At 42.2% G+C, this 56,963-nt stretch carries 56 protein-coding genes, 3 tRNA genes and 1 pseudogene (1 of these 60 only partly in view); 36 read left to right on the top strand and 24 right to left on the bottom strand.

Going from position 1 to position 56,963, the window contains the following annotated elements; translation table 11 throughout:
- The 4 genes in view from ABIM45_04675 to ABIM45_04660 are tightly spaced (each overlapping or abutting the next) and all read left to right on the top strand, a layout consistent with a single transcriptional unit that may run on beyond the window.
- On the top strand, positions 1–474 hold the 3' portion of the coding sequence (locus ABIM45_04675; protein MEO0239202.1) for a hypothetical protein. It extends 375 nt beyond the left edge of the window; the window shows 474 of its 849 coding nt (coding positions 376–849); its start codon lies off the left edge, out of view; the stop codon is at positions 472–474.
- A complete protein-coding gene (locus tag ABIM45_04670) occupies positions 471–2,270 on the top strand; it encodes an ABC transporter ATP-binding protein (protein ID MEO0239201.1) in 1,800 nt (599 codons plus the stop codon). The genes ABIM45_04675 and ABIM45_04670 overlap by 4 nt, the downstream gene beginning before the upstream one ends.
- On the top strand, positions 2,267–3,454 hold the full coding sequence (locus ABIM45_04665) for a HAMP domain-containing sensor histidine kinase (GenBank protein ID MEO0239200.1): 1,188 nt from the start codon (positions 2,267–2,269) through the stop codon (positions 3,452–3,454). Before ABIM45_04670 ends, ABIM45_04665 begins: the two co-directional genes overlap by 4 nt.
- Positions 3,435–3,962 carry a Mov34/MPN/PAD-1 family protein gene (locus ABIM45_04660; protein ID MEO0239199.1) on the top strand — a complete coding sequence of 176 codons (528 nt, stop codon included), beginning with the start codon at positions 3,435–3,437 and terminating at the stop codon, positions 3,960–3,962. The genes ABIM45_04665 and ABIM45_04660 overlap by 20 nt, the downstream gene beginning before the upstream one ends.
- Before the next feature lie 4 nt (positions 3,963–3,966).
- On the opposite strand, the gene hutH is transcribed toward ABIM45_04660, so the two are convergent.
- Together hutH and ABIM45_04650 are read right to left on the bottom strand one after the other, a co-directional pair.
- Entirely contained in the window at positions 3,967–5,445 is a 1,479-nt protein-coding gene (gene hutH / locus ABIM45_04655) for a histidine ammonia-lyase (protein ID MEO0239198.1), read from the bottom strand.
- A 4-nt stretch (positions 5,446–5,449) separates the two neighbouring features.
- Positions 5,450–5,908: a TIGR00725 family protein gene (locus tag ABIM45_04650; protein ID MEO0239197.1), complete on the bottom strand. Its 459-nt coding sequence runs from the start codon at positions 5,906–5,908 to the stop codon at positions 5,450–5,452.
- A gap of 79 nt (positions 5,909–5,987) precedes the next feature.
- Here ABIM45_04650 and ABIM45_04645 point away from each other — a divergent pair, with 79 nt between their 5' ends.
- Positions 5,988–7,871 (top strand): ATP-binding protein, encoded by a 1,884-nt coding sequence (locus ABIM45_04645; GenBank protein MEO0239196.1) that lies wholly within the window; start codon positions 5,988–5,990, stop codon positions 7,869–7,871.
- Positions 7,849–9,168: a sigma-54 dependent transcriptional regulator gene (locus ABIM45_04640; GenBank protein MEO0239195.1), complete on the top strand. Its 1,320-nt coding sequence runs from the start codon at positions 7,849–7,851 to the stop codon at positions 9,166–9,168. Before ABIM45_04645 ends, ABIM45_04640 begins: the two co-directional genes overlap by 23 nt.
- Here ABIM45_04640 and ABIM45_04635 read toward each other — a convergent pair.
- Genes ABIM45_04635 through ABIM45_04625 form a run of 3 tightly spaced genes read right to left on the bottom strand, consistent with a single transcriptional unit; the run spans position 9,137 to position 10,826 of the window.
- Entirely contained in the window at positions 9,137–9,679 is a 543-nt protein-coding gene (locus ABIM45_04635; protein MEO0239194.1) for a hypothetical protein, read from the bottom strand. The genes ABIM45_04640 and ABIM45_04635 overlap by 32 nt on opposite strands.
- Positions 9,669–10,091: an MOSC domain-containing protein gene (locus ABIM45_04630; GenBank protein ID MEO0239193.1), complete on the bottom strand. Its 423-nt coding sequence runs from the start codon at positions 10,089–10,091 to the stop codon at positions 9,669–9,671. Before ABIM45_04630 ends, ABIM45_04635 begins: the two co-directional genes overlap by 11 nt.
- Before the next feature lie 12 nt (positions 10,092–10,103).
- On the bottom strand, positions 10,104–10,826 hold the full coding sequence (locus ABIM45_04625) for a prepilin peptidase (GenBank protein MEO0239192.1): 723 nt from the start codon (positions 10,824–10,826) through the stop codon (positions 10,104–10,106).
- Between the two features lie 116 nt (positions 10,827–10,942).
- Between ABIM45_04625 and pilB the strand changes: the two genes are divergently transcribed.
- From pilB to ABIM45_04575, 10 genes and pseudogenes are all read left to right on the top strand, one after another.
- On the top strand, positions 10,943–12,658 hold the full coding sequence (gene pilB, locus ABIM45_04620) for a type IV-A pilus assembly ATPase PilB (GenBank protein MEO0239191.1): 1,716 nt from the start codon (positions 10,943–10,945) through the stop codon (positions 12,656–12,658).
- A gap of 3 nt (positions 12,659–12,661) precedes the next feature.
- On the top strand, positions 12,662–13,744 hold the full coding sequence (locus tag ABIM45_04615) for a type IV pilus twitching motility protein PilT (GenBank protein ID MEO0239190.1): 1,083 nt from the start codon (positions 12,662–12,664) through the stop codon (positions 13,742–13,744).
- A 13-nt stretch (positions 13,745–13,757) separates the two neighbouring features.
- Positions 13,758–14,957: a type II secretion system F family protein gene (locus tag ABIM45_04610; GenBank protein ID MEO0239189.1), complete on the top strand. Its 1,200-nt coding sequence runs from the start codon at positions 13,758–13,760 to the stop codon at positions 14,955–14,957.
- A gap of 1 nt (position 14,958) precedes the next feature.
- Entirely contained in the window at positions 14,959–16,479 is a 1,521-nt protein-coding gene (locus ABIM45_04605) for an ATP-binding protein (protein ID MEO0239188.1), read from the top strand.
- The gene (locus ABIM45_04600) at positions 16,476–17,807 is read left to right on the top strand and encodes a sigma-54 dependent transcriptional regulator (GenBank protein MEO0239187.1); all 1,332 of its coding nucleotides are present in this window, start codon (positions 16,476–16,478) and stop codon (positions 17,805–17,807) included. The genes ABIM45_04605 and ABIM45_04600 overlap by 4 nt, the downstream gene beginning before the upstream one ends.
- 130 nt (positions 17,808–17,937) lie before the next feature.
- Positions 17,938–18,018 (top strand): annotated as a pseudogene (locus tag ABIM45_04595) (prepilin-type N-terminal cleavage/methylation domain-containing protein).
- Between the two features lie 478 nt (positions 18,019–18,496).
- Complete coding sequence (locus ABIM45_04590; protein ID MEO0239186.1) at positions 18,497–19,000, top strand: type II secretion system protein; 504 nt, start codon at positions 18,497–18,499, stop codon at positions 18,998–19,000.
- Complete coding sequence (locus ABIM45_04585; protein MEO0239185.1) at positions 18,990–19,727, top strand: ABC transporter ATP-binding protein; 738 nt, start codon at positions 18,990–18,992, stop codon at positions 19,725–19,727. The genes ABIM45_04590 and ABIM45_04585 overlap by 11 nt, the downstream gene beginning before the upstream one ends.
- Positions 19,711–20,511, top strand: a complete 801-nt coding sequence (locus ABIM45_04580; protein MEO0239184.1) for a hypothetical protein — start codon at positions 19,711–19,713, stop codon at positions 20,509–20,511. The genes ABIM45_04585 and ABIM45_04580 overlap by 17 nt, the downstream gene beginning before the upstream one ends.
- A gap of 6 nt (positions 20,512–20,517) precedes the next feature.
- The gene (locus ABIM45_04575; protein MEO0239183.1) at positions 20,518–21,393 is read left to right on the top strand and encodes a hypothetical protein; all 876 of its coding nucleotides are present in this window, start codon (positions 20,518–20,520) and stop codon (positions 21,391–21,393) included.
- Positions 21,394–21,416: 23 nt separating this feature from the next.
- Here ABIM45_04575 and ABIM45_04570 read toward each other — a convergent pair whose 3' ends face one another.
- Positions 21,417–22,658, bottom strand: a complete 1,242-nt coding sequence (locus ABIM45_04570; protein MEO0239182.1) for an MFS transporter — start codon at positions 22,656–22,658, stop codon at positions 21,417–21,419.
- A gap of 98 nt (positions 22,659–22,756) precedes the next feature.
- On the opposite strand from ABIM45_04570, the gene ABIM45_04565 reads away from it, so the two are divergent.
- Together ABIM45_04565 and ABIM45_04560 are read left to right on the top strand one after the other, a co-directional pair.
- A complete protein-coding gene (locus ABIM45_04565) occupies positions 22,757–24,202 on the top strand; it encodes a TldD/PmbA family protein (GenBank protein ID MEO0239181.1) in 1,446 nt (481 codons plus the stop codon).
- A complete protein-coding gene (locus tag ABIM45_04560; protein ID MEO0239180.1) occupies positions 24,199–25,497 on the top strand; it encodes a TldD/PmbA family protein in 1,299 nt (432 codons plus the stop codon). The genes ABIM45_04565 and ABIM45_04560 overlap by 4 nt, the downstream gene beginning before the upstream one ends.
- A 100-nt stretch (positions 25,498–25,597) precedes the next feature.
- Here ABIM45_04560 and ABIM45_04555 read toward each other — a convergent pair whose 3' ends face one another.
- From ABIM45_04555 to ABIM45_04520, 8 genes are all read right to left on the bottom strand, one after another.
- Positions 25,598–26,359 carry a tRNA (adenine-N1)-methyltransferase gene (locus ABIM45_04555; protein MEO0239179.1) on the bottom strand — a complete coding sequence of 254 codons (762 nt, stop codon included), beginning with the start codon at positions 26,357–26,359 and terminating at the stop codon, positions 25,598–25,600.
- The gene (gene ribH, locus ABIM45_04550; protein ID MEO0239178.1) at positions 26,359–26,823 is read right to left on the bottom strand and encodes a 6,7-dimethyl-8-ribityllumazine synthase; all 465 of its coding nucleotides are present in this window, start codon (positions 26,821–26,823) and stop codon (positions 26,359–26,361) included. Before ribH ends, ABIM45_04555 begins: the two co-directional genes overlap by 1 nt.
- A 2-nt stretch (positions 26,824–26,825) precedes the next feature.
- Positions 26,826–28,046, bottom strand: coding sequence for a bifunctional 3,4-dihydroxy-2-butanone-4-phosphate synthase/GTP cyclohydrolase II (locus tag ABIM45_04545; GenBank protein MEO0239177.1), 1,221 nt, complete (start codon positions 28,044–28,046; stop codon positions 26,826–26,828).
- A gap of 2 nt (positions 28,047–28,048) precedes the next feature.
- On the bottom strand, positions 28,049–28,516 hold the full coding sequence (locus tag ABIM45_04540) for an HIT domain-containing protein (protein ID MEO0239176.1): 468 nt from the start codon (positions 28,514–28,516) through the stop codon (positions 28,049–28,051).
- A 39-nt stretch (positions 28,517–28,555) separates the two neighbouring features.
- Positions 28,556–29,221 (bottom strand): DNA repair protein RadC, encoded by a 666-nt coding sequence (gene radC, locus ABIM45_04535; GenBank protein ID MEO0239175.1) that lies wholly within the window; start codon positions 29,219–29,221, stop codon positions 28,556–28,558.
- A 79-nt stretch (positions 29,222–29,300) separates the two neighbouring features.
- A complete protein-coding gene (ftcD, locus tag ABIM45_04530) occupies positions 29,301–30,956 on the bottom strand; it encodes a glutamate formimidoyltransferase (GenBank protein MEO0239174.1) in 1,656 nt (551 codons plus the stop codon).
- Positions 30,957–31,006: 50 nt separating this feature from the next.
- Positions 31,007–32,335 (bottom strand): ATP-binding protein, encoded by a 1,329-nt coding sequence (locus ABIM45_04525; GenBank protein MEO0239173.1) that lies wholly within the window; start codon positions 32,333–32,335, stop codon positions 31,007–31,009.
- A complete protein-coding gene (locus tag ABIM45_04520; protein ID MEO0239172.1) occupies positions 32,328–32,768 on the bottom strand; it encodes an NUDIX domain-containing protein in 441 nt (146 codons plus the stop codon). Before ABIM45_04520 ends, ABIM45_04525 begins: the two co-directional genes overlap by 8 nt.
- Before the next feature lie 108 nt (positions 32,769–32,876).
- On the opposite strand from ABIM45_04520, the gene ABIM45_04515 reads away from it, so the two are divergent.
- From ABIM45_04515 to rd, 5 genes are read left to right on the top strand one after another with little or no spacing between them, the layout of a single operon-like run.
- The gene (locus tag ABIM45_04515; GenBank protein ID MEO0239171.1) at positions 32,877–33,287 is read left to right on the top strand and encodes a ferritin family protein; all 411 of its coding nucleotides are present in this window, start codon (positions 32,877–32,879) and stop codon (positions 33,285–33,287) included.
- Between the two features lies 1 nt (position 33,288).
- Complete coding sequence (locus tag ABIM45_04510) at positions 33,289–33,792, top strand: rubrerythrin family protein (GenBank protein MEO0239170.1); 504 nt, start codon at positions 33,289–33,291, stop codon at positions 33,790–33,792.
- A 58-nt stretch (positions 33,793–33,850) separates the two neighbouring features.
- Positions 33,851–34,042: a MarR family transcriptional regulator gene (locus ABIM45_04505; GenBank protein MEO0239169.1), complete on the top strand. Its 192-nt coding sequence runs from the start codon at positions 33,851–33,853 to the stop codon at positions 34,040–34,042.
- Between the two features lie 13 nt (positions 34,043–34,055).
- Positions 34,056–34,421, top strand: a complete 366-nt coding sequence (locus ABIM45_04500; protein MEO0239168.1) for a class II SORL domain-containing protein — start codon at positions 34,056–34,058, stop codon at positions 34,419–34,421.
- A gap of 8 nt (positions 34,422–34,429) precedes the next feature.
- Positions 34,430–34,591 carry a rubredoxin gene (gene rd / locus ABIM45_04495; protein ID MEO0239167.1) on the top strand — a complete coding sequence of 54 codons (162 nt, stop codon included), beginning with the start codon at positions 34,430–34,432 and terminating at the stop codon, positions 34,589–34,591.
- Here the strand turns inward: rd and ABIM45_04490 are convergent, their stop codons facing one another.
- The 3 genes from ABIM45_04490 to ABIM45_04480 all read right to left on the bottom strand — a co-directional run bounded on the left by ABIM45_04490 (position 34,592) and on the right by ABIM45_04480 (position 37,157).
- Positions 34,592–36,010: a LysM peptidoglycan-binding domain-containing protein gene (locus ABIM45_04490; protein ID MEO0239166.1), complete on the bottom strand. Its 1,419-nt coding sequence runs from the start codon at positions 36,008–36,010 to the stop codon at positions 34,592–34,594.
- Positions 36,007–36,492, bottom strand: a complete 486-nt coding sequence (locus tag ABIM45_04485; GenBank protein MEO0239165.1) for an adenosine-specific kinase — start codon at positions 36,490–36,492, stop codon at positions 36,007–36,009. The genes ABIM45_04490 and ABIM45_04485 overlap by 4 nt, the downstream gene beginning before the upstream one ends.
- Before the next feature lie 101 nt (positions 36,493–36,593).
- On the bottom strand, positions 36,594–37,157 hold the full coding sequence (locus tag ABIM45_04480; protein MEO0239164.1) for a hypothetical protein: 564 nt from the start codon (positions 37,155–37,157) through the stop codon (positions 36,594–36,596).
- Positions 37,158–37,243: 86 nt separating this feature from the next.
- Between ABIM45_04480 and ABIM45_04475 the strand changes: the two genes are divergently transcribed.
- The 7 genes from ABIM45_04475 to ABIM45_04445 all read left to right on the top strand — a co-directional run bounded on the left by ABIM45_04475 (position 37,244) and on the right by ABIM45_04445 (position 42,999).
- Entirely contained in the window at positions 37,244–39,037 is a 1,794-nt protein-coding gene (locus tag ABIM45_04475; GenBank protein MEO0239163.1) for an aldehyde ferredoxin oxidoreductase family protein, read from the top strand.
- A gap of 122 nt (positions 39,038–39,159) precedes the next feature.
- Positions 39,160–40,743, top strand: a complete 1,584-nt coding sequence (locus ABIM45_04470; protein MEO0239162.1) for a tetratricopeptide repeat protein — start codon at positions 39,160–39,162, stop codon at positions 40,741–40,743.
- Positions 40,744–40,790: 47 nt separating this feature from the next.
- Positions 40,791–40,863: transfer RNA gene (locus ABIM45_04465), tRNA-Glu, on the top strand.
- Between the two features lie 66 nt (positions 40,864–40,929).
- Complete coding sequence (rpsT, locus tag ABIM45_04460; GenBank protein ID MEO0239161.1) at positions 40,930–41,211, top strand: 30S ribosomal protein S20; 282 nt, start codon at positions 40,930–40,932, stop codon at positions 41,209–41,211.
- A 12-nt stretch (positions 41,212–41,223) separates the two neighbouring features.
- A tRNA-Val gene (locus ABIM45_04455) sits at positions 41,224–41,297 on the top strand.
- Between the two features lie 33 nt (positions 41,298–41,330).
- On the top strand, positions 41,331–42,074 hold the full coding sequence (locus ABIM45_04450; protein ID MEO0239160.1) for a DNA-formamidopyrimidine glycosylase family protein: 744 nt from the start codon (positions 41,331–41,333) through the stop codon (positions 42,072–42,074).
- A gap of 106 nt (positions 42,075–42,180) precedes the next feature.
- Complete coding sequence (locus ABIM45_04445) at positions 42,181–42,999, top strand: pyruvate, water dikinase regulatory protein (GenBank protein MEO0239159.1); 819 nt, start codon at positions 42,181–42,183, stop codon at positions 42,997–42,999.
- Here the strand turns inward: ABIM45_04445 and feoB are convergent.
- From feoB to ABIM45_04410, 7 genes are all read right to left on the bottom strand, one after another.
- Complete coding sequence (gene feoB / locus ABIM45_04440) at positions 42,996–44,900, bottom strand: ferrous iron transport protein B (GenBank protein MEO0239158.1); 1,905 nt, start codon at positions 44,898–44,900, stop codon at positions 42,996–42,998. The genes ABIM45_04445 and feoB overlap by 4 nt on opposite strands.
- Entirely contained in the window at positions 44,884–45,123 is a 240-nt protein-coding gene (locus tag ABIM45_04435) for a FeoA family protein (GenBank protein MEO0239157.1), read from the bottom strand. The genes feoB and ABIM45_04435 overlap by 17 nt, the downstream gene beginning before the upstream one ends.
- Before the next feature lie 36 nt (positions 45,124–45,159).
- Complete coding sequence (locus tag ABIM45_04430; GenBank protein MEO0239156.1) at positions 45,160–46,443, bottom strand: ABC transporter substrate-binding protein; 1,284 nt, start codon at positions 46,441–46,443, stop codon at positions 45,160–45,162.
- Positions 46,427–47,461 carry a PorV/PorQ family protein gene (locus tag ABIM45_04425; protein MEO0239155.1) on the bottom strand — a complete coding sequence of 345 codons (1,035 nt, stop codon included), beginning with the start codon at positions 47,459–47,461 and terminating at the stop codon, positions 46,427–46,429. The genes ABIM45_04430 and ABIM45_04425 overlap by 17 nt, the downstream gene beginning before the upstream one ends.
- Before the next feature lie 73 nt (positions 47,462–47,534).
- On the bottom strand, positions 47,535–48,482 hold the full coding sequence (gene waaF, locus ABIM45_04420) for a lipopolysaccharide heptosyltransferase II (GenBank protein MEO0239154.1): 948 nt from the start codon (positions 48,480–48,482) through the stop codon (positions 47,535–47,537).
- Entirely contained in the window at positions 48,466–49,680 is a 1,215-nt protein-coding gene (locus ABIM45_04415) for an O-antigen ligase family protein (GenBank protein MEO0239153.1), read from the bottom strand. Before ABIM45_04415 ends, waaF begins: the two co-directional genes overlap by 17 nt.
- Complete coding sequence (locus ABIM45_04410) at positions 49,628–50,551, bottom strand: glycosyltransferase family 2 protein (protein ID MEO0239152.1); 924 nt, start codon at positions 50,549–50,551, stop codon at positions 49,628–49,630. The genes ABIM45_04415 and ABIM45_04410 overlap by 53 nt, the downstream gene beginning before the upstream one ends.
- A gap of 132 nt (positions 50,552–50,683) precedes the next feature.
- Between ABIM45_04410 and ABIM45_04405 the strand changes: the two genes are divergently transcribed.
- From ABIM45_04405 to ABIM45_04380, 6 genes are all read left to right on the top strand, one after another.
- On the top strand, positions 50,684–51,298 hold the full coding sequence (locus tag ABIM45_04405) for a hypothetical protein (protein MEO0239151.1): 615 nt from the start codon (positions 50,684–50,686) through the stop codon (positions 51,296–51,298).
- A 12-nt stretch (positions 51,299–51,310) separates the two neighbouring features.
- A complete protein-coding gene (locus tag ABIM45_04400; GenBank protein MEO0239150.1) occupies positions 51,311–54,712 on the top strand; it encodes a ribonucleotide reductase N-terminal alpha domain-containing protein in 3,402 nt (1,133 codons plus the stop codon).
- Positions 54,713–54,720: 8 nt separating this feature from the next.
- Entirely contained in the window at positions 54,721–55,275 is a 555-nt protein-coding gene (dcd, locus tag ABIM45_04395; GenBank protein ID MEO0239149.1) for a dCTP deaminase, read from the top strand.
- Between the two features lie 13 nt (positions 55,276–55,288).
- Positions 55,289–56,299, top strand: a complete 1,011-nt coding sequence (gene recA, locus ABIM45_04390) for a recombinase RecA (GenBank protein ID MEO0239148.1) — start codon at positions 55,289–55,291, stop codon at positions 56,297–56,299.
- Between the two features lie 47 nt (positions 56,300–56,346).
- A tRNA-Asn gene (locus tag ABIM45_04385) sits at positions 56,347–56,419 on the top strand.
- Between the two features lie 131 nt (positions 56,420–56,550).
- The gene (locus ABIM45_04380) at positions 56,551–56,820 is read left to right on the top strand and encodes a GIY-YIG nuclease family protein (GenBank protein ID MEO0239147.1); all 270 of its coding nucleotides are present in this window, start codon (positions 56,551–56,553) and stop codon (positions 56,818–56,820) included.
- The last annotated feature ends 143 nt before the right edge of the window (positions 56,821–56,963 follow it).

Genomic DNA, 56,963 nt, shown 5'->3' with positions numbered 1-56,963 from the left:
AAGCCGCTAACTGAACAAGCGGATACAATTTATCGGAATTTTGCCTCAACCCTTGGTATTCCTCATAGGGAGTTCCAAATTTCTCTTACAAACGAAGAGAAGGCAAAGGCCAGGGATTATATAAAGTTTAAAGGACACAGTGAGAAGAATATCCTTGTTGTAAGTGATCTTAATCCAAAGCGGGAGGCTCTTGTAAAGGAGTATCTGGCTTACATTACAAAAGAGAGGTTGACCTTCATTGATAGGGGTTCTCTCTTGGTAATGGATTCTAAGCTTATTTTGGCGGTTTTGTCCTTGGCGGACCTATTCCTGTCAGAGGCTTCAATATACACCTATCCCGCCCAGGTACTTGGTATTAAAACCTATCTTTTCCCTGAAAAATCAAAGTACCTGCCAAGGGAAATGGGCAGGCTTGTCATTGACAAGGGCGATTTTAAAAAAGGCCTTGCCCCTTTAATTAGCCCCAAGAAATGAAAGAATATCTTAGAATGCTTCGTTTTGTCCGTAGAAATTTAGCTTCATTTATCGTTGCCTTTCTCCTATTAACAATTTCTTCGATGCTTAACGGCTTTTCTTTGGGAGTTGTTTCGCCGGTTCTCAAAATGCTCTTTTACGGTGAAAAAGCCCCGCCTTATTCAGAGAAAAAACTGCCCATCATAGGAAAATTATTCAACAGATTTATACTTCAGGTTCCACCCTTAGAGGCTGTTAGGAATCTTGCCATATTAATCATTGCCTTTTACTTTGTAAAAGCCATCATTACTTATTTTCAAAAGTTGTCAGGGGTTTATGTCCAGGAGAAGGTTGTAAAGGACCTGAGGGAGGCCCTTTTTAAAAAAATACTCTCCTTACCTCTTTCCTTTTTTCACAGGAAAAGTTCCGGAGAGGTTATTTCTCATTTTATAAATGATATCAACCTACTGAAAACCTCTATAACTCATGGTATTTACGTCCTTATTAGCGAAACTTCAACTTTAATTGCCTATTTGATTCTTGCCTTTTTAGCCAGCTGGCATCTGACCCTTTTTGCCCTTCTGGTGATTCCTGCTACCCTTCTTGTTATAACAGCTGTGGGTAGAAAATTGCGTAAAAGGTCGAGAATATCTCAGGAGAAGATGGGCAACATTGCAACGGTGCTTTACGAAACTCTTACCGGTATTAAAGTGGTGAAAAGTTTTGGAACTGAGAAAAAAGAGGAGGAAAGATTCAATAAAAGTTCTAAGGACTATTTCCGGTCGGTTCTCCGGTTTCATTACCTTGGAGCCTTAGCTTCACCCTTGACAGAGTTCCTCACAATGACGGTGGCTGCGATGCTTCTCGTATATGGTGGCGTTCTCATCTTTAAGTTACACATTTTGACCCCTGACAGATTCTTTGTCTTTCTTGCAGCAGCCCTTATGATGATCTCACCCCTTAAACATTTGTCTCAGATCAATGTTTATTTGCAGGAAGGCGCAGCCGCCTCGAAAAGGCTTTTAGAAATTTTCGATTTGCCTGAGTATAAGTGGGAGGGGAAAATTCCCTTTCAAGGGATTAAGGACAGAATTGAGCTTAAAAATGTCAGCTTTTCTTACCCCGAAACTGGTTTCACTTTGAGAAACATAAATCTCGAGATTAAAAAGGGAGAAAAGGTGGCAATTGTAGGTCCCACGGGTGCCGGTAAGACAACCTTAGTTGATCTTATTCTTGGCTTTTATAAAGTGGATGAAGGTGAAATTCTCATAGATGGAATAAGCCTTTATGAATACGATTATGACTCCTTCAGGGCAAAGGTGGCCGTTGTGCCTCAGGAAGTATTATTGTTTGGTGGGACTATCAGGGATAACCTGCTGTATGCAGTTGAAAGGGTTGATGAGGAGATTTTAATCGATATTTGCAAAAAAACAAGGGTAGAAGAAATTTATGAGAGGTTCCCTGAAGGATTAAATGCTAATGTTGGAGAAAGGGGCACTACCCTTTCAGGGGGAGAGAGGCAAAGAATTGCCCTTGCCAGAGCCCTATTAAGGAATCCTTCTCTGCTTGTCCTTGACGAGGCCACTTCAGCCCTCGATTCAGAAACAGAAGAGGCAATTAAAGAGGCCTTAATGGAGATGGGAAAGGATACGACGGTGATCACTATCGCGCACCGTCTTGCAACGGTTTTATCATCAGATAAGATAGTGGTAATGGATGACGGGAGAGTTATTGCTGTGGGAAAGCACCACGAACTCTATCAGAGTTGTGAATTATACAAAAGACTTTTTGACGCCCAATTCCAATACTCACTATGAGAGGAGTAAGCTACAGAATCGTCATTTTTGCAGGAATTCTGTTTATCCTTTCTCTCGCGCTGATTTTCCCTGTTTCGAAGAAAATTGAGAAGGGGGTTGATGCTGAATCAAAGGCGATTACTCTGTTAGTTTCCTCAATAATTGCCCATTCTGACAATATGGAGTCGGCTTTCAAAGAGATAAAAGAGATCCTTCGTGAAGTTAATTTTCCCTTAGTTATGACAAATGAGCTTGGTTTGCCAATAGCATGGGCTTCCATAGATGTTCCAGCAGAGAAATATACCCTCAATATGCTTTACCGACCCGACCTTTTAAAGGATGATCCCGATTATTTGAAACTCATCTCCTGGATGGGAAAACTCGGTGAAAAACATGATCCATACGAAGTTAGAAAGGGTGAGGAGGTTGTGGGATACATCTATTACGGATACCCGAAGTATACGTCCTGGATAAGGTTGCTTCCTTTCGTTGTTTTGGTGATTAGCCTTGTAGCTTCGATCTTTTTAGTCGAAGCGGGAAGGGTGATCCATACTTACGAAATTGAAACTATATGGGCGAACTTCGCGAGGGGGCTCGCTCATCAGATGGGTACTCCTGTCTCAGCCTTAATGGGATGGCTTGAGTTTCTGAAGGCAGGAAATTGCAGTGATAGAGTTATAACGGCAATGGAAAAGGATGTCTTAAGGCTTAGGTCGATTTTACAAAGATTTTCCCGCGTGGGTGGAGAAGTAAAGAAAGATGTGGTTTATGTTGATGAATTGCTCAAGGGGCTTATTGAAGAGTTAAAGGAGAGATTTCTGAAAAACATCGATGTATCATTAGAATGCGAGAGTAACCTTGTGGTTGAAGCCGATAGAGAGCTCCTTGCCTGGGCTTTTGAAAATTTGATTAAGAACTCTTATGAGGCCCTTGGGCCCAATGGGAAGATTCTGGTTAAGGCTTTCAAAGAGGGTAGAGAGGTTGTAGTTAGATTCGTCGATAACGGCAAAGGACTGGATGCAAAAATGGCAAAAAAGGTTTTCAGAGAGTCCTTTTCAACCAAAGAGCATGGTTGGGGAATTGGGCTACTTCTTGCGAGAAGGATTGTTGAGGAAATTCATGGTGGAAAAATAAGGCTGATAAGATCGGAACCTTTTGTGGAAACCGTTTTTGAGGTGAGACTGAATGAAAAGAGTGGTCATTGAACCGCCTGCCTTTTTGAGCATGATAATTTCTACCGTTGAAACCTACAAGTTAGAGAACTACGGATTACTTTTGGGATACAAGCTCAATTATGGTTATGTGGTTGAACATGCTGTACCAATTATAAGTGCCAAGAGGAGCCCTTTTTCAGTAGAGCTCAACAGGAAGAGGGAGAGGAGAGTGGATGAAATTATAAAGAATCTTCAAATGGGTCTTGAAGTGATCGGTGACTTTCACTCCCATACCGGTTTAAAAAATCTACCTGCGGAGGCTGTTCCTTCGCTTGAGGACCTTGATACCATGGAGAGGGGGAAAGTCTACATAGTGATTTCTGTGAATGAATCTAAATTTAGGTCCCAGGCCTTTTCTAAATGGAGTTACCTCAAAGAAGGCAAAGGTGTTAGGGGAACGGTGTGGGGTTTGAACATTGAAGTTAAAGCCTTTGAACTCGCTAACGAAGCCGAATTCAAGGAGCTTAAAATAATTTGCCCTGTTGCTGCAGGGATTTAACTTCTTAAAGCAACTTTTCCTTTAAGAGATTTTCAGCTTTTATGATGTCTTCGTGCATAAACCTATCTTTATCGAGGAATGGAACGTGCTGACGCAACTTTTTGATAAGCCTTTGTGAGGTAGTGGAGGCCATTTCTATACCCTGGATTTCAATGGCCTGGGCGCTCATCACATATTCTATAGCCAGGATTTTTTCTGTGTTTGAATAGATTTCCTTTAATTTAAGCGCCGAATTCATAGCCATAGAGACAAAGTCCTCCTGATTCCCTGATGTGGGAATGGAGTCCACGGTGGCAGGATGGCCCAGGATTTTGTTCAATGAGACGAGACTTGCCTGGGTTACCTGATGCATCATAAATCCAGAGAACAGCCCACTTTCTTTTACAAGGAAGGGCGGAAGTCCACTCAGCTCTGGGGTTATGAGGCGGAAGCTGCGTCTTTCTGAGATATTTCCCAGTATTGAGAGTGCAATTCCAAGGAAATCTGCAACTATGCCCGGATGTTGCCCGTGGAAATTGCCGTTGGAAATTATGTCGCCATTTTCAAAGATTACGGGATTATCGGTAACCGAGTTGATCTCGATTTCCATTATTTTTCTTGAAAAATCTAAAACATCCCAAACCGCCCCATGAACCTGGGGAGTACACCTCAAGGAATATGCATCCTGAACCCTTTTCTTATCTCTTTGAATGAGTTTTGAATCTTTAACGAAGTTTTGCAAGTTGTTTAAGGTGGCTTTTATCCCGGGATGGGGTCGGATGTCCCCGATTCTCAAATCGAGCTCTTCTGCGACTCCCCTCAAAGCTTCAAAGGTCATTCCCGCAATTAGGTCCGCATTGTAGGTTAGAATGTAGGAGTAATAAAGAATCAAAGATATGATTGCCGATGTCGCCTGGGTACCGTTTATTAAAGCGAGCCCCTCTTTTGATTTAAGGGTTAGTGGTTTTATCCCTTTTTCCTCGAGAACCTTTGATGTCTCAACTTTCCCACCATTTTTTAAACAGTATCCTTCTCCTATCAAGGTCAGGGCAATGTGGGAAAGAGGTGCAAGGTCGCCCGAAGCTCCAACTGAACCTTTAGAGGGCACGAAGGGCGTTATATCGTTGTTTAAAAATTCTAAAAGCTTCTCAACTACTTCCACCCTAACTCCCGAGTGGCCTGAGGCTAAGGTATTTGCCCGCAGGAGCATGCAGGCCCTTACATACTCCTCGGAAAGGGGTTCACCCACACCAACGGCGTGTGACCTTACAATATTCCTTTGAAGTTCATCAATGTCCTTGCTTTCAATTCTGACCTCTGCGAGCTTTCCTACGCCTGTGTTTATTCCGTAGTAAGGCTTTCCACTCTTTAGCATTTCAGCTACTATTTTTCTTCCAGCCTTTATCCTCTCAATGGCCTTCTCGGAGAGTTTTACTTTTTCCCTTTTAACTGCAACTTGATAAACCTGCTCAAGATCAAGGTGGTGGCCATCAACTTCGATCATATTTTTACTCCTTTAAAGATTTTTTCAAAATTTCAATTGCTTCTTCGGGAGATGAAACCCTTAACAAATCTACTCCTGGTATTTCAGGGACTTTGTACACCAGAAGAATTTTCCCAATTTTTGATGCTGTTGCGATCTCTATGAGTGTCCCAGCCGAAAGGGTTACTGCGACAACAGCATCGGAAGAATTTACCAAAATTATATTTCGGGCTTCCCCCATCCCAGTAGTTATAGCAATGTCTACGTATCTGTTTGCAAAATTTTTGTTAGACTCAGGAAGGATACCCACTGTTAACCCTCCAGCTTCCTTAGCGCCTTTTGAGGCATATTCCATTACGCCGCCTTTCCCTCCCGTGAGTAATACCCATCCCTCCTTTGCTATAAGTTTTCCCAACTCCTCTGCAAATTCCTTCGCGTCTTCGGTAGGTTCCGAAGGTCCAATCACACCAATCAACTTGCGCATTTTGAAATTTTATAATAATGCAGCTGTAAAGACAAAATTACCTTTGCCTTTACGCCTTTTGTAAATTATCATTAAATCGATGAAGGAGCGGAATTTTTACGTTGCCTTGCTCATTTCTTTTGTCGTATTAGTCCTTTCCTTTTCATTGAATTTACGGTTTCTAAAGAGTAGTGTGGATCACGTGGTTTTTGAGGATGTCAAGACTTTGAGGAGTATTCTTGTCACCTCGCTTCAGACGGTGATCAGGACTCAGAAGGAACAGGAATTTTATGTGGTAAAAAATCTTTTGAAGGCAGAAGAATGGCTTTCGGAGAATCCCTCTTATAATTTGCAGAATTTGAAATGGCTTAAAGAGGTAACAGAGATCTCCGGTATATTGTTCCTTGATGCAAATCTTAACGTGGTAGATGCTTTTCCGCCAAATCCTAAGGCTGATTCGATCTTACTTGGATTTGATAAACAGGTATTTAGCCAACAGGATCTTTACCCTTACGAAAATGATTATTCCGTCAATCTCGCTTCGAGAATTGGAAATAGAATCGCAGTCTTTTATGTGGTAAGAGGAGATATAATGAATCGTCGTTTAAGCGTCGGCACGAGCGAGCTTTTGAATTCTCTTGAAAATGATAGGAAGATAGCCTATCTTGCAATTCAGGATACGCAGGGGGTATGGTTTGGTGTAAAGGTGCCTGAGGATATAAGCGATATTGATGAAGACCCTCCTCTTAAGAAAGTCTTTGAAGGGAAGAAGTCATACTCAAGGGTGGTGAAGGTTTCAGGAGAAGAGGTACTTGAAATTTCAATGCCTTTTGAACTGCCTGGTATTTACAAAGGCATTATTAGACTTGGCATATCGAGGTCTTACTATACCTCAGCATACAAGGGTTTTGTAAGAAATCTCGCATTTCTTCATCTCCTTTTGTTCGTACTCCTTTATATTGCGCTTTCTCTTATCTATTCAAGGAAACGCCTTCAGCTCAAACTTTCAAGCTTTGACACCCTTCTAAGTAATGTACCCCTTGGGGTGGCAATTTTTGCAAAGGATGACAGTCTCATCTTTGCCAATGAAGAGTTTTATAGAATTTTAAGGGTTTCAAAACAGAAAGCGAGGGAATTAAAGTTAAGTGAAATCTTGCCCGATTTACCGGTCTTGGAAGTTTACGTTAAGAAGGATACCCTTAAAAGGCTCAGATATACCGCGGTCCCAGTCCTTTCCCACAACAATAAAAGGGTGGCAACCTTGTTAATTGTAGAAAGCACGGTTTTTGAAGAGAAGGTTGAGAGGGCCGAGAGGATTGAGCTCCTTGGAGAAATGTCTGCCCAGGTGGCTCATGAAATAAAGAATCCCCTCAATTCGATAAGTATGATCGTTCAAAGGCTAAGTTCTGAATTTGTAATCCAGCCTGAGATGGAATCGAGGGAGCTTCTAACTATTTTGTCTAAGGAGACGGAGAAGATTAAGGAAATTGTAAACCGTTTTGTCTCCATTATGGCACCTTTAAAGATAAACTGGGAATGCGTTGATCTTTGCGAAATAGTCGAAGAGGTTCTTGCGGAGTTCCTCCCTGAGTTTAGGGCTCGGGAGATCGCTTTCAGAACCGTTTATAAAGCCTGTCCGAGAATTTTAATAGACAGATTTCGTTTTAAAGAGGCATTGAGAAACTTGATAAGAAATTCTGTAGAGGCGGTTTCACAGAATGGAGAAATTAAGGTGGCGCTCGTTTCGAAGGGCGAGTTTGTAGATGTTATCGTTGGGGATAGCGGCGTGGGGATGAGCAAAGAAGAGTTGATGAAGGCAGGTAATCCTTTTTACACAACTAAGGCAAAGGGTTCCGGTTTTGGATTATTCTTCGTGAGGAAGGTGGTAGAAGCCCACGGTGGTGAATTAATTCTAAAAAGTGTGAAGGACCGTGGTACAGTAGTAGTTATGAGGATTCCTTATGCTAAGGATCGCCGTTGTTGAAGACGATAAAAGTGAGAGGTGGATCCTCTCGGATTTTCTGAGGAAGAAGGGATACATCGTCTTTGATTTTGAGTCTTCAGAAGAATCCTTTGATTTTTTAGAAAAAAACTCTGTGGATGTGGTAATTTCCGATTTAAGACTGCCAGGTTTGAGTGGTATTGATTTACTTCAAAAGGTTAAGGCTTTAAATCCTCGAGTAGAATTTATTATTGTTACCGCCTATGGCGATGTCAGCAGTGCAGTGGAGGCAATGAAGAAAGGTGCCTATGACTACCTTTTAAAGCCCCTGAATTTAGAGGAACTTCTGCTAAAGTTGAAACACGTTGATGAAAAACTTGCCTTGATTCGAAAATTGGAGCAAGTTGAGAGTGAGATAAGGTATTCAAAAGGAACTATTATAGCAGAATCAAAACCGATGAAAGAGATTATTGAGATGGCGAAAGAAGTCGCCCCTGCCAATACTTCTGTTTTGATAACTGGTGAAAGTGGAACGGGGAAAGAGGTGCTCGCAAGATTTATCCACGAACATTCGGGAAGGATTGGAAGTTTTGTGCCTATATCCTGCGCGGCGATACCAGAGACGCTGTTAGAGGCAGAACTTTTTGGTTATGAGAAGGGGGCTTTTACTGGTGCTGTGGCGGAAAAGCCCGGGAAGATAGAGCTTGCCGATGGCGGTACCCTTTTCTTAGACGAAGTCGGTGAACTGTCTCCCCTTTTACAGGCAAAGATTCTAAGAGTTCTTGAAGATAAAGAGGTTACAAGGCTTGGTTCTACGAAAACGAAGAAGATCAATGTAAGATATCTGTTTGCAACCAACAGAGATCTTGAAAAAATGGTCAAAGAAGGCGCTTTTAGGGAGGATCTCTACTATAGAATTAACGTCTTTCACATCAAAATTCCGCCTTTAAGGGAAAGGGTGGAGGATATAATCCCCCTTGCCCATTACTTTCTAAAGAAGTTTAGCAGAGAACTTAATAAGCCTATAAAAGGTTTTACCGAGGAGGCACAGTCCGCTCTTTTACTTTATAAGTGGCCTGGAAATGTAAGAGAATTACAAAATGTGATTGAGAGAGCTTGCGTGTTATGTAAGGGCGAATTTATTACAAGAGACCTCCTCTTTTTGCCTCAAATCGGTGAATCTGTCTCTATGAAACTAAAGGATGTTGAAAAAGAGCATATTCGAAGGGTACTTGAGCTTGTGGACTGGAATTTGTCTAAGGCGTCAGAACTTCTGGGAATTCACAGGAATACCCTGAGATTGAAAATCAAAGAGTATGGTCTTGAAGAAAGGCACTGATTTCCTTTAAACTTAGTAGCTCTGCGCTTATCACTATTTCTTCGCCAAAAACGTTTCTATTTATTTCACGAAACTTCTCAAGTGCTTTGTTATCTCTAAAAAACATGGGGTAGGAGTGACACCCGAAGAAGGAAAAGTGGAACAAGAAGGGCGATTTTACGATAAAGTTTGCAAGGAATGGATACTTAGAAAGCTTAACATCGGCGTCTTTTAGCAAGAGAAAGCCGATATTTTTGATTCTATAAATAGCGATTTTTGAAGGTTCTACAGAGGCTTCAAGGTTGCCAACTTTAATGAGAAGCTTACCGTTAATGTGCTCTAATTCATGTTTAGCGAAGAGGTAGGTTAAGTTTAAAATAGAATATTGCGCAAAAATTAATCCAATGACGGCGGCTATGACGAGAATAATAAGGTCCCGGTTCTCAACTCCATAAATGACCTGATTGGTCGCAAAAACAAAGATGCTCAAAGAGAGCAGAAGTCTGAACAAGAATTTTGCTTTACTTTTCAATCTTTACCACTGCTCCCTTTTTGATTTTACCACCCTTTAAAACCTTTGCGAAAACACCTTCCACAGGCATTATACATTTACCAGTCTTGTAGAAGATCGCACACTTTGTGTGGCACTTTTTCCCCTTATGGGTTACCTCTAAGAGTGTGTCTTCGATTATAATTTTGTCTCCAATCTGGATTTCGCTTAAATTAACTCCCTCTACGAGGATATTTTCACCGAAGGCCCCTGGTGGAACCTTAAGCCCGGATTTTTCAACACTTTCTTTAGCAAGGAGACTCACCTGTCTCTCGCCACCTGCGTGGATATCCCCTAAAACCCCAAAGTTCTCCACGAGTGTTATTTCCGGAACCTCCCGTTTTGGTACCCCCTTCTTGTCTGCTATGCAACAGGCTAAAACCTTGCCTTCCATAATTTCCCCCTTTTAAAGGGTAAAAATACCGATAAAGGCACCAAGAGAAAGGAAAGGACCGAAGGGTATCTCATCTTTTATTTTATCCGGGAAGATAAAATGCGCAAGGAGTGCAAGAATCGAACCAAAGAGCATAGAGAAATAGGCTCCTTTGAATCCCGTAAAAGCGCTTATGAGCATGATGAGGAGGATGTCTCCTTCGCCCATAGCTTCTCTTTTAAGAATTTTGGAAAAACTGAGCCTTAAAATCCAGAATAAAAAGCCCGAGATAACCGTGGTGAGGAGTGCATTTAGAAAGGGAATGTCTTTAAGGAGTAAGGTAAGTAAGAGTCCAATGCCAATCCACGGTACGGTCAGGCTATCAAAGATGACCTTTTCTTTAAAGTCGATAAAAGAAATGGCTACAAGAAGTGCAGTAAGTATCATAAATTTGAGGGCAATGAGGGTGTTAAAATGAAATTTAAGATAAATGAGTAAAAAGGCTATGCCTGTTAAGCCCTCAACTGCCGGATAGATAGGTGAAATTTTAGCGCCGCAGTACCTGCATTTCCCCCTTAGAATGGCATAAGAAATCAAGGGTATATTATCGTAAAATTTGATTTTGTTACCGCAGGATGGGCAGTGGGAAGGTGGCTTAATTATTGACATTCCCCTTGGTAATCTGTAAATGACCACATTAAGAAAGCTACCGACCGCAAGTCCAACCAAAAAGAAAAAGATGGCAAAAAGTGTCATAAAAAAAATTTTAAACGGTTGCCTGTGTTTATCAAAAAAGAGCTTGTTCTTGACAGTAACCAGATTTTGAATTAAATTTATATAGTTTATGAAATCGGTTTTAGGAGGTGAGTGGGATGGATGTAGGAAAAGTAGTTTCAGTGCTGTTGAAGTATAGGTTGATTGATGAAGCCACAGCAATGAAGATCAGGGAAGAGGTTAAGAGGACCAATAAGTCACCGTATAAAGTGATTCAAGAAATGGGGTTGATGACAGAGGAACAACTTTTAAAAATTCTGTCGAGAGAATTTAAGGTGCAAATTGCAGAACTGGGAGAGGAACCAATAGATCCTACCCTTGTACAGTTAGTGCCGCGGGATTTTTGTGAAAAGAACGAAGTATTTCCATTGAAGAGAAAGGGTAGAGTTTTGTTTGTTGCAATGGCAGACCCTACAAAGTGGGATGTTCTTGATAACTTGAGATTTTTAACGAATTTTAGCGTTGAACCCCTTTTGATGAGCCCTGAAAAAATTCAAAATTTAATAGTAAAAGCTTATGGTGAGAAGTCTGAGGTATCGGAAATTGTGAAGGAGCTTGCTGAAGAATCCGAAGTTGAAGAGTTACAGTTTGTTGAGGAGAAAGAAGAAGAGGACCAAGTGGATGCTACGGTAGCTGCAAAGGATTCCGCGGTTCAACGTTATGTGACGACCCTTCTGAGGGAGGCTATTGAGAGAAGGGCCAGTGATATCCATATTGAGCCCTTTGAGAAAAAATTGAGAATAAGATTCAGGATCGACGGAACACTGAGGGAGGTAGAACCCCCTCCACACAAATACGCACGGGGTATAGTTTCCGTAATCAAAATCATGTCTAATTTGAAAATTGAAGAGAGAAGATTGCCGCAAGATGGTCACCTCAAGATGAAGGATAAAGCGGGGAGGGTTATTGATTTCCGTGTTTCTACTCTTCCTGTGAAGCATGGCGAGAAGGTCGTTTTGAGGATACTTGATAAAAGCAGTCTAACCTTAGATCTTAAGAAGCTTGGTTTTGAGCCCGATGCTTTGCAAAAGTTTGAGTATGCTATTACAAGACCTTACGGCATGATCTTGGTGACTGGTCCTACGGGAAGCGGTAAAACTACTACTTTGTATTCAGCCCTTTCTATTCTAAACAAGCCAGAAGTAAATATTATGACCGCGGAAGACCCAGTAGAATTTGAGTTTGAAGGAATCAACCAGGTTCAGGTTAAGGAGGAGATTGGGCTAACCTTTGCTGCGGCCCTTAGGTCCTTCCTGCGTCAAGACCCAGATATCATAATGGTGGGAGAGATTCGTGACAGTGAGACTGCCTCTATTGCAGTTAAGGCGGCATTAACGGGTCACTTAGTACTTTCTACTTTGCATACCAATGATGCCCCAAGTACCATTGCCCGTCTTGTTGACATGGGGATTCCGCCTTACCTCATTGCAGATTCGTTGATCTTGGTAATGGCTCAGCGTTTGGTTAGGAAACTTTGTCCGCAGTGCAAGAAGCCTGTTCAACCCAATGCAGAAAAACTTAGGTTAGTTGGCTTAGATCCGAGTTTTCTGGCGGGTAAGGTTGTATATGGTGAGGGTGAAGGGAACTGTGATGTTTGTCGTGGCTCCAGATATAAAGGCAGAGAAGGTATTTACGAAGTTATGTTGGTCACTCCATCCATAAGGGAGATGATCCTTGAACAGCGTCCAATTCATGAAATTAGGGAAAAAGCAAGGGAAGAGGGCATGTTGACCTTGAGAGAAGCTGCCCTCCTCAAGTTCCAGAGAGGAATAACTTCCCTTGAGGAAGTTATTAGGGTAACAATGGAGGGATAATTTATGCCCGATGTTACAATAAAAGAACTTTTAGAAGAAATGGTAAGGCGAAATGCAACCGATTTGCATCTATCAGCAGGAGCAGAGCCCTATTTCCGAATCGACAAGACACTTGTACCTTCAGGATACAAGGTCCTTACACCCCTTGAGGTGAAAAATCTCGTGTACAGCCTTCTTTCTGAAAGCCAGAGAGCAAAATTAGAGAATGAACTGGAACTTGATTTTGCAATCTCTATCGAGGGTTTATCAAGGTTTAGATGCAATGCCTTCTTCCAGAGGGGTACGGTAGCCTGCGCAATAAGGAGAATTCCATTCAAAATACCACCCTTAGAATCCCTTGGTTTGCCCCCAGTGGTCCAATCCTTAGTTGAAAAGGACAAAGGATTGATCCTGGTTACGGGTCCAACGGGAAGTGGCAAGTCAACAACCCTCGCTGCGATGATTGATAGGATAAACCAGATGAGGGCCTGCCATATTATAACCCTTGAAGACCCCATTGAGTATCTTCACAGAAACAAAAAGGCGGTGATTGCTCAGAGGGAAGTAGGACAGGATACTAAATCTTTTGCCACCGCTCTGAAATATGTCCTAAGGCAAGATCCTGATGTGATAATGGTGGGTGAGATGAGAGACCTTGAAACTATTCAGTCTGCCTTGATTGCCGCAGAAACAGGCCACTTAGTCCTTGCAACATTGCACACAGGTACCGCCATTGAATCGGTGAACAGAATCATCGATGTATTTCCTCCTTACCAACAGGATCAGGTGCGGGTTCAACTTGCCAGTGTGCTTGAAGCGGTGATTTCTCAGAAGCTCCTTCCAAGGGCTGGTGGAAAAGGGATGGTGCTTGCAGCGGAAGTGTTGCTTGCTACACCTGCTGTTCAAACTCTCATCCGCGAATCCAGGACTCACGAGATGTACAGTATTATACAGTCAAGCCAGGCCTTCGGAATGCAGACAATGAATATGTCCTTAGCAAGTCTGTTTATGCAGGGTCTTATAACTCTCCAGACTGCGTTACTTGCCTCACCTCGACCTGAGGAATTGAAAAAGATGGTAAGTACGGTACCCAGAGCAGGAAGATAAAAGGAGGTTTTTTATGGCACGTTTTATATATACTGCAAAAGATAAGGAGGGAAAGATAAGAACGGGCGTGGTAAATGCCAGAAGCAGTGACGAAGTAGTAGCAAGGCTCAGGAATGTCGGACTAATGGTTGTTAAAATTGAGGAGGAAAGAAGAGGATTCAGCTTGCCCTTCGGAGGAAAGCCGGGCTTTAAAGATTTAGCGATCTTTTGCAGACAGTTTGCAGTTATGATTGAAGCGGGAGTTTCCATGACCCGTGCCCTTGAAATTCTCAGTGAGCAGACAGAGAAGAGAAAGTTAAGAGATACAATACTCAAGGTAAAGCGGGATGTAGAAGGCGGTAAGAGCCTTGGTGAGGCTTTGAAAGAGCATCCCAAGATATTCCCTGATTTAATTGTTCAGATGGTTACTGTGGGTGAACAATCCGGTCAGCTTGTGAATACGCTAAAGCAGGCGGCAACCTTTTATGAGAAGATGGATTCCATAAGGAGGAAAGTAGTTTCTGCTATGGCTTACCCGGCGGTGGTTTTCATGGTTTTGGTTGTCGTCTCTACTGCAATGTTGCTCTTTGTTATACCATCTTTCGCAAAAATGTACGAGGATGTGGGTGCAAAGTTACCAGGCCCTACTCTTTTTGTAATTGGACTGAGTAAATTCTTACAGAGGTATTTTCTAATCATTTTGGGCGCAATTATTGCTGCAATTATAATTCTCAGGCGGTTCATTCGCACCGAACAAGGTAAATTCGTTTGGGATAACTTTCTTATGAGGGTAATTATCTTCGGCCCTCTAATTAAGAAAGTAGCTGTTGCTCGTTTTGCGAGGACCTTTTCCATTCTTATATCAAGTGGTGTGGAGATTTTACAGAGTTTAAAGATTACAGGTAAAGCAAGTGGAAATAAGGTTCTGGAAAAGGGATTGGAAAAGGTGGCGCAAAAGATCGCAGCAGGTGAGACAATAACAAAGCCTATTCAAGAGGTGGGCATTTTCCCTCCCCTTGTAGTACACCTAATCTCCGTTGGAGAAGAGAGTGGAAGGCTTGGAGAAATGTTGTCTAAGATCGCAGACTTTTATGACGACGAAGTAGATACGGCGGTATCAACATTGGCGTCAACCATTGAGCCATTAATGATCGTTATTATCGGTGTTTTCGTCGGCGGGATGCTCATTGCAATGTATCTGCCTATTTTCGGACTCGCAGGTACAATAAAATAACTTGCTGGGAAGGCGAGAACTAAGGTATTTTTTAAGCGTTAATTCTTTTGTAGTATTGTTCATATCCTTAGTTGCTCTTATTTATTTGAAGGGCATCGGTATTGAGCCAGTAATCAAACTATTCTTAGCTATTTCTTTTCTTACGATACTGCTCAATCTGACTTTGTACTTTGCATTCCCGAGGAAGACCGCTTTGCCCTTCTGGATTTCCCTAATCCTCTTCGATGTTGTGATAACAATTATGTCTATCGCTACAGGAGGAATCGAGTCGAGGATCACTTCCCTCTTTGTGCTGCCTTTAGTGTTTGTAGTTTATTTTCAAGGGTTAAGAGGGGGAGTAGTTCAAACACTTATTGCCCTTCTTTTGCTTTATCTTTTGACCCAATTTCAATATCGTGTCCCGGGAGAGCAATTTTTCATAATGCCTTCTCCCTTTACAAAGAATCTGACCTATTTCCTGGTTTATGCTTTGATCTTTGCCTCTTTAACGGGTGTTACCCTTTATTTCAGTAATCTTTTAAAACGTCAGGAAAGGGATTTTATAAAGTATCGTCTTTCCAGTGAAGAGATTTTAAACACCGTACCCAGCGGGATTTTAACAGTTTCACCAAAAGGAGAAATCCTTTTCGCCAACAGAAGCGCAAAAGAGATTTTGACCGAAGAGGAATTGTCAGAGTTTCTTCGCTTTGTTTTAGAGGAGCCTTCAACTCTAAGAAGCGAAGTTAAAGTAGGAAACAAAACCCTCGGTTATTCAGTAAAGATTCTGGATGATGGCACGAGGACGGTGGTATTTCAGGATTTAAGTGAGGTGAAGAAACTTGAAGAGGAGAGGAGGGAACTGGAAAGGCTTGCCTTCCTCGGTGAACTTTCGGCCAATCTTGCCCATGAAATCCGTAATCCAGTCCAGGCTATCAATATGGCGATGGAGCTTATTTTGTCAAAGAAAGTCAATCCCGATGAGCAGCTTTTAAAAAGTGTAATGTACGATGCCGAGAGACTTTCAGAAGTAGTAAATCGTTTTTTGGAATATGCAAAAATTCCTGAACTCAGGATTTCGGAAGTAAAGGTTGCCGAGGTTATAAATAGGGCGTTCGATAATGTAGTAAAGCTCTATCAAGGTAATTACAACCTTAGAAACTATGTGCCACCCGACTTTATTATAACGGCCGATGGCACAAAGTTAGAGGAACTTTTCCTTAATCTTTTTCGTAATGGCATAGAGGCAGATACAAGGGAGTATATAGATGTTTTCTTCTTAAGGCCTCAGGAAACAATGGAACTCGTGGATGGTTATCTTTACACTGCGAAAGGTCCAACGGTTATCGTGAGGGACTACGGCACCGGTATGGAGAGTGAGACCCTCAAGAGGGCTAAGGAGCTCTTTTTTTCTACGAAAAAGGGTGGAACGGGATTTGGACTTGCTATCTGTGAGAGGATAATGAAGGCTCACAAGGGAAATCTTTTGATCCACTCCCTTTGGGAAAAGGGAACGGATGTAGTCCTGGAGTTTGGCATTCTATGAGAAGAGTATTGGTCGTGGATGACGATAAAGGTATTCTTGTTAGCTTAGAAAAGTATCTTGTTGCTTCTGGATATGAGGTCTTTTCCTTTGAAAATCCATTGAATGCCCTTAAAGAGCTTGAAAAAATCGTGCCTGACCTTGCGATACTGGATCTAAGGATGCCTGAAATGAGTGGGATGGACCTTCTGAGTGAAATTAAAAAGGCCAATCCGGAGATCTATGTAATTCTAATAACTGCCTACGGGACTCTTGATTCTGCCATCGAAGCAATAAGGAGAAGGGCTGATGATTTTCTACTTAAACCCTTTAAACTCCAGGACCTTGAAGCGGCGTTGACTCGTGCGGAAAGATTTCTGTCCCTGAAGGAAGAGAATGTTCGTCTCAAAGAGGAGATTCAGTTTTTAAAAGAGTATGAAATAGTTGGCAAGTCAAAGCCTTTACTGGAGGTTCTTGATAAGATCAAGCAGATTGCGCCTTACGATACTACTTGCCTTATTTACGGGGAAACGGGCACCGGGAAGGAACTGGTAGCAAGGGCAATTCACTATAATTCTCCAAGAAAGGACAAGCCCTTCATCGCAATTAATATGGCGGCAATGCCCGAGGAACTGGTGGAAAGTGAACTTTTCGGTTACAAAAAGGGGGCTTTTACCGGTGCTTTCTACGATAAAGACGGTCTTTTCAAAGTAGCTGAGGGAGGAACGTTATTCTTGGATGAGATTTCCGAAGCCTCCCCAAAATTACAGGCCAAACTATTAAGGGTTCTCGATTTTAAGGTGATAACTCCCTTAGGCGCTACAAAGGAGGAGAAAGTTGATGTTAGAATCATCGCTGCCACTAATAGGGATTTGCTTAAACTCGTCAAGGAGGGGAAATTCCGTGAAGACCTTTATTACAGACTGAATGTTATGACTATTCACCTTCCACCTTTGAGGGAGAGAAGGGAGGACATTGGTCTCTTGTTCAACTATTTTTTGAACAGATTCACTAAGAAATACGGTAAGAAAATAAAGGTGGACGAGGAGGTGGTTACACTCCTTGAATCTTATGATTGGCCTGGCAACGTAAGGGAATTGGAGCACCTTGTTGAACAACTGGTTATTACTGCGGAAGAGGGGAGAGTGATAAAGGTCGAAGATGTGAAAAAACTCCTTGTAAAACCTGCAGAGGTTGGAAGAGTTAAGAGCTTAAAGGAGGTAGAAAGGGAGCATATTTTAAATGTGTTAAGATCTACGGGTTACAACAAAAGGGAGGCGGCTAACATCCTCGGCATCGATCTCTCAACCCTTTACAGGAAGTTAAAGGAGATAGGATATGAAGGAAAATAATTGCATTTTGCAAAACAATTTGCAAAATGCAAAAAATCGGGCTGCAAAAAACCTTGAAAATAAAGGGTTTTGCTTTGGCACAATTTTTGCAGATAGAAAAGTACAAAACCTTAAACAGGAGGTACAAAATATGAGGCGTAAAGGCTTCACACTGATAGAGCTGCTCATAGTGATCGCTATCATAGCGATCCTTGCCGCCATCGCTATACCACAGTTCGCAAGATACAGAGTCAGAGCATACAACGGGTCTGCAGAGAGTGATATAAGGAATGCAAGAACAACGTATGAAGCGTTTTTTGCAGATTGGCAACACTATCCTGATGGTTTAGGTGCTCCGGATTCAGGGCAAATTGCCGTTGCTTGGACAGGTGGCCCTGCGAATGCAGTTGATACTTTCAACCTTTCCACATCTGTTTTCTTCCAGGCTTTAACAGACGATCAGAATTCTTCTTATACAATGTCTACTCACCATACCCAGGGTGATACGGGGTTTGGTGCTGATTCAGATGTACAGGGTATTTTCTACTGGAGAGACAGAAATTTCATAGGGGTAGATTTTCCAGCAGAAATTGCACCACCAACATCTGTTCCACAACATGATGATTTCACGGGTGTAGGAAACTGGACACTTCAGTAAAGACGCAATTAGGTGCATTTTTGGGGGTCCCTTCGGGACCCCCAAAGTTTTTATGCTAAAGAAAAATCTTAAAAAAGCCTTCACATTAATCGAGCTCCTTGTTGTAATTACAGTGCTGTCGATTCTCGCATCCATTGCAATTCCATATCATTGGAATTCCCGTATAAAAGCCTTTAACTCAACCGCAGAAGCTGATATTGCCAATTTCAGAACTTTTTTAGAACTTGTTTATGCAGATCACCAGCATTATCCTTTAATTCAGAGAAATATGACAACAGGTGAAGTAGTTTTTACTCTACCGGAAGCTCCTTATGACAGTGTACGATTTTTAACGAGTACCAAAGTATATATTGGCTATAAAACCGATGCAGATCGAATAACATATGTTGCCATTGCTAAGCACATTGATGGTGATACTTATTACGGTGTTGATTCAGATAGTCCCCTTTTATACTATAAGAAAAATCGAAGTTATGTGGGGCACGTGGATAACGTTGCTTTTCCTGATCCACAAATAGGAACCGTAGATTTTGACAATACTTGGAATGTCCGATAAAGTTCTTGAACTTAAGGGAATTTACAAGACTTATAAAGGTGAACTCTTCGAAAGGCCCTTCAGAGCTTTAGAAGACATATCTTTTGAAATTGAAAAAAATAAATCCTTTGGTCTTATTGGCCTTAATGGTGCTGGAAAAAGTACCACGATTAAAATTATTCTCGGTCTTATTTTTCCCGATAGAGGGGAAGTCAAGGTTTTTGGAAAGTCGCCTTTTGATGAAGAGGTTAAAAGAAGATTGTCTTATTTGCCGGAAAGCCCAAATTTTTATGAAAACTTAAATGGGGTTGAACTTCTCGATTGGGTTGGCAGGCTGAGGGGACTTTCGGGAAAGAGGCTCAGAGAAGAAATAGAGAAATGGCTTTTTAAAGTAGGTCTTGAAAAGGATGGTGGAAAGCTTATCAAAAAGTATTCTCGCGGTATGGTACAGAGGCTTGGCCTTGCCCAGGCATTTATTGGAAATCCCGAACTTGTCATCCTCGACGAACCCTTGAATGGTCTTGATCCCCTTGGAAGAAAGATGGCGAGAGACCTGATTGCCGAGGCGTTAAATAATGGAGCCACCATCTTTTTCACCTCTCACATCCTTGAGGATATTGAGAAGATCTGCGATAGGGTTTGTATCATCCATAAGGGAAAAATTCTTAAGTTTGTTGAAACCAAAGAGGTGGAAAGTCTTGAGGAGGAGTTTATCGAAACCTTAGAGGACTATGAAGCGAGCTCTTGAAATTGCCAAAATCACCTTTAAGCAGGCTCTGAGGGAGAGGAGTTTTTACATAATCCTTGTACTCCTTCTTCTTGCAATGGTTGGAATGCCTGTGCTCTACAGTTTTACGATGTTTGAAATACCTCGGATACTGACGGGATTTGCCCTTTCCTTTGCTAATTCTGTGGTTTTAATTCTTCTGCTCTTTCTGATTTTGGGCTTAATCCAGACTGACCTTGAGAGAAAGACACTGCAATATGTGATTTCCCTTCCCATTAGGCGGAAGGATTATGTAGTTGGAAGATATGTGGGCTTTTTTGCTTTTTCAGCCTTTTTGATTTACCTTGTTCTTGTTCTGCTTTTCCCATTTATCTGTTATTTTTCCAGGGTAAGGCCCGATGCCCCTTTCTACGCTGGGTATTACTTTCTTTACGGTGTTTTTCTCCTTATTGAAATTCAGATCCTTGTGGCCTTTGCTCTCTTCTTTATTTCTCTGACATCAAGGGCAGTTGTCTCAATGTTTGGTGTAGTTGGAACTTACATTGTTGGTCACACAATTGACGAAGTTTCGGAATTTCTCAGAACGCGAATGGGAACGAATATGCCTGCATTTTCTAAGGTAATTATAAACATTGCGCGCTATCTTTTCCCCAATCTCGCCCTCTTTGATTTAAAGACTAATTTCATTTACAATGTGGGGATAAATCCTACTTTCCTTGCACTGTCAGCTGTTTACGGTATCCTTTACGGCCTTGTCGTCCTTTGCCTTGCCGTGGTTCTTTTTGAAAGAAAAGAGATACTGTAAATTGAAATGAAAAGAAAGACCTGGATTTTCAGCCTTCTAATCCTTTTAGCCTCATTGGTTTTTGTAAACTTCATCTTTGATACGAAGGTGAGGAGCCACTTTAAAAGTGAAGAGTCGGAAAGCTTCAGGCTCTACGCGCGCCCTGGTTTTGAAAAGTGGTCGAGTTTTGAGTTTAGCTTCTTAAAAGCCTTCTATTATACCCTTTCATTAAGGGTTTATTTGGGAAAACTTTCGGAAAAATATTTAAGCGTACCTACCTTTGCCAAAGATCCTATTGTGAGAACAACCGAGGTTGTTACAAGACTTTGCCCTTACTACTACGATATTTACTACATTGCCAATGGATACCTTGCCTGGGACTTCAATGATGTTGAAACGGCTAACAGCTTTCTTGAGAAGGGTATTGAGTATTATCCCCAGAGGTGGATTTTCTACCTTTACCTTGGATTCAATTATTTCTACTTTTTGAAGGATTCGGGGCAGGGTGCTTATTATCTTATAAAAGCCAGTGAACTCTCTGGAAGGCCTTTTTATGCTCATCTTGCAGCAAAGTTACTCTACGCTTCTGGAAGGACGGAAATGGCCATCGCTATTGTAAAGAACATGTTAGAAAACACAAGGGATGAGGGCTGGAGGAAGAACCTTAAAATAAGGCTGGAGGCCCTTGAAGCAATTTACACTATCGAGAAAGCGGTGGAGGCTTTCAGGGAAAAAATGGGAAGGAATCCGGTAAATCTTGAGGAACTTGTTAAAACTGGTTTCTTGAGTTCCATTCCTAAGGATCCATACGGCGGTGAATTTTATGTGGATGAGGCGGGAAATGTTAGGACTACGAGCAATTTAACTTTTATGGGAAGGGGCCAAAAAGCTGAGAGCCGTTAAATTTTCTAAAGGGTCTAAATCCTTTAAAAGTACTCTTTTTCCTTGAAATCTTTCATTTTACTGTAAAAGAAAAGCCCTCCAGCAATCAGCACAAGTCCGCTGATTAAGAAGGCTTTTCTGACCCCGAAGTTCTGGGATAACCATCCTGCAAGGAGGCTTCCAAAGGGCGTCATACCGTTAAAGGCGAGGGTATAGAAGCTCATAACCCTACCTCTCTTTTTCTCTTCTGTTGTTATCTGCAAAACGGTATTGCTGGTGATCGTCTCTGAAACCATTCCAAAACCGGCTATTGCTATTAACGCGGCTGCAATGTAGAATTTGCTTGCAAAGGAAACGAAAATTAGGGCACTGCCAAAGGTCAAGCAGGCGTAAGGAATTGTTTTACCGATTCCTTTAACGCTTTTCCTTGAAGCCATAGAAAGGGCTCCTACTAAGGCACCCGCACCTAAACATCCCATTAAGAATCCATAGGTGTGGGCGCCACCTCTTAGGACCTCTTTCGCATAAACAGGTAACAGAACGGTATAGGGCATCCCGATCAGGCTTACAATGGCAAGAAGGACAATCACATGGGAGAGGGTACTGTTTTGTCTAATATAAGAGATTCCTTCTTTTAGGTCCTCAATGATATGCTGGGATGTCCTTTGGGGTTCAGGGAGATTGAGTTTCATCAAAATTAGACACACTATTACGAATAGGTAGCTTATAGCGTTAATGAGGAAACAGGTAGCCTCTCCTTTTGTGGAAATGATAATTCCTGCTATGGAGGGTCCCACAAGTCTTGCCAAATTTACCATCGAAGAATTTAAGGCAATGGCATTGTTCAGGTCTTCTTTCCCTTCCACGAGATAAACAAGGAGGGATTGTCTTGCGGGCATATCAAAGGCATTGACCGTGCCAAGGATCGTATTGAGAAAAATTATAAGGGGTACGCTTATGTGGTGGGTCACGTAGAGAATATACAGGGCAAGGGCCTGAGCCATTGCAATACTCTGGGTAATGAAGAGCAATTTGTATCGATTTACTCTGTCAACTACGGTTCCTGCAAAGGGTGCAAAGAGAAAGGTGGGAAGCTGGCTGGCAAACCCCGAAACTCCAAGGAGAAGGGAAGAGCCAGTTAATCTATAAACTACCCATGGCACTGTTACCCTTTGCATCCAGGTTCCGATGAGGGAAATGGATTGACCGATAAAGTAGAGTCGGAAATTGTAATATTTGAGGGACCTAAAGGTGGTTGAGATTCGCAAGCCGAGTCTCTTTTTCACTGCACAATATGATAAATCCAGTTGTTCGTATTTCTAACGTGTCCTGCCAAAATTTGATTGTTCGCATTGTGAACTATATAAATAGTCCAGGAGGGTTTATGAAAGAGTTGGCACAATATTTTCAGGATATAGCGAAAAGTGAAAAGATTGAGTATGCCGATATAAGAATCGGCCGTTATCGCATTCGAGATCTCTTTTTCCAGGATCTCAGTCCCAAGGCCATTGTGGATGAGGAAAGATTCGGATTGGGAATAAGGGTACTCTACGATGGGGCGTGGGGATTTGCTTCTTCTACAAAGGTAACAAAGGATGAGATCGAGGCTGTCCTTAAAAGGGCTATTGAAATTGCTAAGGCATCCAGCATGGTAAGGGGGGATTACAAGGTCAAACTCGCACCGGAACCAGTACATATCGACAAATACGTTACACCCATTGAAATTGACCCATTTTCAGTCCCTTTGGAAGAGCAGATTGACCTTCTTTACCGGATTAATGAAAGGATGCTGAAGGTTAAAGGCATTGTTAAAACCTTCTCCCACATGGAATTCCGCAGGAGAGACCAGGTCTTCGCCTCCACCGAGGGTTCTTTAATTGAGACTACCATTTTTACATCCAATGCGGGCTATACCGCTTTTGCAGTTGGCAACAACGATTCCCAATCCCGCAGTTTTCAAGATTATCCACTCAACAAGGGATATGAACATATTAAAAGCCTTGGACTTTTGGATAATGCTGAAAGGATTGCAAATGAAGCGGTTATGAAACTCTACGCCGATGAACCTGATGAGGGAATAATGGACCTTGTTCTTGACCCTGCGCACCTTTCTCTAACGATCCACGAATCTGTTGGCCATCCAACGGAGCTCGATAGGGTGCTGGGTTATGAGGCCAACTACGCTGGAAGAAGCTTTGCGACACCTGAAAAACTCGGCAATTTTAGATACGGCTCTCCCCTTGTTAACTTCATTGCTGATAATACATTGCCTGGGGGTCTTGCCACAACAGGTTATGACGATGAGGGGGTTGAGTGCCAGAAATGGTTTATAATCAAAGAAGGTATCTTAGTGGACTACAGTTCCACAAGGGAAGTTGCCTCGATTCTTGGCTTTCCGAGATCAAGGGGCTCTGCAAGGGCTGATAGCTTCGCCTCCTTCCCTATAAACCGAATTCCCAATCTCTGTCTCATGCCAGGCAAAGATCCAGTAACCCCTGAAGACCTTATAGCGGGTGTTAAAAAAGGGATCTATATCGAAGGAAGGGGAAGTTTTTCCATAGACCAGATGAGGCTCAACTTCCAGTTTGGTGGTGATATGTTCTACGAAATCAAAGATGGTAAAAAAGGCAGAGTTTTGAAAAATGTAATTTATCAATCTATTACACCCCAGTTCTGGAATTCCATGGATGGTGTCACCGACGAAAGGTTCTGGGAACCAAGGGGGTTCCTAACCTGTGGAAAGGGCGAGCCCACTCAGAGCGCCCAGATGACCAACGGTGCACCTTATGCCAGGTTTAGAAATGTAAAAGTGGGGAGGGGTAGAAGATGATGGAAAAATTTAGAGATGTGGCAAAGAAGATCATTGAAAATTCAAGGGCAGACCATACAGAGGTCTTTTTTTACCGCTTAAAAGAGGATAATACCCGTTTTGGCGAGTCAAGAATTACTCAAAATATGGCAAAGGATATTACTCAATTGACCCTTAAGGTCCATCTTGGAAAAAAGACAGGAGCGGTCCAGGTAACCCTAAATGAGGACCTTAAGGTTGGCGAAATTCTCTCAAGGGCTATGGACATCGCAAAGAGTAGTGTAGAGGACCCCGAGTACGTTCCACCGGTAGAAAAACAGGATATACCTCTTATCTCCCGAGCCTTTAAAGAGACAGAAGAACTCTCTCCGAAGAGCAAGGCGGAGATTTTAAAAGAGATCTTTGAGGATGCAAAAAGGAATAATCTAAAAGTGGCAGGGCTCTTTACCAATGGTCTCTACCAATATGGGGTTTTTAATTCCAATGGCCTTGAGGCTTATTACGAGACGACAATGGCCAGTTTTTCAAACACCGTTCAAACGGAGACTTCTTCTGGATATGCAAGTGATCAGCAGGAAGATGTGAAAAATCTTGTGCCTCAAGAAATTTACAAGATTGCAAAGGAGAAGGCCCTTTTAGGTCAGAATCCGAGGGACTTAGAACCAGGCCAGTACGATGTGGTGCTGGAACCTCTTGCCGTTGCGGACTTTCTTGTTTTTATGTTGTGGACGATGGATGCAAGGGGGGCAGATGAGGGAATCACCTATTTCTCAGGTAAACTTGGTCAGAAGATCTTCGACGAAAGGGTGAACATGTACTCAGATCCCATGTCTCCTTTAAATCCTTCCATTCCCTTTGATAGTGACGGTCTTTTACTTAGAAGGATAGACTGGATAAAAAGAGGCGTGTTGGAGAATCTTTACTATGACCGCTATTGGGCTATGAAGCAAAATAAAAAACCAACAGGTCGGCCCTTTGCGATGATTTTCGAAGACTCTCAAAAATCAGTTAATGATCTCGTTAAACAGGTGGAGAAAGGGCTCTTGGTTACGAGGTTCTGGTACATCCGTTACGTTGACAGAAAGAGTATAACTATAACGGGTATGACGAGGGATGGCCTTTTCTATATTGAAAAGGGCGAGATTAAGTATCCTGTTAAGAACCTTAGATTCAACGAGTCCCCAGCTCGTGTTTTGGCAAGTCTCATCGACATAGGAAAAGGCAAGAGGGTTGTGGGTGAAGAGGCAAGTTTTGCTATGTATATGCCCGCGCTTTTAGTTAAAGGTTTTAATTTCACTTCTAAGACGGAATTTTAAAAGGTAATTATGTTAGGTGAGCTTGTGAATTTGAATCAGCAGAGTAAGGACTAATTGGCTTTACTTTGTGTTTACATAAATTTTTCCTTGAAGGGCGGGGTTAAAGATTTACCTTTCTTGCGACGGTTAGGTAGCCGGTGTGGGAGATCATAATCTCTTTTGGCCTTGTGCCCACTTCTCTCACAAGAATCTCCCTTTCAAGAATTTCAACGGTCTTTATCAGGGCAAAATTGTGATTTGAAAGTTCGAATACCGTTTTTTGAACCTGTTCAAGGTTTGGTGAGAGGGAAGCCCAGAATCCACCTCCTTTTAAAGATTCCTTAGCCCACCTAACAATTTCCCATGGTTCAGGGACATCTACGAAAATGATATCTACTTCGGTTACTCCGAAACCCTCTTTTGCTACATCTCTAAGGAAAAAGGTCACCCTTTCGGAGAGTCCGTATTTTTCAATGTTTTCCTTTGCCAGTTTGTGGAACTCCTCCCGCCTTTCGAAGGAGTATACCCTGCCCCTGTCGCCGACTATGCTGGCAAGAACCACCGTTAGTCCGCCAGAACCAGAACCCACTTCAGCCACGATGGAACCCTCTCTCAGCCCTGTTTCAAGGATTAGATAACCGATATCCTTGGGATACATAATCGTGGTTTTTCTCTTAATGTTTAAAATCAGGTCGGAGGTGGAGGGTTTCAATACCAGAAATTTATGACCTGTATGGGACTCAATGACATCCCCGTATTTAAGTCCCTCTTTTAGAATAATTTCTCCGAGGTGGGAGGAAAATTTTAGGCCTGGTTTGTATTGAAGAAAATAGTGGGCCTTCCGCCCACCGTGGAGAATAACAAAATCCCCTTCTTTTATCATTAAAGCTGGGCTTTTTCTAAGAGACCAAGGATTTCGAGAAGCGCCCTTGCCGAATCCCTTCCTTTGTTACCTTTCTTTCCTCCTGCCCTCTCAATGGCGTCATCCATAGTGTCGGCTGTAATGATTCCAAAGGCAATGGGGATTCCATAGTCGAGGGTTAATCTTCCAATTCCCCTTGTAACTTCGCCGGCCACGTACTCAAAGTGGGGTGTGTCGCCTCTTATGACCGCACCGAGGGCTAATATACCGTGATATTTTTTCTTTTCCAGCAATCTCTTTATTACAACGGTGATTTCGAAGGACCCCGGTACTTTGTAAACGTCGATGTCGTTCTTTTCTACTCCGTTCTGAATCAGTTCTTCAACGGCCTCTTTTACAAGCCTTTCCGTCACAAATTCGTTGAATCTTGAGACCACTATGGCCACTTTTTTTCCCTTTCCCGAAATTTCACCAATGTATTCCATTTTTACTCTCCTGTTATTTCAAAATCCTCTTCATTGAAGAGGTGCCCTAACTTTTCTTTTTTTACCATAAGATATCTCAGGTTTTCAGGCCTTGGCTTTATAACGATTGGAACTCTCTCAACAACCTTTAAGCCAAAGCCTTCAAGCCCTACGATTTTTTTAGGGTTGTTGGTCATTAATCTGATGTTTTTAAGGCCAAGGTCTACAAGGATCTGCGCCCCTATGCCGTAATCTCTTAAATCTGCGGGGAAACCAAGTTTTTCGTTTGCTTCAACGGTGTCGTAACCCTGATCTTGAAGCTGGTAGGCTTTTAGTTTGTTCTCAAGGCCTATTCCTCTGCCTTCCTGTCTCATATAAAGGAGAACACCGGTGCCTTCATTGTTTATCATTTCCATTGCTTTGTGTAGCTGATCGCCGCAATCGCATCGATAAGATCCAAAAACGTCACCCGTCAAGCACTCTGAGTGAACCCTAACTAATACACTGTCTTTTTCCTTAATGTTTCCCTTAACAAGGGCAACATGGACTTCCCCCGTCAATTTGTCTTTATATCCTACGATGCGGAATTGTCCCCACTTGGTTGGTAAATTGGCATCTGCGATTTTTTCTACCAATTTTTCGTGCCTCATCCTGTAGGCAATGATATCCTTTACCGTTATAATCTTCAGGTTATATTTCTCTGCCAGTTTTTCCAGTTTAGGCAACCTCATCATACTGCCGTCTTCATCCATAATCTCGCAAATTACTCCGGCAGGGTAAAGACCTGCTAACCTTGCCAGATCAACGGAGGCCTCAGTGTGCCCAGCCCTTCTTAAAACTCCGCCATTTTTAGCCATTAGGGTATAAACGTGTCCGGGTTTTGCAAAATCATCCGCCTTTTTAGTTTTATCAATGGCAAATCTGATGGTTAAAGCTCTGTCAAAGGCAGAGGTTCCCGTCGTAGTACCTTCCTTGGCATCTATTGGGATTCCGAAGTTGGTTCCATGTTTTGAGGTGTTTGAAATGGGCAGGTCCAATTCCAGCTCGTGGAATCTGTCTTCCGGTAATGCCAAGCAAACGAGTCCCCTCCCTTCCTTTGTCATAAAATTGATATGTTCGGGAGTGACTCTTTCCGCTGCTACGACAAAATCGCCCTCATTTTCTCTATCTTCATCGTCAACGACGATTACAATTTTACCTTGCCTGATATCTTCAATGGCTTCTTCAACGGTGGCAAAAGGCATGTTTATTCCTCGCTTTCAAAGTATTTTTTGAGTTTTTCATAGGTTTTTTCTATCCCTTCAGGAACGACCCTAACTTCTCCTATTACGGGCATAAAGTTGGTATCGCCGTTCCATCTTGGGACTATGTGAAAGTGAAGATGCCCTTCAAATCCTGCACCGGCCACTTTCCCGATGTTTGCTCCAATGTTGAAGCCATCGGGGCTTGCCTCTTTCTTCAGTGCCTCAATTCCAAGGTTTATCAGTTCAAAGATCTCTTTAATTTCGTCGAGGGTTAGCTCCGTTGTATCTTTGATGTGCCTTTTGGGGGCCACCATAAAGTGGCCTGGATTGTAAGGGAAGAGATTCAACATAGCAAAGGCATGAGGAGTTTCTTTTAAAACAAATTGATTTCTTTCGCAAAAAATGCAGCCCTTTGTTTTATTTGCAACTCTTATGTATTCCATGCGCCAGGGCGCCCACAATCTTTTCATAGGGAAATTTTAAAATCTAAGGTCTGAATTTACAAAGTTTTAGAGCTTGAGTAGCTCCTTTAAACTCACGAAGATGTTGTCACCGATGATGATATGATCGAGGAAATCAATTTCCATGATTTCGGAAACCTGTTTAATTTTCTTTGTAAATTCAATGTCCTCCACTGAGGGGGTGGGATCGCCGGACGGATGGTTATGAACGAGAATAAAGGAAACGGCGGAAACCTCTATGGCGGGACGGAAAATCTCCCGAGGGTGGGAGAGAGTTCTATCCACAGTACCGACCGAGATTATCTCATCTCTCAAAAGCTTATTTTTCACGTCTAAAAACAGCCCTCTTAAGTGCTCCTTTTTCAAAAATTGCATGTTCTTACAGTATTCAAACACATCCTGAGGCTTTAAAAACTGGTTTGTCGATTTTTCCTTAAAAAGTCGCCTCGAGAGTTCAACCATAGCGGTGATCTGGCATGCTTGAACAAACCCTATTTCGAATAACTCCTGGAAGTCTTTAACTTTAAAATTTTGTAAAAACAGACTGTTTCCGTATTGCTCTATAATCCTTTTAGAAAGCGTGATAACATCTTCTTTTACAGTCCCTTTTCCTAAGACACAGGCAAGGAGCTCATAGTTTTTGAGCGAGGAGGGGCCGAATAACATTAGTTTCTCTCTTGGTCTTGCTTCTTCTGGGAGCTCTTTTATTTTCATCGGATAAAATTCTACATTCCACATAAGGAAGTCGGAAATCTTGCCAGAAACTGGAAAAGATGTGAAATTTTTTGCGCTATTAACTCTTCAGAGTTTCCTCAATCTTTTTTAGATTCTCTTCAACCTCTTTCCTTACACTCATCAGTATGCTTTCGGCCTTCCTTGAGACTTCCTTTTTAAAGTTTTCGTCCTTAAGGCTTTTCAGGTTTATCATGACGTTGAGGTATGCCCCCTCACAGGCGCTTCTTGCCTGAATCAGCGCACATCCAGCATCGCTCAGTGCATTCTTATTTCCCTTTTCTGCGATTTTCTTTGCGATCTCAACGAGCTTTTCGCTAAGTTCCATCACTTTTAGAGGTACTAAAGAAGCTTCCTGACTTGCCTTTTCAATGGCCTCGTCCCTTATTTTTATTTCTTCCTCAGTCTTTTTAGGTAAAGAAAAGGCGGACATTACTCTATTGAAGGCCTGGGTATCTTCATCGATGATTCTAATTAGTGTATCCTTTAATGTCTGAGCTTTGTTGGACACTTCTTCCATTAAATCTTTTACTTCCTCATAGCCCTTTTTTCCGTGGGTAAGATTTGCGACCATTGAGGTAAGGGCTGCGGAAAGGGCACCGGATAAAGCAGAAACGCTACCACCTCCAGGGGCTGGAGAATCGGTGGAGAGTTCATCGGCGAATTCACGAAGAGTCATATTCTGGAGTTTAGATTCCTCTGGATTTTCAAGGAGATATTCAATGATCTTTTTCTCAGGCTCAAATTTTGCAACATCGTTGAGTCCGAGCGATTTTATCGCAATATGGATAATTTCCTTTTCAGGGATTCCAGTATTTTTACCCTGCTTTTTTAAATAGTATCTACCTACTTCTAATAGGGCATCTTTTGGAACAAGGCCTACTATTTCACTTCCCGTGACCCGGAGACCCTCCTTCTGGGCTTCCTCCGCGCAGGTTTCAAATACTTTCCAGAGGGGAGTCTTTTTATAATTTGTCAAATTTATAGAAATCTGTGCAATTCCATACTCATCAATGTACCACCCAATAGCCCTAACGTAAGGTAAAAGTCCTGGGATCTGTTTTGTCTCGCCGTTCTCGTCTTTAATGGTGTATCCCGTTTCTCTGATTCGTTTTGCAATATTATTGGCAAGTCTTTTATCTTTTGTGTTTAAATTGACGTTGTATGCTATGAGGAATTCTCTTGCGCCTATAACATAAGCGCCTGATTTTGGATTAAATTCTGGTTTTCCGTAATCTGGGTACCACTCGGGGTCTTTTAATTTTTCAGGGAGTCCTTCGTATTCACCTTTTCTTATGTTTGGCAAGCTTTTTCTTTCGGGTCTGGTTGCCGCTTCTTCATACATATAAACGGGCACCTTCAATTCTTCAGCTACCCATTTTCCTACTTCATGGGCAATTTGAACACACTCTTCCATTGATACGCCGCTTATGGGTACGAAGGGCACCACATCGCAAGCACCGATCCTTGGATGTTCTCCCTTATGCTTTGTCATATCTATAAGTTCAGTAGCCTTTTTAATTGCTTTCATCGCTGCTAATTTGACTGCTTCTGGTTCTCCTGCGAAGGTAAAGACTGTTCTATTTGCAGCGTACCCCTGATCGATGTCCAGCAATTTAACTCCAGCAACACTTTCAATCTCTTTCGCAATGGCATTTATCACCGATGGGTCCCGTCCTTCGGAAAAATTTGGAACACATTCAATTATTCTCCTCATTACTCCTCCCTCTTGGCTAAATTATAATATTTACGCCCCGCTCAATAAAATCAGGGGACTGGGATTGGAATAAATATGCGGAAAGTCGTACCTTTTCCTACTTCTGATTGACAATCGATATCTCCCCCAAGTCCAAGAAGGATTTGTTTTGCATTATAGAGTCCAAGACCGTATCCCTCTTTCTTAGTGCTGAAGAACGGGTCAAAAATTCTGGGTAGAACATCGGGTGGAATACCTACACCATGGTCTCTCACATAGATTGAAACGCCATTCTTTTCCCTTTCAAGCCATATTTCAAGTTTCCCACCGTTGGGCATTGCCTCAACGGCGTTAAAAATAATGTATTCCAGCACCTCCGACAACTGACCCTTAGGAAGAAGGAGGTCTGGAACTTCAGGTAAGGGTTTAAATTCAACCTCTATCTTATGGGCCTTGAAGAGTCCGCTAATTTCGCTAAGTTTAGAAGAAATGAGTTCGTTTAAATTGGTCCTTTCTCTCTTAGTATTTATCTGAGATTTAAGACTCTCCATGGTTTCCTTCAAAATATTTTCCATTTTGATGACATTGTTCACAATGGCATCGACGTAAATTCTTAGGGGATGGTCTGGTCCAATTTCTTCCTTCAAAATTGCCGCAACGCCACCCAGTACCGTGAGTGGGTTTTTGATCGCGTGACTTAATTGGAAGATAAGCTCCTGGTAGATTGCTTTTCTTTGAAGTTCAAGGATCATACGGTCTTTTTCTTCCAGTTGTTTGAAGAGGAGAGCTCTTGATATGGCCATTGAGGCTTGTGCGACGAAGGTTTCTAATGCCATAAGTTTACTTCTATTTATAGGGGTTTCTGTTAAAAAGTTGTCGGCTACTATCACCCCCAGTTCCTTCTTTAAAGTAACTATTGGGGCAACGGCGAACTCCTTGGCTCCAAGGTCTTTAAATTTCCTGTATTCAAGGAGATCGGGATTATCAAGGCGAAAGACCCGCGCCTTTCTCTCCGTTAAAGCCCGCTCAATTTCAGAGTTCTCTCTTATGAGTTCTTCTCTTGTTATGGTAATATTTTCAAAAATTGGTTTCAATTTTTCCCATTCCTTCTGAAACTTTTGAACGGAGTATCCACGTATCAGGTCATCGAGAGTTAAGTTTTTCTGTGCCAGTTCTTGCCAGATTCGTTCTGCATCTTCCCTGTCCTTTGGACCCAAAGCGAAGACAGGCCTAAGCACACCGTTTTCAAATAGCATTACGAAGGCTCTGTTAAAGCCAAAACTTTCTCCTGATGTTATGGCGGTAAGGGTCGCAAAGAGGATTTCATTTAGATCTGTGGATTCCTCAAGGACACTGGCTAAGGTATTTACTGTTTTTAATAAATCAGAAGTTTCAAGCATCTTTTGACCTCAAATATTCTATTGCCTTTTCGATGATTTTTTTATCCTTCTCGTAACTTGCCTTTTTTAATGCCTCTTCGGGTCTGAACCATTTGACCTCATTGACCTCAAAGTCGTGGTGAGATATGTCGCCCTCCATGTATTCAACAAGATAGTGGTAAATAATTTTGTGGTGCCTTATCGTTTCTCCATTTTCCTTCTGGAAAAACCACAGCTCAACCTTATCGAGGAAGGTCTCGATTCGACCTGAGACTCCAGTTTCTTCTTTAATCTCTCTTAGGGCAGCGTTTTCCGGCTTTTCCCCCTTCTCCACAAGACCTTTGGGAAGGGTCCAAACCTTTCCATCTTTGACCGAAATGAGGAGAAACCAATATCCTGTCTCATCCTTCTTATAAACTATACCACCGGCGGAGATTTCAAAAACCGTTTTCATTGCAATAATTATTCAATGCGATGCAGGTACGTTCAATTTATAATCAATACAATGTTGAAATTATTTAAGTCATTTGACAGGCTATGAAAAAATTGTTAAAATTGAACTATGGACTTGAGGGAAATTCTGGAAGCAGGGATCTGGAGAGAAAAGGTCTCTGCTGAGTTTTATAAAAGGCTAAGCAAGAGGGTAAAAGGTGATTTAAAGCTTCTTTTAGAGTATATGTCAACGGAAGAGATGGGACACGAGAAATTTCTTAGAAATCTCTATAGGCGGATGTTTAATCGAGAGCCAGAAGAAGTATCAGAGGCCGGTGAATATGAAATGCCCGAAGTTGAGGTTAAAGCTATTGAAGAGCTTATAGAAATAGGGATTGAAAAGGAAAGGGAGTCGAAGAGGTTTTATATGGACCTCTTCTGCAAGCTTGACAGTTTTGAAGACAAGGAAGTTGTTTTGCAGCTCATAAATTTTGAAGATGGCCATTTGAGGAAACTGGAAGAGGCAAGGAAGGAGGTGTAATATGCGTAAAATGACTGAAGAATTCTTAAACAGCGCCTTTGCAGGAGAAAGTATGGCGCACATGAAATATATGATCTTTGCAGAAATCGCTGAACGTGAGGGGTTCCCGAATATTGCAAGGCTGTTTCGTGCAATTGCTTATGCTGAGCTGGTTCATGCCAAAAATCATTTAAATGCTCTCGGAAAGGTGAAGGATACTGCCCATAATCTACAAACAGGGTACGAGGGTGAAACCTTTGAAGTGGAGGAGATGTACCCTGCATATAAAGCAGTGGCTGAATTGCAGGAAGAGAAACAGGCACTTAGAGGCATTGTTTATGCTCTTGAAGCGGAGAAGATTCACAGGGCAATGTACGCTGATGCCAAAGAGAAGGCTGAGAAGAAAGAAGATATACAGATTGGAGATATTTATATTTGTCCCGTTTGCGGTTATACAGTAGAGGGTGAAGCACCCGATAAGTGCCCAATTTGTGGGGTTTCTAAAGAAAAATTTGTAAAGTTTTAAAAAGGGGGTTTTAAGGATGCCTTGTGCAAGAAAGCCTAAGGCAGAAGGCCCAGATGATATGGAAAAGAAAATACTCGGGGTGCTAAAAAATGCATCCCAACCGATGGGGTGCGGAGATATCGCAAAAGCCTTAAACGTGGAAGTTGCAAAAGTTATGGGAAAACTGAGAGGCATGAAAACAAAGGGGCTTGTAGATAGCCCTGAAAAAGGGAAGTACGTGATTACAGAAGAAGGTAAAAAGGTGGCATAAAGGAGGTATTGTTATGAGGTTTGGAGATTTCATAATGCCAGCAGAAAAAGAGGGTAAAGAAAAACATGTACCTTACATTGAGGCACCTGAGAATGTGAAAAAAGGTGAATTTTTCGAAGTTACTGTTGTTGTCGGAAAAGACGTGCCCCATCCTAATACCGTAGAACATCACATTAAGTGGATTCAAGTTTTCGCGGTTATAGAAGGGCGCGCCTATAATCCTGTACATGTGGCTACCTTTGATTTAGGCCCAACCTATGGTGATCCTAAGGTGACTTTCCGTATGAAATTGGATGCGAATGCCACGCTCTTTGTCCTTGAATACTGCAATCTCCATGGAGTTTGGGAAAATTACAAACAGATCAAGGTTACAGAGTGAGGTGGAACGTGAAAAAGTACAGATGTACAATATGCGGTTATGTGTATGACCCTGCTGTTGGCGATCCTGATGGCGGGATAGCCCCTGGTACGCCCTTTGAACAAATACCCGATGACTGGGTTTGCCCGGTTTGCGGCGCTTCTAAGGAAGATTTTGAACCAATAGAATAGTTAATTGGTATAGATAATAAGGGTCTGGCCAGACCTGATATAATTGGAATTAAGGTTGTTCCATTCTTTCAGTTGATTTATAGGTATTCCATATCTTTTTGAAATGGAGTAAAGGGTATCTCCGGGCCTTACTCTGTACTTGATAATTCCTTTCGGATCGTTAGTTGATGCAACTTTTGCATGGTCTATTTTAGATCTATTCTTTATAGTTGATGAATAGCTAAAGCTTTTTACAGAAGCAGAAGGACCGTATGGGATTACGAGCACCATACCCGGTCTTAATCTTCTGGGGTTGATGTTATTGTTGGCTTGAATTAGGGCTGTTACTGATACTCCGTATTTTCTCGCTATTTTGGATAAAGTTTCACCTCTTCTTACTACATGAGCTTCTGCTTTAAACCATTCTTCCTTTGGGGTGCTATTCATACGCGCTATAAATTCTTCTGCCTTACCAACAGGTATTCGTACATAGTAGTTTCTTAGGTATGGTGGGGTGGCAAATCTATGGAAGGAGGGATTGTAGAATCTAAATTCGCTTTCGCTTATTCCTGCCCAGGATGCAAGCTGTTTTATGTTGGCTTGTGAAGGCACTAAGACGCTATCGTAAGTGAATTCTGGAACATCTAAAACGGAATCTACGAGGTCCTTGTTGTCATTAATAAACATTATTAATGCAAGAAAAGAAGGAACGTAATTTCTCGTTTCTCTTTTTAATTGCCTTCTAATGTCCCAGAATTTCTCACCATTTGTCTTTACCAGCTTTGAATAAACTTTTCCTTCTCCTGCGTTGTAAGCCGCTATGGCAAGGTCCCACCTTCCAAAGATGTCAAAAAGGTCTTTTAAGTATTTACAGGCAGCATGGGTAGAATATATAGGGTCTAAACGTTGATCCACCCACCAATCTACGATGAGACCATATTTTTTTGCCGTGAAGGCCATGAATTGCCAGGGTCCAATAGCTTTTCTTCTGGAAACTGCCTGTAAATTGAACCCACTTTCGATCACCGGAAGGAAGGCGAGGTCCTCCGGGAGTCCGTAGCTACTAATAATTTCAGTGATTTTTTTGAAATATGGAGCCCCTTTTGTTAACGCTCTAATTACTCTTTCCCTCCCTCTTGTGTTGTAGAAGTAGTACCATTTGGCAATTTCCATTTCTTCTTCGTCGGAAAGGATCAGTCCAAAATGGGCAAGACGTCCTTTTAAAGCGTACTCTACTTTTTTGAGGTCCTCTTTAAGGTATTTCTGTGGAATGTTCCCTATTTCTAACTCTAAGGTATCCTCATCAATAAAGCCGTCTCCATATTCGAAGTCTTCGAAAGTGAACTCTACACGGGGTACAATATTCTTTAAGCCTTTTCTTGTAGAACAGGATGGTTGCAAAAGTAAAACTAAACTTACAATTATCAGGACCTTCTTCACTTCTTGTACCCTATTTTCCTTAGAAATTCATGGCGGGCTTTTTTGTCATCAGGGCCTTCAACACCAAGAGGTGTTAGTCCATCTACGACACCCATTACGCCCCTTCCCTGTTCTGTCTCCGCTACGACAACCTCTATTGGGTTGGCTGAGGCACAATAGATATTCACCACTTCTTGGCATTGTTTTATGGCATTTAGAACGTTTATCGGGTAAGCATTCCTGAGAAGTAAGATGAAAAAATGACCAGAAGCAACGTTCTTTGCATTTTCAATGGCGAGATTTACAAGCTCTTCATCATTGCCCGTATAGCGGATAAGCCTTGGTCCCGACGATTCACAAAAGGCAAGCCCAAATTTGATACCGGGTACAGAAGTAACAAGGATTTCCTCAATATCTTCTACAGTCTTGATAAAATGTGATTGTCCGAGAATTGCATTCACATCGTCAGGTTTTTGAATTTTGACAACTTCGAAACGTAACATACTCCACCTCCGTGGTCAATTATAAAGTAGGACCTTAAAACTCTCAATTAAACGACAAATCCGGAAAAGAAATTTATAAAAAGTTTGGCCTCGTTATTTCTTTACTTTCTAAGATCCTCCAGGATAGAATAGAGATCGTGCAAAATTGCCTGTCCTGTCTCGATTTTTCCTGCCCCTAGTCCCATTATGAAAACATCGCCAAGATGATCTGTTGTGAATATAAGTCCATTGAGAATCCCATCTACATGGTAGAGTGGGTCGTTATAATCGACAAGTTCGGGTTTAACTGAAGGATTCGTTTCAGCATATCCTTTTTTCTGGGCTTCTTTTAGGGCTTCTTCATACGGAATACCTTCAGCCATTTTTGTGAGAATGTAATTGGTAGTGCCGTTTACAATTCCACGGATTTCAATAATTTCGCATCCAGCAAGTTCTTTTAAAGCAAATTGGATTGCTGGTGTTCCTGAAAGTACAGTGCCTTCAAATTTGAGTTGAACTCCTTTTCTATCGGCTATTGCTTTTAGTTCTCTGTAGAAAAGAGCAATGGGCCCTTTATTTGTTGTTATAACGTGCTTTCCATTTTCAAGTGCTTTCTTTATGTGAGTAAATCCAATTACAATGCGAGCTTGACAGGGCTTATAACAAGAGAAGGCTCGAATGGGCATCAGAACTACAATAAACGATCTTTCAAGTAGCCAAATTTTTGGGAGGTACAGATTGCGGGTTATAATTTATTTCAAGGAGGTGCAATATGCCCTTTTATGGCAGGGTTGCAGATGTGGATCTTACAACCAAGAACTTAAGGTATTATGAGCTTCCCGAAAAGATGATAAGGGAATTCATCGGCGGCAAGGGAATTGGAGCTAAGATTCTTTATGATGAGTTAGCACCGAAAGTTGATCCACTCTCACCGGAAAACCTTTTAATTTTTGCCCCAGGCCCTTTAACGGGAACGATTGCACCCACTTCAGGTAGATGGGCAGTGGTCACCAAATCACCACACACTAACCTTTTTCTCGACTCACAAGTGGGTGGACATTTTGGCGCTACCCTTCGAAGGGCGGGTGTTGATATTTTAATTGTAAGAGGAAAGGCTGAAAAACCTGTGTACTTATACATAGAAAATGGTGAAGTTCAAATACTGGATGCTACTCCCTTGTGGGGTAAGACCATTTTTGAAACGGAAGACGAGCTGAAAAGAGTCCACCCTGGGGCAAAGGTTGGCTCCATTGGCCCTGCTGGTGAGAATTTGGTTACTTTTGCTATCATTGGATTCGATTACTACAGGCAGGCAGGTAGGGGTGGAGCCGGGGCTGTAATGGGTTCAAAAAATCTCAAAGCGGTCGTTGCAAAGCCTACCGGTGAAATAAAATACTTTGATGAAAAGGGTATGAAAGAGACTGTTTCGAGGCTCCTAAAGCTTATAAAAGAACATCCAGTCATGAAAAGAAGGACTGAGATAGGAACGCCCATGTGGGTCAGGATGGCAAATGAAGGCGGATTTTTGCCAACGAGGAATTTTTCAAGGGGTGTATTCGAGAAAGCCAACGAAATCTCAGGTGAAACGATGAAAGAAAGGATTTGGGTGAGGAATAAAGCCTGTTTTGGATGCCCCATTGCCTGTGGTAAATTGACCCACGTCAAAGAAGGAAAATACAAATGTAATGAAGTAGAGGGACCTGAGTATGAAACCATAGCCTTACTTGGTTCTAACTGCGAAATTACTCCCATTGAGAGTGTAGCCTACTTAAACAGGATTTGCGATAACCTGGGTCTTGACACCATATCCTCTGGCGGAGTTGTCGCTTTTGCCATGGAGTGTTATGAAAGAGGTTTGTTAAAGGATACCGATGGTTTAAAGCTCAATTTTGGGAATGTAGACGTTGCTGCAGAGCTTTTGCGGAAAATTGCATATCGCGAAGGCATAGGGGAGACTTTTGCCCAAGGTGTTAGGAAAGCAGCAGAAAGAATTGGACAGGGAAGTGAGAAATTTGCTATCCACGTTAAGGGGCTCGAACTTCCTGGGGTAGAGCCGAGGGGTTCATGGGGAATGGCCCTCGCTTTTGCAACGGCTGATAGAGGAGGATGTCATCAGAGGGCCTGGACGCCGACAGCGGAATTAAAGGGTATTCTACAAAGGTTCTCTACTGAGGGTATGGCCAAGTTTGTAAAAGAAACACAAGACGAAAGGGCAGTTTGTTTCTCCTTGGTTTTGTGCGATTTTGTTCCTTTCACTGTGGAAGATTTTGCGGAACTTTTATACAACGCAACGGGAATTGATTTGAACCCCGAAGAATATATGGTTACCGGTGAGAGGATCTGGAATCTTACAAGGCTTTTTAATGTCAGAGAGGGGATCTCAAGGAAGGACGATACTCTACCTCCTCGTATTATGGAAGAGCCATCTCCTGCAGGGCCAGCTGAGGGCAAAGTTATTACCAGCGAGATACTGAATAAGATGCTTGATGAGTATTACGCATTGAGGGGATGGGACCAGAACGGGATACCCACAGAGGAGACTCTAAAAAGACTGGGATTAAAGTAGGAATTAATTTTCGGTTGCCCTGCATTTTTAGCTCTGTGCGGATTTTTTAAATTCTTATCATAGAAGTTCTTGACTTGTTATGGTTTGCGAATTAGAATATTTACATTAACAGGAGGAGTGCAGTGAAAAAGGTGTTTACAGGAATTCTCTTATTAGTTGGATTTATTAGTGCACAAATTTTTACTGGTAACCAGAGCGACGTACCAGTCCCTGTAGTCTCCAAGGATTTAACCTTCTATGTTTCGGGTTTCGGAGGCTCTAAACTCGGTTCCGGATTATATTCCTCAGAAGCCTATAAGAGCATTCTTCCGCCCTTTGGACTTTCTTTAGGGTTAGCTTATAGGGATGTGTATTTCCATTTAGGTTATGCCCAGAATAGAAATTTAGATCTCACGCTACAACATACGATTTGGAATAACGGGAAATTTTATGCCTTGTGGGGTATAAACGGACTTATCTTACCGGATGTTGAATCGGAAGGGACCCAGTACATTCCTTCAGAATCCACATCCAAGTTCCTTCGCGTTCCATTCTTTGCCGAATTCTATATGAAGCCAATAAAATACCTTGAAGCAGGTATAGGAATCGGTCTTGGGAGGTTTGCACAAAATAAATACTTACAACAGCCTTTAAAGGTCCCTGGTTTCTTCGCTACCGTTGCAATCAAACCCGTTGACTTTGTTAAATTTTATTGGGAAGGTTACACATCGACCTGGAGGAGGAATCTGGGTATCGCAATTGGTCCCTTCAAAGGGATAGAATTTGTCACAGCCTTCAGGTATTGTGCCTATCCCCCTCAGGATAAGTTTTTCATTCAGCAGGGCTTTGTTGGAATAAGGGCAGAAATACCGGGTAAGGCCATTTTTAAACCAGCGATTTCGGAAGTTAAGCTTATAATCAAAGAACAGGCCACGGGGAAACCCGTTAAAGGTGCGCAGATTGTCTCCACCGAGGGCAAATTCCCGACCCTTGTCTCCAACGAAAACGGCGAGGTGACCACTGCCCTAAAACCGGGAATCTATCCCTTCAGGGTTACTGGGAATAGCAAGTATGCCCCTCTAAGCAGCATGTTTGAAATTCAGCCTAAACAAAAAAGTGTAACCGTTGAAATAAAGCTGAGGTACAGCACTGAGTACATGGACTATCTTGCTATACTCGATAGGACGAGGGACTTAATCAATAAGAAGGACATAAAAAATGCTGAAATCGAAGTTAACAAGGCGCTGAAACTTTTCCCCAACGATGAAGAAGGTCTGAAGGTAAGAGATTCATTATATGCTGTTAAGTCTGCAATGATTAAAGAGATAAGTTCTCGAGCGGACAACTATTTAAGGAATAAAAGGTATCAAGATGCAATAGCCGAGCTTCAGAGAATTTTGACCTTTGACCCGCAGAATGATGATGTAAGAAAGAGAATTGACAGCATTAGGGTTGTTATGCTCGAAGAGAGGAAGAGGGAAACTCCCGCACCTGCTCAGCAGCCAGTGATTACTCCGCCTCCGGCTGCGAAACCCAAGCCAGCTCCGAAGGAAGAGCAGATTTCGGTTCCTGAACTTATTGATAGGGGAAAGAAACTCTTCTTTGAAGGAAAATACAGGGATGCAAAAACTTACTTTGAAAAGGCCTTGAAGCTTGAGCCCAACAACAAAGAAGCAAAGTTCTACCTCGATAAATGTGAGTCCTACATAAAGATGATGGGTGGCTGATACAAGTTGACTATTCAAAGCTTTTATGTGATAATATAAGCACTACAGGCCCCATCGTCTAAGAGGCTAGGACACCGCTCTTTCAAGGCGGCAGTAGGGGTTCGAGTCCCCTTGGGGCCACTTTATTTTTTTTGACTGTACAGTAGCACGAATTTATAATTTACCTGCACAGGAGGAAATTGAGAAATGGGAGTTCGTGTAAATAAGTCTGCTTTAAAAAAGCAAAGAAAGGATGAGAAAAGGAGACTTCGTAACAAATCCTATAAAAGTTTTGTTAAAACCCTGACAAAGAAATTTTTAGCGGAACAGAATATCGAAAAGAAGAAAGAACTCCTTGATCAGTTGTACAAATACCTTGATAGAGCAGCCGATAAGAGGATTTACCACCCCAATACGGTGGCAAGAAAGAAGAGTAAGTTGGCAAAACTTTTAAATCAAGCGATTCAGAGCCAAACCGCTCAGAAGTAGAACCTTTTGGCAGGGCGGTTAGCTCAGCTGGTGAGAGCGCTGCCCTTACAAGGCAGAGGTCGGAGGTTCGAGTCCTCCACCGCCCATTTGATCCCGGGTTTTTTTTATAAATTCCCTCTATGGAAGGACCAGGTGTTCAGCTCATTAAGGAGAAGCTCTCTTTTTTAAAAGGTTCTTTTGTGTTTGGAGTTTCCGGGAATTCAAAGATTGATAAGGAAAAACTGCTTGGGAAAGAGTTGCTCTCGGTGGATTCCGTAGGAAAGCAGCTTTTTCTAATCTTCGAAGGCGTTGCCCTTAGGGTCCATTTTGGTATGTATGGTTCCTTTCGTATTAATAACCCTAAACCGGATAAAGTTCCTCGTCTTCTTTTGAGGTTCAATAATGATGGCAAAAGGCCTGTTGACCTCTATTTTTACAATACGTCTTTGAGGTTGGTTGATCCCCGTGAACTTAATTTAGACAATTCCGTAGATGTTTTAAGTGAGAATTTCGACAGGGAGAAGGCACTGGAAAAAATTAAGAGTGACGAAAGGGTTATAAGCGATGTTCTTCTGGATCAAGAAATTTTTGCTGGAATTGGGAATATCATCAAAAATGAAGCTCTTTTCCTGGCGAAGGTTCATCCAGAAAGCATTTCCAGTAAAATACCGGATGATGTAGCAAGGGATTTAATTGATAAGAGCGTTTACTTTTCCCAGGTTTTTTTAGAACACAGGAAAAAGGGCTGGCCACTAAAAAAAGTTCTTCTTGTATACAATAGAAAGTTTTGCCCACTTTGCGATTCCAAGCTTAAAGTAAGGTACGTTGGAAGGAGCCATCGAAAAACCTTTTTCTGCGAAAAGTGTCAGCGTTTGTATGTGTGAAAAGCAAGCTAAATGGCCCAAAGAAAAATCGCATGTTTTTACGAGAATATCCTTAGCCGACTCAAAGAAGGTTGAATTTTTTTCGCGTTGATTGTAAAATCATAAAATGGCAACAAGGGAGAGGTGGATATTTATTGTATCGGACTCTTCTGGCCTTACCTGTGAAACCGTTGTTAAAGCTGCATTGACCCAATTCACAACCACAAATGTTTATATCAAAAAGTATTCTCAGGTTCGTACCGTTGAGCAATTGAGAGAAATAATGGAGGAGGCTGCACAGTACACGGCTGTTGTTGCCTATACCTTTGTAATAACTGAATTGAGGAAGGAAATCATCGCCCTTTCACTGCAGCTTGGTGTTCCTGTAATTGATATTTTGGGACCTGTACTCTCGCGTCTACAGGACCTTCTGGAACTCTCTCCAATGGCTGTGCCGGGGCTTTTCAGACATTTGAATCAAGATTACTACGAAAGGATCGAGTGCATAAATTTTGCCGTTAAGCACGATGATGGAAGGAATATAAAAGACATTGACCAGGCAGACCTCGTTCTCTTAGGGGTCTCCAGAACTTCAAAAACGCCGATATCGATTTATTTGGCTTACAGGGGAATAAAAACGGCCAACGTCCCGGTTGTTTACGGAAGGCCTCTGCCAGAACAGGTTTTAAGACTTCCTTCATCTAAGATTATAGGACTTACGGTCGATCCTGAGCGTTTAAGGGATATAAGGTTAGTAAGGGCAAGTAGGTTAAAGATGGAATTGAGTGATCCATACGTAAATTTAGATGAAATCAAAAAAGAAGTGAATTATGCCCTAACCCTTTTCCGTGAGCACAATTTTACAATCCTTGATGTTACTTCACGGTCTATTGAAGAGGCAGCTACGGCCATAATGGAGATAATTGGGAAAAAAGGACGTTCTTAGAAAATTAAACCCATCAAAAGACCGAGGATTGACGCTAAGATTAAACTGACGGCTATTTGAATAAGGGTTTTAGTTAAACCAATTTCTTTCCACAGTGCCAGGATCGTTGAAAGACAAGGTGTATAAAAGGTCACGAAGGTGGTAAAGACCACCAGTTCCCTTTTGGTCATAACGGTGTTCAAAAGCTCTACAGGAACTTTAAGGGCCTCCGAAGCCATTATTAAAGCCAATTCCTTTCTTAAAACGCCGAAAATCAAGACTACACTGAGATTTTCGTTAATTCCAAGTATGCCATGAACAAAGGGTGAAAAAGCCCTGTTAATAACTGTGTCGAGGCCGAAATATTGCATTAAGCTTAGAATGATGCTACCAATAACAATGATCGGCCAGGCGAAGAAAATAAAATCTTTGAGCTTATACCACAATTTGCTCAAAGTGCCTTTCACCGTTGGAATGCGATAGGGTGGTATTTCCAGTATGAAGTCGGTAACTTCCGATTTGTAAAGAAGACTCACTATTTTTGCGAGGATTGCGATAACGAAAATATTCAGGACAAAGAGGGTAAAAGTAAATTTGAAACCAAGAAACAGGTTCGAAAGAGCGAAAATTATGGCAAGCCTCGCCGAGCAGGGAATGAAGGGAATAAGAAAGGCTGTAGTGATTCTTTCTCGCTCGCTTTCAATTATCCGGGTGGAAAACACTGCGGGTACATTGCAGCCATAGCCGAGGATAAAGGGAACTACGCTCTTTCCATGAAGACCGATACGGTGGAGAAAATGGTCTAAAACAAAGGCAAGCCTTGAAAGGTATCCCAAGTCTTCCAGTATGGACAGCAAAAAGACAAAGGGTATAAAGTAAGGAAATACAATACCGATTCCACTGTTTAAACCATCAACAACGGATTGGATCAGGGTTTTTAAAAAACCACCCCATTTTGTAAGTTCAATTATCTCGCTTAACTTATCAAAGGGAATGGCAAAGATTTCTGCTAGAAAACCGCCCACTTTCTGGACAAGGAAAAATATTCCAAGCAATGTAAGAAAGGCAATTAAAGGCCCTGCATAGCTGTTCATAACAATCGAATCCATTTTGTAATCAATGAATTTTTGCTTTTTCACATGGGTTATCTTTGCACATTTTTCGAAGATCTCCATTGCCAGTTTGTGTTTTTCTTGGTGAACCAGGAGCCAGGGCGACTCAACTTTCATAGAAGAAGACAAAGAATTATTTATCCTTTCGGCTTCTTTTTTCTCCAAGATGTTTAGTTGCCCATCAGCATTGGCAATGGCAAGGATTTTGCAAGCATCCTCACTTAGTTTTGGGTATTTATCCTTGATTTTCTTAATTGCATCTTTAATTATCTCCTCTGCTTCGGGCCCCAGTTCAATTCTTAACAATTTGAAAGGCTTTTGGGGATTAAAGACTTTCTTTATTACCTGGTCAATTCCTTTCCCCTGGGTTGCCACCGTTTCAACCACATCTATACCCAGTATCTCCTCGAGTTTTTTCGTGTCAATCTTAATACCCTTTTTCTCAGCTTCATCTTTCATGTTTAATACCAGTACCATTGGTATCCCGAGGGTTGAAAGTTCAATGGTCAGTTCAAGACTTCTGGAGATAACGGAGCTGTCTAAGATATTTATTATTACATCGACGGGATTTTCCAGTAAATATTTAAGGGTAACCCGCTCCGCAGGTTCTTCACCGAGGAGCGAATAAATACCCGGAAGGTCAGTAATAACAAGTTTTACACCTTCGTAGATTACTTCTGCAGTAAGGAATTCAACGGTAGTACCAGGAAAGTTAGAGGTTTGGGCTTTGTAACCTACAAGCTGATTAAAAAAAGTGCTTTTTCCACAATTTGGCTGCCCAACGAGGGCAATTCTAATTGTATTTTGCATGTTCTACAACTATTTTCCTTGCCAATCCCCTGCCTAAGGCCACTTTGACGCCTGAATCAAGGTCCTCTACAAGGATGGCCCCTTTAAAAGGTCCAAAGTGTAAAACTCGCACCCTATCTCCAATATTAATTCCTAAACTCATAAGGCGCCTTAATGCCCTTTGCCCGGCGTTAATACTTTTGACAACTACGACATCATCTATTCTTACTTCGTCTAAGGACATGTGATTATAATAAGCTTTTTTTTGTGAATTTTTAAATCACTTTTTGGAATGCCTATAAACTTGGTAGGATTTTCTCCTGGCTATTTCTTGTCTGATTAAATCCGCTGCCCTTTTGAGGCTTTTTTCAGGCGTTGCATAACCTCTAAGGGCGGGTTCTATCCCTTCTTCGGATAGTATTCTTCTCCCTGTGAACCACACAGGATCCCGCGGCTCATAATCTCCGTATTCTACCTGCAACATGGCCTCTTTTAGCCCGGGTACTGATTCGACGAAATGCTTTAAAATGGGATGATCAAAGGCCGTTCTTGTTAATGGTATATAGCCCGTTTTTGACGACCAATAGGCTTGAACGCTGTCCTCTAAGAAGTAATTAAGGAAATTAGCAAAATTTTTCTTATAGCTTTCGGGTACGTTTTCGAATATACCGACATTGGTTCCAGAAATGATAACGGTCTTGTATTTGTCAATGGGGACAGGCGCCACACCTAATCGGAACTTAATCTTATCTTTCATAAAGGCGTAGGAGACGATGGTACCCCAGATCATTGCAACTCTTCCATTGGCAAAGTCATCCTGATGGGAGTAGCCAGTCCCTAAGTAGGCGCATTTATCTTTGAAGATTAGATCTTGAAGAAATGTAAGTGCTTCAATGCCTCCCTTTGAATCAAAAAGTACTGAATCGCCCTGAAGCAATCTGCCACCCTTTTGATAGAGTATGGTAGCAAAAATCCACACATCTATGGTAAAAGCAGTACCGTAGATCTCGGGTTTGCCGTCTCCATTTTCGTCAATGGTGAGTTTTTTTGCAACTTCTCTGAATTCGTCCCAGGTTTGAGGGAATCTCTTGATTCCATACTTTTCAAAGAGGTCTATGTTGTAATAAAAAACGGGAACGCTCTTGTTGAAGGGGAAGGTCACGAGGGTGTCACACCACATGTTTCCCTTTATCAGCACGTCAAAGACATTTTTTAACTTGGTAGAGTCAATAAGGCTCAAGTAATTTTGTATGGGGGTTATTTTACCTGCTGATAGGAGTTCAGAAGCCCACGACTCATAAAGCTGAGAGGCCGTTGGCGGCGTATTGGCAGCTACAGCACCCATTATTTTCTGGGAAAGGGTATTGTAGTTTCCCAGATTAACAAGGGTAATTGGTGGGTTGGACTGGGAATACCAGGTTACTATGGTCTTCAAGGCATCGCCAAGGGGACCACCCATGGCGTGCCAGAAAACCGTCCCCTCCTGCCTTTTCGCAGCGCAGGAAAGGAAGATAAAAAGAGTTAAAGTAAGATAGTATTTAACTTTCTTAGAACTTGAAAGCATAACTCAGGCCATAACGTACGTTAAGCCCTTGCTTAAAGCTGTAGATGTAGTGGTCATCGGAAACGTCAATGCTTAAACCTTTAAATTTGACACCAAATCCAAAGGTTATTCCCTTCCTTGCTCCAAGCTGGTCATGGAAGTAGCCAAATCTCAAAGAGGCTAAATCGAATAGGGTGTATTCTAAACCCGCATGCTTCCAGGCATCATCAAGAACATAACCAATCCCTTTATCTCTGTAGTCATTGGTAATGTTAACTAACACTTTTGTTATTTCAAAGGCAAGAGAAATCTTGTGATTTTTGATGTTTAATGGGGTGAAAGCAACTCCGGTCTTCACATGGTAAGGGAGTGGATCCCTTTCGCCCGTGGAAGTAATCACAAGCCCCGGTCCAAAATTATCAAAGAAGAGGGAATAACGAAATTCCGGTTTATTCTCACCCATTGTAAAAGGCTTTCTGTAAAGAAGACCTGCACCCACTGCGAAGGTAGAGCCACTTCCTCCACCTTCTATACCCGTAGCCTGATAGAGCACATCTTCTGGTGCTAAGAAACTGTGAATGAATTTTATGTCGCCTCCTATACTTAGGTTATCATTTATTTTGTAACCATAGGATACCTGAATTTGGAGGTCATAAGGAGACCAGGATCCTAAGTATTGATCGTCAGAAACCCCCTCAATTTTGCCATAGTAGAGAAAAATTATGTTTGCCCCGACGGTTCCAACGGGTAGCGGGTAAGTGAAAGCGGTGAATTCGTGGTACATATCAGGAGCAAGCCCGCGAAGCCAAGGGGTGTGAACCACCATTATTTCTCCTCTTTGTATAAATCCCAATCCTGCGGGATTATAGTAGGTTGCTGATGGGTCATCGGCAATAGTTGAGAAGGCTGCCGCCATTCCTGTTGCTCTCGGAGATGGGAAGATCATAAGGAAGGGAACTCCCGCATCAAAGGAGTCAGCCTTTACGATCCCTGCAAGGACAGCAAGGGAAAAGAGCAATTTTTTGAGTTGTTTTGTCATTTTATCCCTCCGCAATAATTTTTCAGAAACCAGAATTTAGCGGGACTTGCCTCCTTTAGTTAAAATTTTAAAGTCACTCTCTTATAACTTCAAACACTTCCTCGGGTTTTACTGATTTCATGCACTCTTTCGTTCCGAGGGGGCACTCCCTTTGCTCGCAGGGGGAACATTTCAATTTTTTGTAGAGGACCATAACATTCTTTCCCAGTGGTCTTGTCCAGGAAACAGGAGTGGGTCCGAAGATCGCAAGGGTTTTAGCGCCGATAATGGCTGAAAGGTGTGTGAGACCGGAATCTCCGCCTATGAAAGCCAGACTTTTTTTCGCAATTGCAGCTGCTTCCCATAAAGATGTTTTTCCGGTTAAATTTACAAAATTTTCCCCTTTGAAGACCTTAGACCTTTCTAAGTCACCCTTGCCTCCAAAAATTACTGATTTTATTCCGTGTTTTAAAAGGATTTTACCCAACTCAATAAAATTCTCTTCTCCCCACTCCTTTGCTCTTCCGAACTGGGCAAAGGGGGAGAAGCAAACGTAGGGCTCATCAATCAGTCCAAAGTTTTTTAGAATTTCCAGAGCTGAGGCCTGGAATTTTTCTGGTATTTCAAGTTCGAATTTAACTTCTTTTATTTCAATGAGATTCTGATAAAGCAAAGCGTAGGTCTCGGTGGTATGACGTTCTTTCCAGTCTTTTGGAATTTTGATCCGCTTTGTGAGCAAAAAATCCCTTGCATCAAAGGAAAAGCCAATTCTTTTTGGGGTTCGGGAAAGAAAGGCCGCTAAGGCAGAAGAGAAAGATATGGGCGTCACTATATAGTAGTCGTACTGTTTCCACAGGGTTAAGTGTTTTTTGTAAAGTTCATCGTTTGATTTGAAGGTAATTACAGGGAATCCCCAGAACAAATCTTTGATGGTTTCCTTCGTTACTATACTTACATCGTGCCTCTTTGAGACCTCGATGATAAATGGCAGGTTAAAAACAGCATCTCCCAGCCAATTAGGCGTTCTAATGATTACCTTCATCACCTTTAGCCTTGTTTAAAAGTAGGCCAAGGGAAAGGGCAAAGGTCTGGACCACCTCTGCATCACTGAAACTGTATTCAAAGGCTCCAGCGATGAGCATTATTAGAAGAAGCCCTATACCGTACAGGCTGTATTCATTTTTCGTTTTTAAGAAAAGGAGCCCATAATAGATAAAGATTAAAATGTAGGCTATGAGAAGCAAGATTCCGCCATTGACGAGGGCCATTATGTAATTGCTATGGAGGTGCCCACTTACCGGTTTCTTTGTATCGGGATATTTTTCCAATGTTTCTTTTAATTTAGGCGTTGCGTATTTGCTGAGATATTCTTCCCTTACCTTCTCCTCTCCCCAGAGCTCATAGCCAATTCCTGCTAAGGGTCTTGCTTTAAAGATGTTGAGACCGGTTTTCCACATTTGGATCCTTAGGAAGGTGCTCATATTTTGAGGGGTGGGAGCGCTTCTTTTTAGATAATCGTAACTCTTCTGATTTAGAAATACGGCTGAGGCAAATATCACAAGTAGTAAAAAATAGATTACCTTCAAGGACCTTTTCGCAAAAATTATAAAAAGGACCATAAAAACAGAAACGCCTAAGTAGTAGCTCCTTGAGTTGTTGATGGCGAGGCTTATTAGAACTAAGACACTTGCCAAAAAAGGAGATAGGAGTTTCCTTAGGTTACTACCTTCAGGGAAGTTAATAAGCGGAAAAAGGAAGGAAATAACCCCTGCGTAGGTGAGTTTTCCCCCCATAAATCCAACTAACCAGCTCTGCCGATTAAGAAAATGCCATCCGTGAGGGTGTAAAAAGTAAGCCAAAAGGGCTATGGAAGTAAACAGGATGGCAAAATAAGGGAACCTCTTATAATATTGGTCTCTTTTAAGCAGGTCTGAAAAGGCAAAGAAAATAAAGGGAACAATAAGGTCAAAGACTATTCCCTTTGTTTTTATGATCGCCTTTAAGGGCATGGGTGAGAAAAGGGAAGTTAAAACAGCAACACCCCAGAATATGTAAAGGGGTAAATTTTCTTTTCTCCAGAGCACACGATAATTTATGATGACTGTAAGAAGTGCGATGGAAAGGTATACGGTTCTATATGCGTTTGGTAAAAAGGGGAAAAGGAGAGCACCATAGGTCAGTATGTTTTTAATGCTCTCCCGGGAAAGGATGGTAGTAGCCGATTCTCCTGAAGTTTTCATATTCACCAAATCTCCTCTTAGTGAATTTCTCGGTTAAATCCGCAATAAAGTCCCTGAATTTCCACTTAAATTTCCTTTTTAGATACTCTTCTTTAATGGGCAAAATAAAGTCGTTATCAGCGACCTGTTTGTTTATCCTCTCTAACATAACCTTTGGGTGGGTGCCTTTGAAGAAGTGGAGGGATTCCTTGTGACGCATTAGTTCCTCTAAGCTTTTTTCAACAAATTTCTCCTTGACAATTTTATCGTCTTTCCAGTGCCAGCGGGCCTGTTCAATTAATTTATCCTTTAAAACACTTTTTCTTCTTGCCCAACCATAGTGGTATATGTAAGCATCGAGGGAGATCACCTGGAGCTTCTTTCCGTTTTTCCTGAAACTGTGGGAGTCTTTATAGGGTGCTATGGTAGGGTCATTTCTTACGATTCTTATTTCGTTTCTAACCCAACCTTCTCCTTCGTGGTACAGGTAATAATTACCGTAAAAATGTTTGTATTTCAAGGTGAAGCCCTCAACCCTATCGTCCTCAAGATAGTCGGTTAGGGCGGACCTTATATAATCTAAGTATTTTTCATGGACTACTTCATCTCCTTGCAAATAAAAACACCATGGAGACTTACACTCCATCATAGCCCTGCTGGCAAAAAGAACCTGAGGCTTCCCACCGCCTCTAAGCTCTTCAAACCATGGGGTTGTTATGATTTTTACTTTTGGGTCTTTTATGGTTTTTACGAGATCTAAGGTTTCGTCTTCCGATTCGATAACGTTCACAATAAATTCATCGACTAAGGGAAGTAAAGAGGAAATAGCCTCTACGATAGGAAAATCGTATTTCACAGCGTTTCTAATGTAGGTGAAGCCGCTCACGAGCATTGCAAAATTATATTCTTTGAGACAGGTTTGGACAAAGGTGGTTAAGTAACTGGTATAAATCACCTTCACGGAGTTTAACAGGGGTTTGCCCCTTCACTTTACACTTTTCAAAGTTGCATTTAAAATTTTTTTATGAAGAAGTGGATTTTCCTTTTGTCGATTTTGATGGCTTCCTGTACCCAGACAAATAGAGTTATTGATGAGCTTTACATTGACTACTTTCCGACGAGTACCGGCATGAAATGGGTCTACAGGACCCCCGATAGCCTTTTAGTTGTTAGGGAAGTTTTACAGGATTCGGAAGTTTCACCCTCTTTGAATCTGGTGCAGATTGAGATGATGGGTGAAATGGAACAGTATAAAAAAAGCCCCGATCTTGTTTCGGTAATCTATGAATATAGTAAGTTTATAAACGGTAACGAGGTAATTTTTGAAAAAAGTGACCTTCCCCTTTTCTATCAGCCTGTTTTGAAGGACGAGTTTTTTGCCGATACCTTAAGCCGCAGCGTAGTCCTTGGAGATACTTTTAGATACACCAGGCTCTTTACTTCGCAGATTACAAGAGGAAAGAGTGAAAGGAAAAATCTTCTTTTTACAATTAATGCAACCCTTAAGAAGGGTGGCATTGAAGAAAAGCAAAGTATTTATTGTTTTTATGAATTGGCGCCCGATACGGGGCCTGTTTATATTAAGAAAATTTATAACGGCGATACTTTGGAGTTGCATCTTGAGCAATTTTTTAAATAAGGGGGGATTTATATGGGCGATTTATTTTTAAGTGAAAATGCACTGAAGGTGCTGGAGAAGCGTTATCTTTTAAAGAATGAGAATGGAGAGGTTATTGAAACTCCGGAGGGGATGTTTCGAAGGGTTGCTAAGGCAATAAGTGAAGCGGAGAGGAACTACCCTAAGAGCCCCTTTACCGCCGAAGAATTAGAGGAAAAGTTCTATGAAATAATGACTCAGCTTTATTTTTTACCCAATTCCCCCACTTTAATGAATGCAGGTACCCCCCTTGGTCAGTTAAGCGCCTGTTTCGTGCTCCCCGTTGGTGATTCCATGGAGGAGATTTTCGAAGCAATTAAAAAAACTGCCATCATTCACAAAACGGGCGGAGGAACGGGCTTCTCTTTCTCAAGATTAAGGCCGAGAAATGATATTGTAAGAAGTACCGGCGGTGTTGCCAGCGGACCTGTGTCCTTTATGAGGGTTTTCAACGAGGCGACGGAGGCGGTAAAGCAGGGTGGAAGGCGCCGTGGTGCCAATATGGGGATTTTGAGGGTTGATCACCCTGATATCCTTGAGTTTATTGAGTGTAAAGCCAAGGAAGGAGAATTGGCCAATTTCAATATCTCGGTAGCAGTCACTGATAGGTTTATGGAGGCTTTGGAAAAGGGCGAAGAGTATGAGCTTGTAAACCCGAGAAATGGGCAGGTAACGGGTAAGTTGAGTGCAAAGGAAGTTTTTGACAAAATGGTCTATTACGCATGGAAGAACGGCGAACCGGGGGTTATCTTTATCGATACTATTAACAAGAAACACCCGGTTCCCGGTGCCGGAGAAATAGAATCCACTAATCCCTGCGTTACACGAGATACCTGGGTTATGACTGCAGATGGCCCTTATCAGGTCAAAGATTTGCTTGGTAGGCCCTTTGTCGTGGTCGTAAACGGAACATTATACGAGACCACAAGTAAGGGATTTTTCAGCACAGGAATTAAACCCATTCTGAAATTACAAACTAAGGAGGGTTACAGCTTAAGATTAACACCCGATCATAAGGTTTTGAAACTTACAAATAAAGGAAAGGATCGGAAAAACTATGAATGGGTTTCGGCACAAGATTTAAAGCCCGGAGATAAAGTGGTACTTCACAACCATCGTGCCTTAGGCAGCTGGCCCGGTGAACTCACAAAATCGGAAGGCTATCTTTTGGGACTCCTTATGGGAGGTGTTGAGATTGAGGAGGAGGCGTCAGTCCTATCAACTTTGGAGGGGAAGAGGGAAGCACTGGAAGAAGGCGAGGCTTTGACGAAGGTTCTCTCCTATGCAATGGCTATGTCTCATTGTTCAGAATCGAGAGGTGTGTTACAGGTTAAAAGTGGGAATGGTCATAGATTGAATTTTGAAACTTTAAGGGAATTTTCGAGGAAATTTAGAATAGAAACTGAAAAGGAGATTGTATTGTCTACCATTGAAAGGGCTTCGTCGGAAGGGTATAAGGGTTTCCTGCGAGGCCTATTTGATACCAATGGCAATATTTGTGGAAATCTGTCAAAGGGTGTGAGTATAAAACTCTCCCATAGCGATTTCGAGCTTCTAAAGACCGTTCAAAGGATGCTTCTTAGGCTTGGGATCGTAAGCAGGATTTACTATAAGGGAGAGGATGCAAGGCTTGAAAAGTTAGAAGGTGTCAAGAACATTGAATCATCTTACAAATTAGAACCTCAATATGAGCTGGTTATAAGCGGTGATAACATTATTGTATTTGCGGAAAGAATCGGCTTCGGCGACAATGAAAGGATGCGGAAGTTGAATTCTGCACTTTCTTCCTATAAGAGGGGGCCAAAAGAAGAGTCCTTCTTGGCAACGGTGGAAAGGGTTGAGGAAGACGGATTCGAAGAAGTTTATGATGTTCAAGTACCTGGAATAAACGCTTTCGACGGGAATGGCCTCTATATCCACAACTGTGGGGAACAACCACTCCTGCCTTACGAATCCTGCAATTTGGGCTCCATTAATCTTTCGAAATTTGTAAAAGGTAAACCAGCCTATGAAGAGGGTAAAGTTAGCACCGCTGAGGAAGCCTTAAAGAAGATTGACTGGGAAAAATTGAGAGAGATTGTGCATCTTAGCGTTCATTTCCTGGACAATGTTATCGATGTGAACTATTTCCCCTTCGAAGAAATAAAGAATATGACCTTGGCCAACAGGAAAGTTGGACTTGGAGTTATGGGCTTTGCGGATATGCTATTGCAACTTGGAATCCCCTATTCCTCTCAGGATGCTGTAAAGGTTGCGGAAGAGGTTATGAAGTTTATACAGGAAGAGGCGGTAAAGAAATCAATGGAACTTGCTGAATACAAAGGATCTTTCCCGAATATCGATAAAAGTATTTACAAGCACCCGATGCGCAACGCAACGCTGACGACCATAGCTCCAACAGGTTCCATCTCCATGATTGCCGATACTTCATCGGGTATAGAACCCCTTTTCTCCTTGGCCTATACCAAGACTGTCCTTGGTGGTGAAAATCTGCTATACATAAATAGCCATTTTGAAAGGGCGGCAAGAGCCCTTGGCTTTTACTCCCGAGAGTTAATGGAGGAAGTTGCGGGCGCGAGAAGCATAAAAGATTTTAAAGGCATTCCAGAATCCATAAGGAAAGTCTTTGATACCACCTTTGATATTGAACCGATGCAACACTTGAGGATTCAGGCTGCCTTCCAGAAGTATGTGGATAACGCGGTTTCCAAAACGATCAATATGCCTAATAGTGCCACTGTTGAGGATGTTGCAAAGGTTTATAGAGAAGCATACTACATGGGGCTTAAAGGCCTAACGGTTTACCGGGATGGCTCAAGGGAAGAACAGGTGATCAAGGTGGCTAAGGAAACCGCAGAGACGAAAAGGCCTCCTTTCACAACCCCGAGGCCAAGGCCAGAGGTCACCAAGGGCAGAACCATTAAGATGGTAACAGATCTCGGAAATTGCTACATTACCATCAATGAAGATGAGTACGGTATCTTTGAGGTCTTCATATACCTTGGAAAGTCTGGCTCTCAAACGATGGCCTTTACCGAGGCCATTGGGAGGCTCATCTCCCTTGCTCTGCGTTCCGGGGTGCCGGTAAGTGAAGTGGTAAAACAATTGAAGGGTATCAAGAGTTCTACACCTGTAAGGCAGGAAAATGGTGAGGTAGTTTATTCCGTGCCCGATGCGATAGCCAAGGCAATAGAAAAGTACTTAGAAAGAGGTGTTCAGTTAGAGCTTCTGCCTGCAAGTCCTACACTAAAGCCCATTATAGATCTCCATAAGAAGGCAAAGAAGTCAGAAGAAGCGGAAAAACAGTATGACATCTGCCCTGAATGTGGTGGAAGGTTAATTTACCAGGAAGGTTGCTATCTTTGCATTGATTGTGGTTATTCAAAGTGTGAATAGGAGGAGCTATGCCAGTAAAGTCTGATCGCTGGATAAAGGAAATGGCATTAAATTATAAGATGATTGAACCCTTTGAAGAAAAACTGGTAACGAGCGGTGTTATCTCCTATGGGCTTTCATCCTATGGGTATGACATTCGCATCGCTGACGAATTCAGGGTTTTCACTGATGTTTACCAAACCGTTGTTGACCCTAAGAACTTTGATCCCCGTTCCTTTGTTGAAATCAAAGGTCCGGAATGCATCATTCCCCCAAATTCCTTTTGCCTTGCGAGAAGTCTTGAATATTTCAGGATTCCGAGGAATGTAATTGGGATATGTCTCGGAAAGAGCACTTATGCCCGTTGCGGTATCGTGGTCAACATTACACCTCTTGAACCTGAATGGGAAGGCCATCTTACCATTGAAATTTCCAACACAACCCCTCTACCTGCGAAAATTTATGCTAACGAAGGAATTGCACAGCTTATATTTATTGAATCGGACGAGCTTTGTACTGTATCATATAAAGATAGAAAAGGAAAATACCAGGGGCAAAGGGGGGTAACCCCGCCCAAGGTTTAAAGAGGTGAGAGATATGGCAGGAGAAGACAAGGATCTGGAAAAAGAGCGAATACTTGATGCAACTCTAAAGCAGATAGAAAAACAATACGGCCCGGGTTCCATAATGAAACTGGGCGAAGCCACTCAAATTAAGGTGGAAGTTATTCCAACGGGTTCTTTTGGCCTTGATATTATTACGGGGGTTGGAGGTTATCCAAGGGGAAGAATTATTGAAATCTTTGGACCTGAAGCATCTGGTAAAACCACATTGGCACTTCATGCCATTGCCGAGACCCACAAACTTGGTGGTAAGGCGGCTTTTATAGATGCGGAGCACGCCCTGGATCCCACTTATGCAAAGGCCCTTGGTGTCAATGTGGATGACCTCATACTTTCGCAGCCAGATACGGGGGAGCAAGCCCTTGAAATCGTTGAGATGTTAGTGAGAAGCAACGCCATTGACCTTGTGGTTATTGATTCCGTTGCAGCCCTCGTTCCAAGAGCCGAGATCGAAGGGGAAATGGGTGATGCCCAGGTTGGCCTGCAGGCACGATTGATGTCAAAGGCAATGAGAAAACTCGTCGGAGTTTTGAATAAATCGAAGACCTGTGCCATCTTTATAAACCAGATAAGACAGCAAATTCAGACGGGATTTGGTTTTGGAAATCCGGAGACAACCCCCGGCGGACTTGCCCTTAAATTCCATGCTTCAATGAGGGTTGAGATTAGAAAGATTGCCTCTATTAAACAGGGTGAAGACATCATAGGAAACAGGGTTAAGGTGCGTATTGTAAAGAACAAACTTTCACCGCCTTACAAGAGTGCCGAATTTGACATCATTTATGGAGAGGGAATTTCCTACGAAGGTGAACTTATTGATTGGGGCCTTGAGCATGGCATAATTAAGAGGAGTGGAACCTGGTTCAGTTTCAAGGACTATCAACTCGGTCAAGGCAGAGAGAAAGCAAGGCTCTTCCTAAAGGAGAATCCCCAGGTGAAGAAAGAGTTAGAAATGGAACTTAAGAAGGCTCTTGGACTTGCATAGTTTTCTTGACTGTGCAAAAGTGGTGAAATATAATTAAGCTATAACACTCCCCGGTAGCTCAACAGGCAGAGCACCTGGCTGTTAACCAGGGGGTTGGGGGTTCGAGACCCTCCCGGGGAGTGTTTTTTATTTGGGGGTTGCATAAAGAGATACTTAAAGATAGAGTACCTGGCTGTTAATCCCCCATCCGGGGGATTAGGGGGTTCGAGACCCTCTCCGCCTGAGGCGGGAAGTGTTTTTATTTTGGGGGAATGTTTTACGTTTATGTACTTGTAAATCCTAAGGGCAAAATATACATTGGTCAGACCTCTGACCTTCAAAAACGGCTTAAGCAGCATAATAATCCAGATTGTAATTTAACTCTTTATACCAAAAGGAACCCAGGTCCATGGAAACTTGCTTATTATGAAGTCTATGAAACCAGAGCTATGGCTGTTAGGAGAGAGAAGCAACTTAAGAGCGGGAAGGGGAGAGAGTGGTTGCATAAAGAGATACTTAAGGATAGAGCACCTGGCTGTTAATCCGCCTAAGGCGGATTGGGGGTTCGAGACCCTCCCGGGGAGTGTTTTTTATTTGGGGGTTGCATAAAGAGATACTTAAAGATAGAGTACCTGGCTGTTAATCCCCCATCCGGGGGATTAGGGGGTTCGAGACCCTCTCCGCC

Source organism: candidate division WOR-3 bacterium, from assembly GCA_039803545.1.
Classification (GTDB): Bacteria; Hydrothermota; Hydrothermia; order UBA1063; family UBA1063; genus UBA1063.
The sequence above is the reverse complement of the archived record's forward strand: the minus strand, read 5'-3'. Positions and strand labels throughout refer to the sequence as shown.

Bases quoted from the DNA above. Each gene is read 5' to 3' on its own strand.
- ABIM45_04670 (MEO0239201.1), top strand. From the start codon at position 471: ATGAAAGAATATCTTAGAATGCTTCGTTTTGTCCGTAGAAATTTAGCT.
- ABIM45_04665 (MEO0239200.1), top strand. From the start codon at position 2,267: ATGAGAGGAGTAAGCTACAGAATCGTCATTTTTGCAGGAATTCTGTTT.
- ABIM45_04660 (MEO0239199.1), top strand. From the start codon at position 3,435: ATGAAAAGAGTGGTCATTGAACCGCCTGCCTTTTTGAGCATGATAATT.
- hutH (MEO0239198.1), bottom strand. From the start codon at position 5,445: ATGATCGAAGTTGATGGCCACCACCTTGATCTTGAGCAGGTTTATCAA.
- ABIM45_04650 (MEO0239197.1), bottom strand. From the start codon at position 5,908: ATGCGCAAGTTGATTGGTGTGATTGGACCTTCGGAACCTACCGAAGAC.
- ABIM45_04645 (MEO0239196.1), top strand. From the start codon at position 5,988: ATGAAGGAGCGGAATTTTTACGTTGCCTTGCTCATTTCTTTTGTCGTA.
- ABIM45_04640 (MEO0239195.1), top strand. From the start codon at position 7,849: ATGCTAAGGATCGCCGTTGTTGAAGACGATAAAAGTGAGAGGTGGATC.
- ABIM45_04630 (MEO0239193.1), bottom strand. From the start codon at position 10,091: ATGGAAGGCAAGGTTTTAGCCTGTTGCATAGCAGACAAGAAGGGGGTA.
- ABIM45_04625 (MEO0239192.1), bottom strand. From the start codon at position 10,826: ATGACACTTTTTGCCATCTTTTTCTTTTTGGTTGGACTTGCGGTCGGT.
- pilB (MEO0239191.1), top strand. From the start codon at position 10,943: ATGGATGTAGGAAAAGTAGTTTCAGTGCTGTTGAAGTATAGGTTGATT.
- ABIM45_04615 (MEO0239190.1), top strand. From the start codon at position 12,662: ATGCCCGATGTTACAATAAAAGAACTTTTAGAAGAAATGGTAAGGCGA.
- ABIM45_04610 (MEO0239189.1), top strand. From the start codon at position 13,758: ATGGCACGTTTTATATATACTGCAAAAGATAAGGAGGGAAAGATAAGA.
- ABIM45_04600 (MEO0239187.1), top strand. From the start codon at position 16,476: ATGAGAAGAGTATTGGTCGTGGATGACGATAAAGGTATTCTTGTTAGC.
- ABIM45_04590 (MEO0239186.1), top strand. From the start codon at position 18,497: ATGCTAAAGAAAAATCTTAAAAAAGCCTTCACATTAATCGAGCTCCTT.
- ABIM45_04585 (MEO0239185.1), top strand. From the start codon at position 18,990: ATGTCCGATAAAGTTCTTGAACTTAAGGGAATTTACAAGACTTATAAA.
- ABIM45_04580 (MEO0239184.1), top strand. From the start codon at position 19,711: ATGAAGCGAGCTCTTGAAATTGCCAAAATCACCTTTAAGCAGGCTCTG.
- ABIM45_04575 (MEO0239183.1), top strand. From the start codon at position 20,518: ATGAAAAGAAAGACCTGGATTTTCAGCCTTCTAATCCTTTTAGCCTCA.
- ABIM45_04565 (MEO0239181.1), top strand. From the start codon at position 22,757: ATGAAAGAGTTGGCACAATATTTTCAGGATATAGCGAAAAGTGAAAAG.
- ABIM45_04560 (MEO0239180.1), top strand. From the start codon at position 24,199: ATGATGGAAAAATTTAGAGATGTGGCAAAGAAGATCATTGAAAATTCA.
- ABIM45_04555 (MEO0239179.1), bottom strand. From the start codon at position 26,359: ATGATAAAAGAAGGGGATTTTGTTATTCTCCACGGTGGGCGGAAGGCC.
- ribH (MEO0239178.1), bottom strand. From the start codon at position 26,823: ATGGAATACATTGGTGAAATTTCGGGAAAGGGAAAAAAAGTGGCCATA.
- ABIM45_04545 (MEO0239177.1), bottom strand. From the start codon at position 28,046: ATGCCTTTTGCCACCGTTGAAGAAGCCATTGAAGATATCAGGCAAGGT.
- ABIM45_04540 (MEO0239176.1), bottom strand. From the start codon at position 28,516: ATGAAAAGATTGTGGGCGCCCTGGCGCATGGAATACATAAGAGTTGCA.
- radC (MEO0239175.1), bottom strand. From the start codon at position 29,221: ATGAAAATAAAAGAGCTCCCAGAAGAAGCAAGACCAAGAGAGAAACTA.
- ftcD (MEO0239174.1), bottom strand. From the start codon at position 30,956: ATGAGGAGAATAATTGAATGTGTTCCAAATTTTTCCGAAGGACGGGAC.
- ABIM45_04525 (MEO0239173.1), bottom strand. From the start codon at position 32,335: ATGCTTGAAACTTCTGATTTATTAAAAACAGTAAATACCTTAGCCAGT.
- ABIM45_04520 (MEO0239172.1), bottom strand. From the start codon at position 32,768: ATGAAAACGGTTTTTGAAATCTCCGCCGGTGGTATAGTTTATAAGAAG.
- ABIM45_04515 (MEO0239171.1), top strand. From the start codon at position 32,877: ATGGACTTGAGGGAAATTCTGGAAGCAGGGATCTGGAGAGAAAAGGTC.
- ABIM45_04510 (MEO0239170.1), top strand. From the start codon at position 33,289: ATGCGTAAAATGACTGAAGAATTCTTAAACAGCGCCTTTGCAGGAGAA.
- ABIM45_04505 (MEO0239169.1), top strand. From the start codon at position 33,851: ATGGAAAAGAAAATACTCGGGGTGCTAAAAAATGCATCCCAACCGATG.
- ABIM45_04500 (MEO0239168.1), top strand. From the start codon at position 34,056: ATGAGGTTTGGAGATTTCATAATGCCAGCAGAAAAAGAGGGTAAAGAA.
- ABIM45_04485 (MEO0239165.1), bottom strand. From the start codon at position 36,492: ATGTTACGTTTCGAAGTTGTCAAAATTCAAAAACCTGACGATGTGAAT.
- ABIM45_04480 (MEO0239164.1), bottom strand. From the start codon at position 37,157: ATGCCCATTCGAGCCTTCTCTTGTTATAAGCCCTGTCAAGCTCGCATT.
- ABIM45_04475 (MEO0239163.1), top strand. From the start codon at position 37,244: ATGCCCTTTTATGGCAGGGTTGCAGATGTGGATCTTACAACCAAGAAC.
- rpsT (MEO0239161.1), top strand. From the start codon at position 40,930: ATGGGAGTTCGTGTAAATAAGTCTGCTTTAAAAAAGCAAAGAAAGGAT.
- ABIM45_04450 (MEO0239160.1), top strand. From the start codon at position 41,331: ATGGAAGGACCAGGTGTTCAGCTCATTAAGGAGAAGCTCTCTTTTTTA.
- ABIM45_04445 (MEO0239159.1), top strand. From the start codon at position 42,181: ATGGCAACAAGGGAGAGGTGGATATTTATTGTATCGGACTCTTCTGGC.
- feoB (MEO0239158.1), bottom strand. From the start codon at position 44,900: ATGCAAAATACAATTAGAATTGCCCTCGTTGGGCAGCCAAATTGTGGA.
- ABIM45_04435 (MEO0239157.1), bottom strand. From the start codon at position 45,123: ATGTCCTTAGACGAAGTAAGAATAGATGATGTCGTAGTTGTCAAAAGT.
- ABIM45_04430 (MEO0239156.1), bottom strand. From the start codon at position 46,443: ATGCTTTCAAGTTCTAAGAAAGTTAAATACTATCTTACTTTAACTCTT.
- ABIM45_04425 (MEO0239155.1), bottom strand. From the start codon at position 47,461: ATGACAAAACAACTCAAAAAATTGCTCTTTTCCCTTGCTGTCCTTGCA.
- waaF (MEO0239154.1), bottom strand. From the start codon at position 48,482: ATGAAGGTAATCATTAGAACGCCTAATTGGCTGGGAGATGCTGTTTTT.
- ABIM45_04415 (MEO0239153.1), bottom strand. From the start codon at position 49,680: ATGAAAACTTCAGGAGAATCGGCTACTACCATCCTTTCCCGGGAGAGC.
- ABIM45_04410 (MEO0239152.1), bottom strand. From the start codon at position 50,551: ATGCTCGTGAGCGGCTTCACCTACATTAGAAACGCTGTGAAATACGAT.
- ABIM45_04405 (MEO0239151.1), top strand. From the start codon at position 50,684: ATGAAGAAGTGGATTTTCCTTTTGTCGATTTTGATGGCTTCCTGTACC.
- ABIM45_04400 (MEO0239150.1), top strand. From the start codon at position 51,311: ATGGGCGATTTATTTTTAAGTGAAAATGCACTGAAGGTGCTGGAGAAG.
- dcd (MEO0239149.1), top strand. From the start codon at position 54,721: ATGCCAGTAAAGTCTGATCGCTGGATAAAGGAAATGGCATTAAATTAT.
- recA (MEO0239148.1), top strand. From the start codon at position 55,289: ATGGCAGGAGAAGACAAGGATCTGGAAAAAGAGCGAATACTTGATGCA.
- ABIM45_04380 (MEO0239147.1), top strand. From the start codon at position 56,551: ATGTTTTACGTTTATGTACTTGTAAATCCTAAGGGCAAAATATACATT.